Annotated in this window: 59 protein-coding genes and 1 pseudogene (2 of these 60 only partly in view); 33 read left to right on the plus strand and 27 right to left on the minus strand. The window is 69.9% G+C overall.

Annotated elements, in window-relative coordinates:
• Positions 1–544, plus strand: the 3' portion of a protein-coding gene (locus tag HFP15_RS01100) for an enoyl-CoA hydratase/isomerase family protein (RefSeq protein ID WP_168510405.1). The gene continues 407 nt to the left of window position 1, outside the view; 544 of the gene's 951 nt are visible here — the last part of the coding sequence; its start codon lies beyond the left edge, outside the window; it ends in the stop codon at positions 542–544.
• A gap of 3 nt (positions 545–547) precedes the next feature.
• Here HFP15_RS01100 and HFP15_RS01105 read toward each other — a convergent pair whose 3' ends face one another.
• A complete protein-coding gene (locus HFP15_RS01105; protein ID WP_210716588.1) occupies positions 548–1216 on the minus strand; it encodes a TetR/AcrR family transcriptional regulator in 669 nt (222 codons plus the stop codon).
• A gap of 89 nt (positions 1217–1305) precedes the next feature.
• Here HFP15_RS01105 and HFP15_RS01110 point away from each other — a divergent pair, with 89 nt between their 5' ends.
• The 5 genes from HFP15_RS01110 (at position 1306) to HFP15_RS01135 (ending at position 6346) form a co-directional block, all read left to right on the plus strand.
• Positions 1306–2298 (plus strand): acyl-CoA dehydrogenase family protein, encoded by a 993-nt coding sequence (locus HFP15_RS01110; protein ID WP_168510407.1) that lies wholly within the window; start codon positions 1306–1308, stop codon positions 2296–2298.
• On the plus strand, positions 2282–3457 hold the full coding sequence (locus tag HFP15_RS01115; RefSeq protein ID WP_168510408.1) for an acyl-CoA dehydrogenase family protein: 1176 nt from the start codon (positions 2282–2284) through the stop codon (positions 3455–3457). Before HFP15_RS01110 ends, HFP15_RS01115 begins: the two co-directional genes overlap by 17 nt.
• Before the next feature lie 14 nt (positions 3458–3471).
• Positions 3472–4254 carry an enoyl-CoA hydratase gene (locus HFP15_RS01120; RefSeq protein ID WP_168510410.1) on the plus strand — a complete coding sequence of 261 codons (783 nt, stop codon included), beginning with the start codon at positions 3472–3474 and terminating at the stop codon, positions 4252–4254.
• 195 nt (positions 4255–4449) lie between these two features.
• Positions 4450–5304 (plus strand): NAD(P)-dependent oxidoreductase, encoded by an 855-nt coding sequence (locus tag HFP15_RS01130; protein WP_168510412.1) that lies wholly within the window; start codon positions 4450–4452, stop codon positions 5302–5304.
• Positions 5297–6346, plus strand: a complete 1050-nt coding sequence (locus tag HFP15_RS01135) for a ferredoxin--NADP reductase (protein WP_168510414.1) — start codon at positions 5297–5299, stop codon at positions 6344–6346. The genes HFP15_RS01130 and HFP15_RS01135 overlap by 8 nt, the downstream gene beginning before the upstream one ends.
• Before the next feature lie 59 nt (positions 6347–6405).
• Here the strand turns inward: HFP15_RS01135 and HFP15_RS01140 are convergent, their stop codons facing one another.
• The 6 genes from HFP15_RS01140 to HFP15_RS01165 all read right to left on the minus strand — a co-directional run bounded on the left by HFP15_RS01140 (position 6406) and on the right by HFP15_RS01165 (position 11194).
• Complete coding sequence (locus HFP15_RS01140) at positions 6406–6591, minus strand: ferredoxin (RefSeq protein WP_168510416.1); 186 nt, start codon at positions 6589–6591, stop codon at positions 6406–6408.
• Positions 6588–7859 carry a cytochrome P450 gene (locus HFP15_RS43735; RefSeq protein WP_168510418.1) on the minus strand — a complete coding sequence of 424 codons (1272 nt, stop codon included), beginning with the start codon at positions 7857–7859 and terminating at the stop codon, positions 6588–6590. Before HFP15_RS43735 ends, HFP15_RS01140 begins: the two co-directional genes overlap by 4 nt.
• Positions 7860–7881: 22 nt before the next feature.
• Complete coding sequence (locus HFP15_RS01150; RefSeq protein ID WP_168510420.1) at positions 7882–8637, minus strand: SDR family NAD(P)-dependent oxidoreductase; 756 nt, start codon at positions 8635–8637, stop codon at positions 7882–7884.
• Positions 8638–8650: 13 nt separating this feature from the next.
• A complete protein-coding gene (locus HFP15_RS01155) occupies positions 8651–8980 on the minus strand; it encodes a hypothetical protein (protein WP_168510422.1) in 330 nt (109 codons plus the stop codon).
• The gene (locus HFP15_RS01160; RefSeq protein WP_168510424.1) at positions 8977–10263 is read right to left on the minus strand and encodes an aromatic ring-hydroxylating oxygenase subunit alpha; all 1287 of its coding nucleotides are present in this window, start codon (positions 10261–10263) and stop codon (positions 8977–8979) included. The genes HFP15_RS01155 and HFP15_RS01160 overlap by 4 nt, the downstream gene beginning before the upstream one ends.
• 73 nt (positions 10264–10336) lie before the next feature.
• Positions 10337–11194, minus strand: coding sequence for an enoyl-CoA hydratase/isomerase family protein (locus tag HFP15_RS01165; protein ID WP_168510426.1), 858 nt, complete (start codon positions 11192–11194; stop codon positions 10337–10339).
• Positions 11195–11255: 61 nt separating this feature from the next.
• Here HFP15_RS01165 and HFP15_RS01170 point away from each other — a divergent pair, with 61 nt between their 5' ends.
• Positions 11256–12197 carry a TIGR03621 family F420-dependent LLM class oxidoreductase gene (locus HFP15_RS01170; protein WP_168510428.1) on the plus strand — a complete coding sequence of 314 codons (942 nt, stop codon included), beginning with the start codon at positions 11256–11258 and terminating at the stop codon, positions 12195–12197.
• Here the strand turns inward: HFP15_RS01170 and HFP15_RS01175 are convergent.
• The 3 genes from HFP15_RS01175 to HFP15_RS01185 are packed head-to-tail and all read right to left on the minus strand — an operon-like array spanning position 12184 to position 14669.
• The gene (locus tag HFP15_RS01175; protein ID WP_168510430.1) at positions 12184–13014 is read right to left on the minus strand and encodes an SDR family NAD(P)-dependent oxidoreductase; all 831 of its coding nucleotides are present in this window, start codon (positions 13012–13014) and stop codon (positions 12184–12186) included. The two genes, HFP15_RS01170 and HFP15_RS01175, sit on opposite strands and share 14 nt — an antisense overlap.
• A gap of 5 nt (positions 13015–13019) precedes the next feature.
• Entirely contained in the window at positions 13020–13922 is a 903-nt protein-coding gene (locus HFP15_RS01180; protein ID WP_168510432.1) for an LLM class F420-dependent oxidoreductase, read from the minus strand.
• Between the two features lie 12 nt (positions 13923–13934).
• Positions 13935–14669 carry an SDR family NAD(P)-dependent oxidoreductase gene (locus HFP15_RS01185; RefSeq protein WP_168510434.1) on the minus strand — a complete coding sequence of 245 codons (735 nt, stop codon included), beginning with the start codon at positions 14667–14669 and terminating at the stop codon, positions 13935–13937.
• 97 nt (positions 14670–14766) lie between these two features.
• Between HFP15_RS01185 and HFP15_RS01190 the strand changes: the two genes are divergently transcribed.
• The gene (locus tag HFP15_RS01190) at positions 14767–16212 is read left to right on the plus strand and encodes an aldehyde dehydrogenase family protein (protein WP_312871366.1); all 1446 of its coding nucleotides are present in this window, start codon (positions 14767–14769) and stop codon (positions 16210–16212) included.
• A 29-nt stretch (positions 16213–16241) separates the two neighbouring features.
• Here the strand turns inward: HFP15_RS01190 and HFP15_RS01195 are convergent, their stop codons facing one another.
• Together HFP15_RS01195 and HFP15_RS01200 are read right to left on the minus strand one after the other, a co-directional pair.
• Positions 16242–17468 carry an acyl-CoA dehydrogenase family protein gene (locus HFP15_RS01195; protein ID WP_168510438.1) on the minus strand — a complete coding sequence of 409 codons (1227 nt, stop codon included), beginning with the start codon at positions 17466–17468 and terminating at the stop codon, positions 16242–16244.
• Entirely contained in the window at positions 17465–18583 is a 1119-nt protein-coding gene (locus HFP15_RS01200) for an acyl-CoA dehydrogenase family protein (RefSeq protein WP_168510440.1), read from the minus strand. The genes HFP15_RS01195 and HFP15_RS01200 overlap by 4 nt, the downstream gene beginning before the upstream one ends.
• 32 nt (positions 18584–18615) lie before the next feature.
• Between HFP15_RS01200 and HFP15_RS01205 the strand changes: the two genes are divergently transcribed.
• A complete protein-coding gene (locus HFP15_RS01205) occupies positions 18616–19413 on the plus strand; it encodes an NAD(P)-dependent oxidoreductase (RefSeq protein WP_168510442.1) in 798 nt (265 codons plus the stop codon).
• A 26-nt stretch (positions 19414–19439) separates the two neighbouring features.
• Here HFP15_RS01205 and HFP15_RS01210 read toward each other — a convergent pair whose 3' ends face one another.
• Positions 19440–20606, minus strand: a complete 1167-nt coding sequence (locus HFP15_RS01210; RefSeq protein WP_168510444.1) for a thiolase family protein — start codon at positions 20604–20606, stop codon at positions 19440–19442.
• Between the two features lie 10 nt (positions 20607–20616).
• A complete protein-coding gene (locus tag HFP15_RS01215; protein ID WP_210716589.1) occupies positions 20617–20844 on the minus strand; it encodes a hypothetical protein in 228 nt (75 codons plus the stop codon).
• A gap of 99 nt (positions 20845–20943) precedes the next feature.
• Between HFP15_RS01215 and HFP15_RS01220 the strand changes: the two genes are divergently transcribed.
• Genes HFP15_RS01220 through HFP15_RS01240 form a run of 5 tightly spaced genes read left to right on the plus strand, consistent with a single transcriptional unit; the run spans position 20944 to position 26012 of the window.
• Positions 20944–21900 (plus strand): TIGR03564 family F420-dependent LLM class oxidoreductase, encoded by a 957-nt coding sequence (locus HFP15_RS01220; protein WP_168510446.1) that lies wholly within the window; start codon positions 20944–20946, stop codon positions 21898–21900.
• On the plus strand, positions 21897–23291 hold the full coding sequence (locus HFP15_RS01225; RefSeq protein WP_168510449.1) for a class I adenylate-forming enzyme family protein: 1395 nt from the start codon (positions 21897–21899) through the stop codon (positions 23289–23291). Before HFP15_RS01220 ends, HFP15_RS01225 begins: the two co-directional genes overlap by 4 nt.
• Positions 23269–24171: an acyl-CoA dehydrogenase family protein gene (locus HFP15_RS01230; RefSeq protein WP_168510451.1), complete on the plus strand. Its 903-nt coding sequence runs from the start codon at positions 23269–23271 to the stop codon at positions 24169–24171. Before HFP15_RS01225 ends, HFP15_RS01230 begins: the two co-directional genes overlap by 23 nt.
• Positions 24158–25246 carry an acyl-CoA dehydrogenase family protein gene (locus HFP15_RS43740; protein ID WP_168510453.1) on the plus strand — a complete coding sequence of 363 codons (1089 nt, stop codon included), beginning with the start codon at positions 24158–24160 and terminating at the stop codon, positions 25244–25246. Before HFP15_RS01230 ends, HFP15_RS43740 begins: the two co-directional genes overlap by 14 nt.
• 1 nt (position 25247) lies before the next feature.
• Positions 25248–26012, plus strand: coding sequence for an enoyl-CoA hydratase/isomerase family protein (locus HFP15_RS01240; RefSeq protein WP_168510455.1), 765 nt, complete (start codon positions 25248–25250; stop codon positions 26010–26012).
• A 15-nt stretch (positions 26013–26027) separates the two neighbouring features.
• On the opposite strand, the gene HFP15_RS01245 is transcribed toward HFP15_RS01240, so the two are convergent.
• From HFP15_RS01245 to HFP15_RS01265, 5 genes are all read right to left on the minus strand, one after another.
• A complete protein-coding gene (locus HFP15_RS01245; RefSeq protein ID WP_210716590.1) occupies positions 26028–26747 on the minus strand; it encodes an SDR family NAD(P)-dependent oxidoreductase in 720 nt (239 codons plus the stop codon).
• Between the two features lie 26 nt (positions 26748–26773).
• On the minus strand, positions 26774–27535 hold the full coding sequence (locus tag HFP15_RS01250; protein WP_168510460.1) for an SDR family NAD(P)-dependent oxidoreductase: 762 nt from the start codon (positions 27533–27535) through the stop codon (positions 26774–26776).
• 64 nt (positions 27536–27599) lie between these two features.
• On the minus strand, positions 27600–28631 hold the full coding sequence (locus HFP15_RS01255; protein ID WP_168510462.1) for an NAD(P)H-dependent amine dehydrogenase family protein: 1032 nt from the start codon (positions 28629–28631) through the stop codon (positions 27600–27602).
• Positions 28632–28633: 2 nt separating this feature from the next.
• Positions 28634–29458: an acyl-CoA thioesterase gene (locus HFP15_RS01260; protein WP_168510464.1), complete on the minus strand. Its 825-nt coding sequence runs from the start codon at positions 29456–29458 to the stop codon at positions 28634–28636.
• A 55-nt stretch (positions 29459–29513) separates the two neighbouring features.
• Complete coding sequence (locus HFP15_RS01265; RefSeq protein WP_168510466.1) at positions 29514–30167, minus strand: TetR/AcrR family transcriptional regulator; 654 nt, start codon at positions 30165–30167, stop codon at positions 29514–29516.
• Between the two features lie 219 nt (positions 30168–30386).
• Between HFP15_RS01265 and HFP15_RS01270 the strand changes: the two genes are divergently transcribed.
• The 4 genes from HFP15_RS01270 (at position 30387) to HFP15_RS01285 (ending at position 34963) form a co-directional block, all read left to right on the plus strand.
• The gene (locus tag HFP15_RS01270; protein ID WP_168510468.1) at positions 30387–31649 is read left to right on the plus strand and encodes an aromatic ring-hydroxylating oxygenase subunit alpha; all 1263 of its coding nucleotides are present in this window, start codon (positions 30387–30389) and stop codon (positions 31647–31649) included.
• A 13-nt stretch (positions 31650–31662) separates the two neighbouring features.
• Positions 31663–31992: a hypothetical protein gene (locus HFP15_RS01275; protein WP_168510470.1), complete on the plus strand. Its 330-nt coding sequence runs from the start codon at positions 31663–31665 to the stop codon at positions 31990–31992.
• A 4-nt stretch (positions 31993–31996) separates the two neighbouring features.
• Complete coding sequence (locus HFP15_RS01280) at positions 31997–33247, plus strand: metal-dependent hydrolase family protein (protein WP_168510472.1); 1251 nt, start codon at positions 31997–31999, stop codon at positions 33245–33247.
• Between the two features lie 201 nt (positions 33248–33448).
• The gene (locus tag HFP15_RS01285; RefSeq protein WP_168510474.1) at positions 33449–34963 is read left to right on the plus strand and encodes an MFS transporter; all 1515 of its coding nucleotides are present in this window, start codon (positions 33449–33451) and stop codon (positions 34961–34963) included.
• Between the two features lie 48 nt (positions 34964–35011).
• On the opposite strand, the gene HFP15_RS01290 is transcribed toward HFP15_RS01285, so the two are convergent.
• Genes HFP15_RS01290 through HFP15_RS01305 form a run of 4 tightly spaced genes read right to left on the minus strand, consistent with a single transcriptional unit; the run spans position 35012 to position 37826 of the window.
• A complete protein-coding gene (locus HFP15_RS01290; protein ID WP_168510476.1) occupies positions 35012–35788 on the minus strand; it encodes an acyl-CoA dehydrogenase family protein in 777 nt (258 codons plus the stop codon).
• 1 nt (position 35789) lies between these two features.
• The gene (locus tag HFP15_RS01295; protein WP_168510478.1) at positions 35790–36878 is read right to left on the minus strand and encodes an acyl-CoA dehydrogenase family protein; all 1089 of its coding nucleotides are present in this window, start codon (positions 36876–36878) and stop codon (positions 35790–35792) included.
• Complete coding sequence (locus HFP15_RS01300) at positions 36875–37291, minus strand: nuclear transport factor 2 family protein (protein ID WP_168510480.1); 417 nt, start codon at positions 37289–37291, stop codon at positions 36875–36877. The genes HFP15_RS01295 and HFP15_RS01300 overlap by 4 nt, the downstream gene beginning before the upstream one ends.
• Positions 37278–37826 (minus strand): carboxymuconolactone decarboxylase family protein, encoded by a 549-nt coding sequence (locus HFP15_RS01305; protein ID WP_168510482.1) that lies wholly within the window; start codon positions 37824–37826, stop codon positions 37278–37280. Before HFP15_RS01305 ends, HFP15_RS01300 begins: the two co-directional genes overlap by 14 nt.
• Before the next feature lie 235 nt (positions 37827–38061).
• Between HFP15_RS01305 and HFP15_RS01310 the strand changes: the two genes are divergently transcribed.
• The 10 genes from HFP15_RS01310 (at position 38062) to HFP15_RS01355 (ending at position 47106) form a co-directional block, all read left to right on the plus strand.
• Complete coding sequence (locus HFP15_RS01310; protein WP_168510484.1) at positions 38062–38379, plus strand: hypothetical protein; 318 nt, start codon at positions 38062–38064, stop codon at positions 38377–38379.
• A gap of 12 nt (positions 38380–38391) precedes the next feature.
• On the plus strand, positions 38392–39687 hold the full coding sequence (locus HFP15_RS01315) for an amidohydrolase family protein (protein WP_168510486.1): 1296 nt from the start codon (positions 38392–38394) through the stop codon (positions 39685–39687).
• Positions 39688–39724: 37 nt separating this feature from the next.
• Positions 39725–40891, plus strand: coding sequence for an acyl-CoA dehydrogenase family protein (locus HFP15_RS01320; protein WP_168510488.1), 1167 nt, complete (start codon positions 39725–39727; stop codon positions 40889–40891).
• Complete coding sequence (locus HFP15_RS01325; protein WP_168510489.1) at positions 40891–41646, plus strand: SDR family NAD(P)-dependent oxidoreductase; 756 nt, start codon at positions 40891–40893, stop codon at positions 41644–41646. The genes HFP15_RS01320 and HFP15_RS01325 overlap by 1 nt, the downstream gene beginning before the upstream one ends.
• Positions 41646–42836, plus strand: a complete 1191-nt coding sequence (locus HFP15_RS01330) for a CaiB/BaiF CoA transferase family protein (protein WP_168510491.1) — start codon at positions 41646–41648, stop codon at positions 42834–42836. The genes HFP15_RS01325 and HFP15_RS01330 overlap by 1 nt, the downstream gene beginning before the upstream one ends.
• Positions 42833–43612, plus strand: coding sequence for an enoyl-CoA hydratase/isomerase family protein (locus tag HFP15_RS01335; protein ID WP_168510493.1), 780 nt, complete (start codon positions 42833–42835; stop codon positions 43610–43612). The genes HFP15_RS01330 and HFP15_RS01335 overlap by 4 nt, the downstream gene beginning before the upstream one ends.
• Positions 43612–44742, plus strand: a complete 1131-nt coding sequence (locus tag HFP15_RS01340; RefSeq protein ID WP_168510495.1) for a thiolase family protein — start codon at positions 43612–43614, stop codon at positions 44740–44742. The genes HFP15_RS01335 and HFP15_RS01340 overlap by 1 nt, the downstream gene beginning before the upstream one ends.
• Before the next feature lie 9 nt (positions 44743–44751).
• The gene (locus HFP15_RS01345; protein ID WP_168510497.1) at positions 44752–45900 is read left to right on the plus strand and encodes an acyl-CoA dehydrogenase family protein; all 1149 of its coding nucleotides are present in this window, start codon (positions 44752–44754) and stop codon (positions 45898–45900) included.
• Between the two features lie 82 nt (positions 45901–45982).
• On the plus strand, positions 45983–46594 hold the full coding sequence (locus tag HFP15_RS01350) for a TetR/AcrR family transcriptional regulator (protein ID WP_210716591.1): 612 nt from the start codon (positions 45983–45985) through the stop codon (positions 46592–46594).
• A 41-nt stretch (positions 46595–46635) separates the two neighbouring features.
• On the plus strand, positions 46636–47106 hold the full coding sequence (locus HFP15_RS01355; protein ID WP_210716592.1) for a hypothetical protein: 471 nt from the start codon (positions 46636–46638) through the stop codon (positions 47104–47106).
• 42 nt (positions 47107–47148) lie between these two features.
• On the opposite strand, the gene HFP15_RS01360 is transcribed toward HFP15_RS01355, so the two are convergent.
• Genes HFP15_RS01360 through HFP15_RS01375 form a run of 4 tightly spaced genes read right to left on the minus strand, consistent with a single transcriptional unit; the run spans position 47149 to position 51198 of the window.
• Positions 47149–48129: an NADPH:quinone oxidoreductase family protein gene (locus tag HFP15_RS01360; protein WP_312871373.1), complete on the minus strand. Its 981-nt coding sequence runs from the start codon at positions 48127–48129 to the stop codon at positions 47149–47151.
• Positions 48114–48884, minus strand: coding sequence for an enoyl-CoA hydratase-related protein (locus HFP15_RS01365; RefSeq protein WP_168510501.1), 771 nt, complete (start codon positions 48882–48884; stop codon positions 48114–48116). Before HFP15_RS01365 ends, HFP15_RS01360 begins: the two co-directional genes overlap by 16 nt.
• Entirely contained in the window at positions 48881–49891 is a 1011-nt protein-coding gene (locus tag HFP15_RS01370) for a phosphotransferase family protein (RefSeq protein ID WP_246271301.1), read from the minus strand. The genes HFP15_RS01365 and HFP15_RS01370 overlap by 4 nt, the downstream gene beginning before the upstream one ends.
• 5 nt (positions 49892–49896) lie before the next feature.
• On the minus strand, positions 49897–51198 hold the full coding sequence (locus tag HFP15_RS01375; protein WP_168510505.1) for an acyl-CoA dehydrogenase family protein: 1302 nt from the start codon (positions 51196–51198) through the stop codon (positions 49897–49899).
• Between the two features lie 79 nt (positions 51199–51277).
• Here HFP15_RS01375 and HFP15_RS01380 point away from each other — a divergent pair, with 79 nt between their 5' ends.
• From HFP15_RS01380 to HFP15_RS01395, 5 genes and pseudogenes are all read left to right on the plus strand, one after another.
• Positions 51278–51724, plus strand: coding sequence for a VOC family protein (locus HFP15_RS01380; RefSeq protein ID WP_168510507.1), 447 nt, complete (start codon positions 51278–51280; stop codon positions 51722–51724).
• Between the two features lie 68 nt (positions 51725–51792).
• Positions 51793–51870: pseudogene (locus HFP15_RS44110) on the plus strand (hypothetical protein); the annotation flags it as partial.
• 13 nt (positions 51871–51883) lie between these two features.
• The gene (locus tag HFP15_RS01385; RefSeq protein WP_210716594.1) at positions 51884–52528 is read left to right on the plus strand and encodes an SDR family oxidoreductase; all 645 of its coding nucleotides are present in this window, start codon (positions 51884–51886) and stop codon (positions 52526–52528) included.
• Complete coding sequence (locus HFP15_RS01390; RefSeq protein ID WP_312871375.1) at positions 52525–54057, plus strand: acyl-CoA synthetase; 1533 nt, start codon at positions 52525–52527, stop codon at positions 54055–54057. Before HFP15_RS01385 ends, HFP15_RS01390 begins: the two co-directional genes overlap by 4 nt.
• Positions 54054–54413 carry the beginning of an SDR family NAD(P)-dependent oxidoreductase gene (locus tag HFP15_RS01395; protein ID WP_168510509.1) on the plus strand. Its footprint extends 402 nt past the window's final position, so only the first 360 of its 762 coding nucleotides appear in the window; it begins with the start codon at positions 54054–54056; the stop codon falls past the right edge of the window. Before HFP15_RS01390 ends, HFP15_RS01395 begins: the two co-directional genes overlap by 4 nt.

Here is a 54413-nt window from a genome sequence, read left to right on the forward strand (position 1 = left end):
GCGGGAACCGGTGCTCGTGGACCGCGAGGACGGCACGCTGCGAGTCACGCTCAACCGCCCCGAACGCCGTAACGCCTACGGGCGGGAGGTGCGCGACGCGCTGGTGGAGGCGCTCCGGCTGGCGCTGCTGGACGACAGCGTGCGGCGCGTGGTGCTCGACGGGGCCGGACCGTCGTTCTGCGCCGGTGGCGATCTGGACGAGTTCGGCACCACGCCGGACCTGGCGACCGCGCATTTCGTGCGCACCCGCGCCGGGGCCGGCGGGCTGCTGCACCGGCTCGCGGACCGCGCCGAGGTGCGCCTGCACGGAAGCTGCGTCGGAGCCGGAATCGAGTTACCCGCCTTCGCTAGCCGGATTCTCGCCCGGCCCGGTACGACGTTCCGGTTGCCCGAGGTGAGCATGGGCCTGATCCCCGGCGCCGGTGGCACGGTGTCGATCCCGCGGCGGATCGGCCGGTGGCGGACGCTCTATCTCGCGCTGTCCGGGCGCCCGCTGGACGCCGGGACCGCGCTGGACTGGGGACTCGTCGACGCCGTGGAGTGAGCCTCAGCGCACGAAACCGCGGGAGCAGAAATGCCACACCTCGTCGGCGGTCAGCGGCTGCACGGCCTCGTCGTTGCCGATCGACTGCGCGTTGAACATGACCGTCTGCATGATCAGCGCGGCCATCCGGCGCGGTTTGACCCCGGCGCGCAGCAGCCGCGCGCCGTCGGCCTCGATCAGCAGATCGGTGAGCACGCCGACCAACGGCGCGTGTGCGATCTTGACCTCGTGCGGATGTGACATCAACAGCTGCGGGGCGAAATCGGTGAACAATGGCCGCCGCGCCGAGGGGTTCAGCCGGGAGAGCTCGAACAGCAACTGCACGGCGACCTTGAGCGCCTCGACCGGATCGGCGTAGCCGGCCGCGGAAGCCCGGATCTGCTCGGCGGTGCGGGCGAGCGCGTCCTCGAACAGCGCCAGCAGCAGTTCGTGTTTGCCGTCGAAATGCAGGTAGAAGCTGCGCAGCGACTGGCGGGAACGGTCCACCACCTCCTGCACGGTGAAATCCGTACTGCTCTTCTCGGCGATGATCGCCTGCGCGGCGTCGAGGAAGCGTTCGACCCGCTGCTCGGCCCGTAGCTTCGCCGCCTGCGTCGACCGCTCGACCGCGCGCTGCTTCCAGGCCGGTTCTTCGCTCGGACCGCTCATCAGCGGACCCGTCCTCTGCGCCATGGCGGAACCTCACCGAGTCGTTGAGACTCTTACTTTCAATTTGTGAGAATGTTATTCTCCGAAGGTGTATGTCGCAACGGAGGACCGGGATGCTGTTTGAGTTCACCGCCGATCAGCGGTTGTGGCGGGACACCGTTCGCGACGTCGTGGCCAAGCAGTGCCCGCCCGCGCTCGTGCGTGGCGTGGTCGACCGGGGCGAGGACCCGGCCCCGCCGTGGCGGGTGTACTCCGGCCTCGGGTGGACGGAGCTGACCGAACCCGAATCGGCGGTCGAACTGGCCATCGTGCTCGAAGAACTCGGCCGCGCCACCGATCCCACGCCGTATCTGGCCACGATGACGCAGTTCGCGCCGCTCGCCCCCGGCGTCGCCGAGCCGGGACAGACCGGTGCGGCCGCCTACGACGGTGTCACCGCGCGCCGCGACGGCGACGGCTGGGTGCTGGAGGGCACCGCGAAGCACGTGCTCGACGGCGACCGTGCGGACTGGCTGGCCGTGGTCACCGCGGAAGGCGTGTTCCCGGTACCCGCCACGCGGGTCAATGCCAAACGGATCCCGGTGTTCGATCCGGTGCTGCACGTCGCGGAGGTGTCCTTCACCGGGGTGCGCGTGCGCGAGCGCAGCGAGGCCGATCCCGCACTCGCCCGGCAGATCGCGCTCACCGGGATGGCGCTGACGATGGTCGGTGCCTGTCGCCGCGTACTGGAACTGACGCTGGAACACGTCGGCACCCGCAAGCAGTTCGGCAAGATCATCGGCTCGTTCCAGGCCGTCAAGCACAAGGCCGCGGACATGCACGTCGCGATCGAACGCGCGGCCGCGCTGGCCTATTTCGCGGCACTGACGATCGCGGAGGCGGACCCCCGGCGGCGGGTGGCCGCGGCCATGGCCAAGGCGTCGGCGGGGGAGTGCCAGTCGGTGGTGTTCGCCAACGGCATGCAGTTGCACGGCGCGATGGGCTTCACCTGGGAGAACGACCTGCAGTTCGCGCTGAAACGGGCCAAGGCGGGCGAGTTGATGCTCGGCACCGCCGCGGAGCACCGCGCGCTGATCGCGGAGGAATGCCATGCGGTTGAGCTTTGACGCGTCCGTCGAGGAGTTCCGCGCGGCGTTCGCGGCGTTCCTCGACGAGCACATGCCCGGCGAGGCCGAGGCGAGCGAGCGCGCCCGGTCCAGTTCGGACGTTCCGGAGTGGGCGCGGCGGTGGCAGCGGCTGCAGTTCGACCACGGCTGGCTGCTGCCCGGCAATCCACCCGAGTACGGCGGGCGCGACGCGACACTGGTGCAGCAGTACGTGCACCTGGAGGAGCTGTCGCGGCGGCGGATCTACCACAGCTTCAACCCGCAGGGTGTGGGCATCGTGGCGGCCTCGTTACTGTCGTTCGGTACCGGGGAACAGAAACGGCGCTGGGCGATACCGATCCTGCGCGCGGAGTTGACGGCCTCGCTCGGCATGAGCGAACCCGGCGCCGGTTCGGACCTGGCCTCGCTGCGCACCCGCGCGGTGCGCGATGGAGACCACTTCGTGGTCAACGGCCAGAAGGTCTGGACCTCCGGGGCGCACGACGCGGACGTGCTGCTGACGTTCGTGCGCACCGACCCCGACGCGCCCAAGCACCAGGGCATCAGCGTGCTGCTCATCCCGACCGACACGCCCGGCGTCACGCGGCGGCCATTCCCATCGGTCATCGGAGCCGACGACCTCGACTTCAACGAAGTGTTCTTCTCCGACGCCCGCGTGCCGGCGGAGAACCTCGTGGGCCCGCTGAACGAGGGCTGGAAGGTCGCCAACGGGTCCCTCGGCCACGAGCGCACGCTGCTGTGGCTGAGCTTCGCGGAACGGCTCGACGAGCTGATCCGCGACTTCCGCCCGGCCGGGCCGCCGGCCGCAGACGCCTACGCCACCGCCGTCATGGACGCGCACGCGCTGCGGCTGCTCGGCTCGACGGCGCTGGCGCGGGCGTCGCGCGGGGAAGAGGACGTGGCGTCGATCTCGGTGCTGAAACTGCTCGGCTCGGAGGCGGTGCAGAAGGCGGCGGAGCGCGCGCTGTCCTCGGCGGGAGCCGAGGGCCTGGTGCATCCGGCGAGCACCGCGCCGTACACGCACATGCACCTGGAGTCCTTCTCCGGTAGCTGGTTCGAACGCTACACACGCAGCTTCGCCGGCACGATCGCCGGCGGGACGTCGGAAATCCAGCGCAACGTCATCGCCGAGCGCGTGCTCGGCCTGCCCCGACGGTGAAGAGGAAGGCGCACATGCACATCCGTTACGAGGTCGCCGACAAGATCGCCACCATCACGCTGAACCGGCCCGAGGTCGCCAACGCGCAGAACTCGGCTCTGCTCGACGAACTGGACGAGGCCTGGACCACGGCGGCCCAGGACGAGGACGTGGTGGTGATCCTGCTGCGCGCGGAGGGCAAGCACTTCTCGGCCGGGCACGACCTGTCCGACCGCTGGCCGGCGCCCAAGGAGATCACCCTGGAGTGGATCTACCAGGCCGAGGCGCGCCGCTATCTGGAGTACACCCTGCGGTGGCGCAACGTCCCCAAACCCTCGATCGCCGCGGTCCAGGGCCGGTGCATCGCGGGCGGGCTCATGCTGTGCTGGCCGTGCGATCTCATCGTGGCGGCCGACAACGCGAAGTTCTCCGACCCGGTGGCGATGATGGGCATCGGCGGCGTGGAGTACCACGGTCACACCTGGGAACTCGGCGCCCGCAAGGCCAAGGAGATCCTGTTCACCGGACGCCCGGTCACCGCCGAGGAAGCCGAGAAGACCGGCATGGTCAACCAGGTGGTACCGCTGGAGCGGCTCGACGCGGAGACCACGGAACTGGCACGCAAGATCGCCGCCATGCCGCCGTTCGGCCTGCGCCAGGCCAAGCGCGCGGTGAACCAAACCCTTGACGTGCAGGGGTTCTATGCCGCGATCCAGTCCGTTTTCGACATTCACGAGACCGGGCACGGCAACGCGCTCAGCGTCACCGGCTACCCGATCCTGGCCAAGCTCGACGAGATGAAGGCGAAGATGGAGTGACCGGGCACGACGACCTCGACGCCGCATACGCGATCCGGCGGGCGACGCTGGGCGACGCCTGCGTCGATGCCGCGACCGCAGCCTGCCGGTGCCGGCCATGACCGCCGCGCTCGGCCGGATGGACGAGTTCCGGCTGCACGCGAGCTGTGGCCCGCGCACGGGCGTCACGGCCGTGCGCATGGAGCGGGAGCGGTCATGATCACCGGTTTCGTCGGGCTGGGGAACATGGGGGCCGCGCTGGCCGCGAACCTGGTGGGAGCCGGCCACTCCGTGATCGCGCACGACGCGCTGGGCCCGGATCGCGCACCCGTGGGTAGTTCGTACGCGTCCACTGTGGAAGACCTCGCGCGCGCGGCGGATGCCGTGGTGTTCAGCCTCCCCGATGGCAAGGCATCGGAGCAGGTGGCCCGCGAGATCATCGCCACCGGCGACCGTCGGGTCCGCTACATTGTGGACACCTCGACCATCGGGGTGACCGCGGCGCGGACCGTCGCTGCGCTGCTCGACGGCATCGGTTACGTCGACGCGCCGGTGTCGGGAGGGGTCGCCGGGGCGCGGGCGCGCACACTGGCGGTGATGTACAGCGGCAGTGATGCCGACTGTGCCGCCGTGGCACCGGTACTGGCGGGGCTGAGCGACCGCACACACTGGGTCGGCGACCGGCCGGGGATGGCGCAGGCGCTGAAGCTGGCCAACAACTTCCTCTCCGCCACGGCGCTTGCCGCCACGAGCGAGGCGGTCGCGTTCGGGACGGCGGCCGGCCTGGACATGTCCACGATGCTGACCGTGCTCGATGGATCCAGCGGCCGAAACGGCGCGACCGGCGACAAGTTCCCGAACCACGTGCTGACCGGGCGCTACGCGTCGGGTTTCACGAACTCCCTGATGAGCAAGGATGTCCGGCTGTATCTGAACGCGGTCGCCGACCAGGGCGGGCGGGCTCCGGTCGCGCAGGCGATCACGTCGGTGTGGGAGGGGTTCGCGGCGGCGGAGCCCGGCGCTGACTTCACCCGTATCTATCCGTATGTGGAGGGTGGCGACAATGGCTGACCACAACGACGTCCGGTGGGAGCACGGTTACCATCCCCTGCGGGTCAGGAAGATCGTGCGGGAGACCGCCGACACCAGCTCGTACGTGCTCGACGTGACCGAGGAGCTGCGGGAGCTGTTCCGCTACCGGCCCGGCCAGTTCTGCACGTTCCGGGTCCGCATCGGTGACCGGGAGCTGCTGCGCTCGTACTCGATGTCCAGCGCCCCCGGCATCGACGCCGATCTCACGGTCACGGTCAAACGCGTACCGGAGGGCACTGTTTCGAACTGGTTCAACGACACCGTTTCCGAAGGTGACGTGCTGGAGGCGACCAAACCCGGTGGCGTGTTCTGCCCGCGCGAGGGCGACCATCCCGTGGTGGCCTTCTGCGGGGGAAGCGGGATCACGCCGGTGCTCTCGATCGCGAAGCACGTGCTGGCCCGCACCGAGCGGGCGGTGCGGTTGTTCTACGCCAACCGGGACGCCGGCTCGGTGATCTTCGACGAGGAACTGCGGCGCCTGGGGGAGCGCTATCCCGGGCGCCTGCGGGTGGTGCGCCACTACGACGCCGAGTCCGGTCATCCCGACAAAACAGCGGTGACCGGGTTCGTCGGCGCCGAGGTGAACGCGGAGTTCTACATCTGCGGGCCCGCGCCGTTCATGGAACTGGTGGAGCACTCGCTGCTGGGGCTGGGCATCGCACCGGCGCGGATCCTGATCGAACGCTTCGGCGACGGCGGGCCCGCCGAGGACAGCGCCGGCGACGGGCAGCGGGAAACACCCGAGTCGGTCACGATCATCCTCAACGGCAAGAAACAGACCGTGCCCTACCAGCCGGGGGACACGGTGCTGGAAACCGCGCGCCGCGGCGGCATGCAGCCGCCGTTCTCGTGCGAGGCGGGCAACTGCGCGACGTGCATGGGACTGCTGCGGGCGGGCTCGGCGACCATGCGCGCCAACAACGCACTGGAACCGGACGAAGTGGCGGAAGGCTGGATCCTGACCTGCCAAGCGCTGCCCGAAGGACCCGAACCACTCACCGTCGAGTACGAAGCGTTCTAGGAGGAACCATGCCCAGGCCTGGCGCTCCCCACCGGAGCGCCAGGCCTCATGCTGCCCGGCTACTGCGCGGTGATGGCGCGCTCGGGGCAGGACTCGGCGGCGGAGCGCACCCGCTCGGCCAGCTCGGCCGGTATCTCCGCCTTCGCCACCGCATAGCCGTCGTCGGTCAGGGTGAAGACCTCGGGACAGGCCGAGCAGCACACCCCGTGCCCGCGGCAGCGTTCGTCGTCGACGGTGACCCTCATACGGTGAACTCCAGGTTGAGATGCGTCAGGCCGCGCAGGATGAACGTCGGCAGGTACGAGTAGCGGCGGTCGTCGCCGGGGCCGTGCCGCTCCTCGGAGATACGGATGTCGCTGGTCCGGTCCAGCAGCCGCTCGATCGCCACCCGAGCCTCCGCGCGCGCCAGCGGAGCGCCGGGGCAGGTGTGGATGCCGCGCCCGAAGGCGACGTGCCGCCGTGCGTTCGGGCGCGTGATGTCGAAGGTGTCCGGATTGTCGAACTGGCGCGGATCCCGGTTCGCCGCACCGTTGAGCACCATGACCGTCGTCCCGGCGGGTACCGGCACGTCGCCGATCGTCGTGGCCACTTTGGACAGCCGGAAGTCCCCCTTGATGGGGCTTTCGAATCGCAGCACCTCTTCGACGAAGTTCGGGATCCGGTCCCGCTCCCGCCGCAGCCGTGCCTGCAGGTCCGGGTTCTCCGCGATGATCTTCAGCGCGTTGCTCAGCAGCCGGACGGTCGTCTCCTGGCCCGCGGAGAACAGGTTCGACGCGACCCGCGTGACGTCGATGACGTCGGGCAGCGAACCGTCCGGGAAGGTCGCGGTCGCGAGCCCGGTCAGCACGTCCGCGCGTGGTTCGCGCCGCCGGTCCTGGATGTAGGTGCCGAACTGGTTGTAGAGGAACTCCAGCGGGTTGTGCGACATGGCTTCGTCGGTGCTGCCGATGGTGCCGCCCGAACCCGGCCGTCCCTGCAGCCGCGCCGCGAACTCGTCCCGGTCCTCCTCGGGCACGCCGAGCAGGTCGGCGATCACCAGCAGCGTGAACGGTCCCGCGAACTGGCGGATGAACTCGCCGGAACCGCCCTCCAGCAGCGCGTCCAGCTGCCCGTCGCACAGCCGCCACATCGCGGCCTCGTTCTCCTTGAGCCGCTTGGGCGTGATCAGCCGCATCAGCAGCGCGCGGTGATCGGTGTGCGCGGGCGGGTCGAGTGTGGGCAGCTGGTCGTTGAACGGAAGCTCGTCGCGATGCTTCTCGATCAGTCCGGTGACGTCGTCGCCCTCCAGTGGCACCGGGAAACCGGGGAACGGGCCGGTCACCGAGATGCAGGAGGAGAACGTCTCGGCGTCGCCGAAGACTCCGACCGCCTCGTCGTAGCCCGTCACCATCATCACGTCGTGATGCGGTTCCCGGTGCACCGGGCACTTGCCGCGCAGCGCCTCGTAATACGGATAGGGATCGGCGACGAGTTCCTCGCCGCGGAAGAAGTCGAGCGCCTCGTAGTCGGTCACCGTCGTCCCTTCGGTTGTGCGGTCAGGTGTTGCGGCCACCGTTGACGCCGATCACCTGGCCGGTGATGTAGCCGGCGTCCTCGGAGACCAGGAACGCGCACGCCGCCGCGATGTCCTCGGGCTTGCCGGGGCGCCGCACGGGCGTGAGATCCGCGTGGTGATCGACGGTGCCGCCGAGCAGGCCGTGCTCCTCGGACTTGCGCAGCATCGGGGTGTCCACGAAGCCGGGCGGGATCGTGTTGACCGTGATGCCCTCGGGGCCCAGCTCCAGCGCGAGCGATTTGGTGAGCCCGATCAGTCCCGCTTTCGACGCGACGTAGTGCGTCATGTACTGCTGGCCGGACTGGGCGCTGGAGGAGGAGATGTTGACGATCCGCCCCCAGCCCGCCTCGATCATGTCGGGCACCAGCGCCTGACAGAAGTAGAAGGGGCCGGACAGGTTCACCGCCATGATCCGGTCCCAGATCTCGTCGGTGATGTGCAGGAACTTCTTGAAGCCGGTCAGGCCCGCGTTGTTCACCAGCACCTGTACCGCGCCCAGCGTGCGGTGCACCTGCTGGACCACGTCGTCGACCTGAGAACGCTCGGACACGTCGACGCCGCCGTAGGCGAAGGCCTGGTGGCCCTTGGCGTTGATGCCCTCGGCCACCCGTTCGGCCGAGTCCGTGTCGAGGTCGACGATGGCGATGGTGAGCCCGTCCTCGGCCAGGCGGTGCGCGATCGCCCGCCCGATGCCCGAACCGCCTCCGGTGACCAGCGCTGTGCGTTGTGCCGTCATGCTTTCCGTCTCCTCACACCGCCGGTTCGGCGACGGTGTCGAAGAAGGCCGCGCCGGAGTCGGGGATTCTGGGCTGTTTGAACACGTTCACCGGGTAGGCGACGAGAATGAGCGAGTACAGCAGGCGCAGCAACCTGGTGGCCTCCTCGGGCAGCTCCCGCAGGTCGAGTTCGTTGAGATAGGCGATCGCCTCCTCGGCCCTCGGCGCGATCGCGTCGTAGAAGACGCCCAGCTCGTCGATCGTCTTGGCCAGCCGCGTGTCGTAGCGCTCCTGGCGGGTGGGCTTGGCCCAGTCGTCCACGAACGGCTCCAGCTCGCGGAAGGGTTCGGGCAGGATGCTCATGGCTGCTCCTGGTACGCGGCGACGGCGTCGCGGATGACCTTGTGGAAGTTGCGGATCAGCAGTTCCTGGTCGGAGAGATGGAACGTGCGCTGCGCCCGGGTCGCGAGCGCGGAGTGTGTCGCCTCGACCGTGTTGGAGTCCTGCATCGCGAACTCGATCGTGCTGTCGGCGACGAGTTCCTGCGCGAGCCGCTCGGCGGCGTCGCGCGGTTCCGGGAAGTAGATGTCCAGCTCGTAGGTGTGCGAATCGACCGATTCCGGCCAGTACTGGTAGGTGATGTAGTAGTTGCGCGCCCACATCTGCACCGAGAAGTTCGGGAACATCCAGAACGAGTCGTTGCCCCACGAGCGGATCCGGCCCTTGTTCATCGCCTCCGGCAGCGCTCCGACGTCGGGGACGTCGTCCGGGCCGAACAGGCCGGCGCGGAACAGCTTGTAGATCCACTTCTGGTCGCGCCTGGCGGGCCCGAGCGTGCCCGGTTCCCTCGGCGGCAGCGGCGGCGGTCCCGGCACCGAGGTCAGCATGTGCGGTGCGAAGACGTCGTAATGGTAGGAGTCCACCGGCGGCACGAGCTTCTCCGCTTTGGACACGTCCGGGTCGATGAACCGCCCGTGCACGTACGGCGGGTGGTACCACTCGAGCACCGCGTCGATGGACAGCTTCCAGTTGCCCTTGATCCGGGTGCGGTAGCCGAATCGCTGCGTCATCCGGTCGAACGGGTAGCTCTCCAGTTCCAGGAACCGGTCGCCGAGGAAATTCGCGAGCGGTTCGGCGTCGGCGGCGAAGTTCACGAAGATGAAGCCCGCCCACAGTTCACAGTGGACCTTCGGCATGGCCAGCGTGCTCTTGTCGAGGTCGAAGAACTGGTCTTCGTTGGTGACGTGTGTGACGCGGCCGTCCAGCCCGTAGCGCCAGCCGTGGTATTTGCACGAGAACTCGCGGCAGATACCCCTGGTCTCCTCGGCGGGGTGCTCCTGCCACACGACCTTGTTGCCGCGGTGCGCGCAGACGTTGTGGAACGCGGCGACGCCGCCGCCGGGCCGGCGGACGATCACGATCGAACCGAGACCCGGCAGGTCACGGGTGAAGTAGCTACCCGTGCGCGGGATCTGCTCGATGCGGCCGACCTTGAGCCAGCTCCGCCGGAACACGGCCTCGCGCTCGGCCTCGAAGAACTCCTGGGAAATGGAGTCCTCGTAGCTCACGGGGGCGGTGCCCAGCTCCGGATAGCGCGGAGTGAACTTGCCTTTCCCCGTGGCGAGCCGGTCCTGGATGCCCGTCATGGTCCTGGCCCCTCTTCTTCCGGATCTCGATCCTAGCTACGTTCTCTCTTGTTGAGAATGCTGTTTCCGTCGATCAGCTCGACCACGGTTTGGCATCCCATGCCCGGTCCAGCGGTTCCATGCCGCCACCGAACGGGAAGAAGCCGCGCTGGGCGTAGGTCTCCAGCGCCGTTCCACGCTCCAGATCGTCGAGGAACGCGCGCTTGAGCGGATGGGTGAACAGCTGGCGCGTGTAGCGCAGCACCAGCGGCGGCCGTTTCGCGATCTCGTGCGCGAGCTCCCAGGCGCGCTCCAGCAGCGTGTCCTTCGGATGCACCTCGGCGACCGCGCCCCAGTCCAGTGCCTCCTGGGCGGTGAGCTTCTTGCCGGTGAGCAGCAGGTAGCGGCCGCGGTTGGCGCCGACCAGGTAGGGCCAGATGACGTGCTGGCCGTCGCCGGGCACCATGCCGCGCGGGAAGTGGGACACGTCCTGGAACCACGCGTCCTCGGAGGCGAGCACGATGTCGCCCATCAGCGGGACCTCGGAGTGGATGTTGCACGGCCCGTTGACGGCGCTGATCATCGGCACGTCGACGCTGAGCACGTTGAACTGCAGATTGCGGTTGTACCAGGCCTTCTCGTCGAGCTTGTGCAGCCCGCGCTCGCCCGGCATGGCCTGGTAGAGCGGTTCCTCCGGCGGTCTGCCGTCGGGCAGCAGGCCCCAGTCCGCGTTGTAGTTCTCGCCGGTGCCGGTGTGGATCAGGACTTTGATCTCCCGGTCGCCCGCGACGTCGGCGAAGGCGTCGGCCATCTCGTCGTGCGCCTTCCAGTCCCACACGAGGCTGCCGCCGTTCGTATGGCACCGCATGAGCAGCACGCCGTCCTCGCTCAACTCGAACTCGTAGTTGGCGTAGGCGTTCTTGTACTCGCTGTACCGCGTGCGCTTGACCATCCCCGACCTTCCGTCGCAACGAGAATACCATTCTCGTTCAAGAACATGATATTCTCAAGAGGTGACGAGCTTTCGTTTCGCGGTACAGGCGACCAAGGCCCGGTCCGCGGCCGAATGGCGCGACCTCGCCCGCAAGGTCGAGGCTGCCGGTTTCGCCACGTTGTTCCTCGCCGACCACTACCTGGGCAAGGGGCCGGTGAGCCGGGAGGCGAGCCAGCCGCCGCAGCATCTGGCACCGGTCGCCGCGATGGCGACCGCCGCCGCGGTCACCGGGACGCTGCGCGTGGGGTGCCGGGTGTTCTGCGCCGACTACCACGTGCCCGCCGTGCTGGTGAAGGAAGCCGTGACGATCGACCTGCTCTCGGACGGGCGGCTGGAGTTCGGCATCGGCGCCGGGTGGAGCGAACCGGAGTACCGCGCGATCGGCCTGCCGTTCGAGGCGGGCAACCGCCGCGTCGCGAAGCTGGCCGAGGTCGTCGCACTGTTCAAGGCGCACTGCACGGGCGAGGAACTGGCGCACAAGGGCGAGTTCGTGACCGCGTACGGCTACGCGGGCCTGCCGCTGCCCGCGCGGCGCCCGCGTCCGCCCATCATGATCGGCGGCGCGCGCGAGCGGGTGCTCTCGCTGGCGGCACGGGAGGCGGACGTGGTCAGCATCTCCAACGTGCCGTTCACACCGGACGCGCACGAAGAAGCGGTGCGGCGCCTGGGTTTCGTGCGCGAGGCCGCGGGCGAGCGGTTCGCGGAGCTGGAGATCGAGAGCTCACCGTTCTTCACCGAGGTGACCGGCGACCCGGAGGCCGCGCTCGAGCGGGTCGCCGGAATGGTGCGCGTGGCGCCCGGCGAGCTACGCGACCACCCCAACGTGCTGATCGGCCCGGCGGAGGAGATCGTGGACCGGCTCGAGGAGCGCAGGCAGACCCACGGCGTGAACTACGTGACCGTGCCACAGTCCCAAGTGGACGACTTCGCGCCCGTCGTGGAGCGCCTCACCGGACGGTGAAGTCCTTCGGCGGCCGGGTGGACCAGCCGGAGCCGGGCCAGTTGAACCAGCCCGAGGACGCGAACGTACCGCCGTCGGGGTGCACCGTGGTGCCGGTGATGTAGGACGACAAGGCGGAGGCGAGGAACACCACGCAGTTCGACACGTCGGAGGGCGTTCCGGCGCGGCCCATCGGGATGGTCACGCCCACGCCGTCCTCGCCGGAGGTTCCGTCGCCGGAGATCTTCAGCAGCCTCGGCGTCGGCGAGTAGTCCGGCGCCACGTTGTTGACCCGGATGCCGTCAGGTGCGACCTCGACGGCGAGTGTGCGCGCGAACTGTTCCACCGCCGCCTTCGCCGCGGAGTACACCGCGTAGCCCGGCGCGGCGCGGTGCGCCTCGATGGTGGTGAGGTTGACGATGCTGCCGCCCCGCCCGCCCGCGCGCATCCGCGGCACCGCGAGCGAGCACGCGTGCAGGACGTGCAGCAAGTTGGTGCGCAGCACCGCGTTCCAGCCCTTGGGTGTGGTCTCGGTGAACGCGGCCCGGAACGTGCCACCGACGACGTTGACGAGCGTGTCCAGCCTCCCCCAGCGCTCGTCGGCGGCATCGAACAGACGGGTGAGCGTGTCCGGATCACGAGCGTCTCCGTGGTGCACGATCGCGTCCGAGAGCCTGCCGCGCAGGGTCTCGACCGCCTCGGCGTCGATGTCCACCACTGCGACGTGCACCCCATTGGCGTCCAAATCGGACACCACGGCCTCACCGAGGCCGCCGGCGCCGCCGGTGACCACCGCGACGGTGCCTGCCAGGCCGCCGCGTTCTTCGAACCAGCCCATCCGCCTCACCTCAGATACGTCGAGCCGAACGCGTCGATGAACTCCAGCGTCTCGGTGCGGTCATAGCTGCCGTTGGACACGATCATCCACGTGACACCGGCTTTCTCGATCTCCGCGAGCGCCTCCCGGTGCCGGTCGGTGTCCACGGCGGGCGTGCCGATCCCCTCACCCTGATAGGAGTGCAGGACGTCGATCTCGTCGGTGCGCCCGGCCGCGGCCGCGCTCTCGCGCAGTTCGGTGATCGCGGCAGCCAGTTCGCCGAGCGTGCCGAGCGCCGGCGTGCGGGCGGTGGCGCTGAGCTGTGCGCCGCCGGTCATCGGCATCCAGCCCTGCGCGCGCTGCGCGACGCGGCGGCGGGAGAGTTTCGAGTTGCCGCCCACCCAGATCGGAATCGGGTCCTGCACCGGGCGCGGCCGCGCGATCACGTCACGGGCGCTGAAATGCAGCCCCTCGTAGCTGAACGGCTCGCCGCGCCAGTGCATCGGCAGCACGGCCAGTGCCTCGTCGAACAGTGCGTTGCGTTCCTCCAGCGACACGCCGAGCGCGTAGAACTCGCTTTTCTGATACCCGGTGCCGATGCCGAGGATCATCCGCCCGCCGGAGAGTTTGTCCAGTGTCGCGGCGGTTTTGGCGAGCAGGAACGGGTTGCGGTAAGGAGCGACGGCCAGGTGCGTCAGGAGTTTGATTCCTCGCGTGGCGGCGGCCACGAAACTGAGTGCCACGAAAGGATCGAGCGTCTGGTGGCCGCCCGCTTCCAGCCAGCGGGCGCCGGGGATCGGATGCTCGCTGAAGGACATGCCGTCGAATCCGGCCCGTTCGACGGCGGCCGCGATCTCGGGCAGCGGGCCGGGGTCGAGTACGTCGCCGTCCGAGCCGTGCCGCTCCGGGTAGTGGTAGATGAACCGCATCTTTTCCTCCAGTCAGCGGGCGACATACCCGCCGTCGACGGGGATGGCCGTCCCGGTCACGAACGAGGACTCGTCGCTCGCGAGGAACAGCGCGGCCGCCGCGAGTTCGCCGGGCATGCCCCACCGGGCCATGGGCTGCGGCGGGATGAGATCCGGCGGGGGAGCCGAGCCCACCTCGCCGTCGGCCAGCCCGGTCCAGGTCATGCCGGGGCAGATCGCGTTCACCCGTACGCCCTTTTTCGCGAAGTCGAGCGCGGCGGACTTGGTGAGCTGCACGACCCCGCCCTTCGCGGCCGCGTAGCCGGCGAGTCCCTTCCAGCCGACGAGTGCCGACGCGGAGGCGGTGTTGATCACCGAACCGCCGCCGCCCTCCAGCATCGCCGGGATTCCGTGCTTCATGCCGAGGAAGACGCCCTTGAGATTCACCGCGATCACGGTGTCGAAGGTGTCCTCGTCGAGTTCGGTGACCGGCCCGCGCGGGCCGCCGAAACCCGCGTTGTTGAACAGCACGTCGAGCCTGCCGAACTCTCCGACCGCGGTGGCGATCATGTGTGCCACGTCGGCGGAGTTGGCGACGTCGGTGTGCACGGCGACGCCGCCGGTCTCCTCGGCCGCCTCCTTTTCCCTTCCGCTGACATCCGCGCACACGACCTTCGCGCCCTCGCGCGCGAAGAGCACGGCGGCCGCCCTGCCGATTCCGGAGCCCGCCCCGGTGACCACCGCGACCTTGCCAGCGAGTCGACCCATGGACCGATCTTATAGTGCCACTCTCTCTTTTGGGAAAGGTAATTCTTATTTAGTATTCTCTCCTAGAGAGAATTACATTTCCACTGGAGGAGGGACCGTGGGCACGAACCAGCGCCTGCTCATCGATGGCCGGCTCGTCGAGACCGGGCGGACGTTCACTTCGCTCGACCCCGCGACCGGTGAGGTCCTCGGCAGTGCACCGGATGCCACGGTCGCCGACACCGAAACCGCGATCGCCGCCGCGCGCCGCGCCTTCGGCGGCACCGCCTGGCCCACCGACAAGGACCTGCGCGTGCGCTGTCTCGGCCAGTTGCACCGGGCGCTCACCGAGCACGCCGAGGACCTGCGGGAGCTCACGATCAGCGAGGTCGGCGCTCCGCGCACGCTCACCCACGGCGCCCAGCTCGACGAGCCCATCGATCTGGTTCGCTACTACGGGCAACTGCTGGACACCTACCCGCTGACCGAAGACCTCGGCGAGGTCGGCTACCAGGGGCAGCGTCACCACCGCTGGGTGGAGAAGGAGGCGGCGGGCGTGGCCGCCGCGATCATCCCGTACAACTTCCCGGTGCAGCTCGCGCTCGCCAAACTGGCACCCGCCCTCGCGGCCGGCTGCACGGTGGTGCTCAAGGCCCCGCCCGACACCCCGCTGGTGACACTGGCGCTGGGCCGGCTCATCGCCGAGCACACCGACATCCCGGCGGGTGTGGTCAACGTGCTCAGCTCGTCGGAGACGGCGGTGGGGGAGCTGCTCACCACGCATCCGGACGTCGACGTCGTCAGCTTCACCGGGTCGACCGCGACCGGCCGCCGGATCCTCGCCGCGGCGAGCGGCACCGTGAAGAAGGTCTTCCTCGAACTGGGCGGGAAATCGGCCCTGATCATGCTCGACGACGCCGACGTGCGTGCCGCGTCGATGCACGCCGCCTTCGGTATCTGCCTGCACGCCGGGCAGGGCTGCGCGCTCAACTCGCGGCTGCTGGTGCCCCGAGCGCGGCACGACGAGATCGCCGAGCAGGTCGCGCGCTATCTCGGCAAGGTGAGCTACGGCGATCCACACGACCCGAAAACGTATATGGGGCCGCTGATCAGCGAGCGTCAACGAGACAAAGTGGACGGTATGGTGCGGCGGGCCGTCGAGGCGGGCGCGAAGCTCATCACCGGCGGTGAGCGGGTCGATCCCGGCTTCTTCTACCGGCCGACCCTGCTGGCCGGGGTGGACCCGGCGAGCGAGATCGCGCAGGACGAGGTGTTCGGGCCGGTCCTGGCGATGATCCCGTACAGCGACGACGACGAAGCCGTCGCGATCGCCAACAACTCCATCTACGGCCTCTCAGGCGCCATTCACGGCGGCGACCAGCAGCGCGCGCTCGGCATGGCGCGCCGCATCCGCACCGGCACCTTCAGCATCAACGGCGGCAACTACTTCTTCTCCGACACGCCCTTCGGCGGGTACAAGCAGTCCGGCATCGGGCGCGAGAAGGGCGTGGCGGGGCTCGAGGAGTTCCTGGAGACCAAGACCTACGGAGTGGTCGCGGCCTGAGGTGACGGAGGGCGCCGTGGCGCCCTCCGTCACCGTCCCTGCTTGACGTCCCGGAACGGCACGTCGCGGTCGGCGGCGTACTCGCGTGGCATGCCGAGCACGCGTTCGCTGATCACGTTGCGCGCCATCTCCGCGCTGCCGCCCGCGATGCCGTTGGCCTGGCGGTAGATGTAGTCGGCTCCGACACGGCCGAGGCCCTGGCTACCGTCCCGGTCGCCCGTCACGCCGGCCGCGGCCGCGATCCGCAACGCGAGATCCGTCTGCAGCCACACGCTTTCGGCGCGGAACAGGCGGATGATCGAACTCGCCGACGGTTCCATCGCACCCGAGCCGATGGCCTGGCCCACCCGGTCCACGAGTTGCTGCTCCACCAGCCGCATCGACCGCGCCTCCCCGATGTCCTCCCGCACCCTCGGGTCGCCGAGCTGCCCGGTGCGCTGCGCGAGATCGACCAGATCGGCCACTTCGCCGGCGATCCGCGGCCGTGCCCCGCTGAAGTACGGCGATCCGCCGCCCATCGCGGTGCGCTCGTGGTACAGCTGGCGCGAGGCCACGGCCCAGCCGCCGTTGACCTCACCGAGCACGCATTCCGCGGGCAGCACGACGTCGTCGAAGAACTCCTGGCAGAACTCGTCCGATCCGTTGGTCTGCCGGATCCGCTTGATCGTGACGCCCGGCCCGTGCACGGGCATCAGGAACATCGTCAACCCCTGATGCTTGGGCACGTCCCAGTCGGTGCGCGCGAGGCACAGCGCGTAGTCCGCCGCGTAGGCGCCCGAGCTCCAGATCTTCGAACCGTTGAGAATCCAGGTGTCCCCGTCGCGCTCGGCCCGCGTGGTGAGCCCGGCGAGATCCGAGCCGCCCCGTGGCTCGGACAGGAACTGCACGAGGATTTCCTCACCCCGCAGCACCGCGGGCAGGTGTGTTCGTTTCTGTTCTTCGGATCCCATGTCGAGGATGGTGGGCGCGCAGATGCCGAACGTCGGCATGTTCAGCATCAACGGCATCTCGTACGGCAGCGACTCCTCGGTGAAGGCGCGCTGGTGCAGCCTCGTCAGGCCCTGGCCGCCGTACTCCGCCGGAAAGCAGATGCCCGCGAAACCCCCGTCGTACAGCCGTCGCTGCAGCACCCTCGCCCGCTCCCACATGGCCTCGTCACCGTCCAGAGTGAACGATTCCGGTGCGGGAGGGAGGTTCTCCTTGAGCCAGCGGCGGGCCCGCATCCGGAAGTCCCCGACGGGTTCGATCTCACTCATGCGGCACTCCTGGTCGGCAGATCGGCGATGCGGCGCCGGTGTTCCTCCGGCGTTCCGTACAGGGCTCGGTAGAGCGTGACGCGCCGCAGGAACAAATGAATGTCGTGCTCCCAGGTGACACCGATCCCGCCGTGCATCTGGACGCAGTCCTGGATGACGGCGGGCGCCTTCGCGCCGATGTAGGACTTCGCGGCGCTGACCGCTTCGACGGCGGCGGACGGGTCCTCGTCCAGCAGCCGGGCGGCCGCGTTCGCCGTCGCGTGGCAGGCCTCCAGCCAGGTCTTGTTGTCCGCCATCCGGTGTTTGAGCGCCTGGTAGGAAGCCAGCGGGCGGCCGAAGGTGTAGCGGTCGAACATCCACCGCACGGTGAACTCCATCGTGCGCTCCAGCGCACCGGCCATCTCCGCGCTCGCGAGCGCGGCCGCCACCAGCAACTGGGCCTCGAACGCATCGGCCGCGTCGGTACCGCGTTGCACGACGGACGCGGGCTCGACGGCGACATCGGCGAAATCGACGTGCGCGGTCCGCCGCACCAGATCGAGTGTCCACACGGGAGTGACGGTCACCCCGGGTGCGTCGGCGGGCACGAGCAACTGCACGAGCCCGTCCGGACCGCGAGCCGTCACCAGGAAGACGTCGGCCTGGTCGCCGGACTCGACGCGGTCGACGCCGCCGGACAACCGGAACCCGGCACCGTCCGGCGTCGCGGTGGCGCCGAACCGGTCCAGCCCGCGCCCGGGCTCGCAGAACGCCCACGCGGCAAGGCTTTCCCCTTCGACGATCGCCGAGACGGCGTCGGTGAACCCGGCGCGGACGAGGCCGGTGAGCACGGCGCTGGTGGTGGTCAGCGCACCCGGCGCGCACGCGCGGCCCAGTTCCCCGGCGACGATGGCGAGATCGGTCATCGGCGCGCCGGAAATGCTTCCGCCGCCGAGGTGTTCGGGCACCAGCATCGAGGTCCAGCCGAGCCCGGCGGCCTGCCGCCACCACTCGCGGTCGAACCCGGTGCCGGTCTCCGCGAGCTCGCGGATCCGGCTGATCGGCGTGGTATCGTGCAGAAATTCCCGGGTTGTCGACTGGAACAACCGCTGATCGGGACTCAGGTCGAGGTTCACTGTTCTGTCCTCGGGTAGATGGGGTAGATCCGATGCGACTGGGATTCGTGGGTGCCGGCAGGATGGGCCGCCCGATGGTGACGAGGCTGCTGGCGGCGGGACATCAGGCGCGGGTGCTGGGCCGATCGGCGGCGGTGCGCGAGGCGCTGGCCGCCGAAGGCGCGGACGTGGTGGGGGAGACCGGTTCCGTCGCCGACGGCGCGGACGCCGTCGTGGTGTGCGTGTTCAGCGACGAGCAGGTGCGTGAGGTCTGCCTCGGCGGAGCCCTGCTCGACCGCATGCTGCCGGGTTCGGTGCTCGTCGTGCACACCACCGGAAGTCCAAGCACCGCCGGGGAAATCGCCGCCCGGGCCGCGCACATCTCGGTGCTCGACGCTCCGGTCAGCGGCGGCCCGCACGACATCGCCGCCGGCAGGCTGACGTTGTTCGTCGGCGGCGCGGAGGACGCCGTGGCGCGGGTGCGTCCCGTGCTCGGCAGTTACGCGGATCCGGTGCTGCACGTCGGTGCCCTCGGTGCGGGCCAGCGCGTCAAGCTGATCAACAACGCCCTGTTCGCCGCCCACATCGGCCTGCTCACCGAGGCCGTGCGCGTGGCGGGACAGCTGGGCGTCGCCGAGGAGCCGCTGCTCGGCGCGCTGTCGCACGGCAGTGCCGCGAGCCGTGCGCTGGCCGGTGCGGCCGCACGCCGGTCCGTCGCGGCCTTCACCGAGAACGTGCGTGACTTCCTCGGCAAGGACGTGGCCGTGGCCAGGACGGTCGCCGCCGAACTGGGTGGCGACCTGCGCGCCATCGACACCGCGATCGACGCGATCGCGCCGCGGCGGCCCTGACCTGCCCGCACTCTCCACTGTGGACTTCAGACCTCGACCACGACGGCGCCGCCCTGCCCGCCGCCGGCGCACATCGCGGCCACGCCGATCCCGCCGCCGCGCCGCCGCAGTTCGTGCGTGAGCGTGGTCAGCATCCGGGCGCCGGTGGCGGCCACCGGATGGCCGAGACTGCATCCGCTGCCGTGGATGTTGACCGTCTCCTCGTCGATGCCCAGTTCCTGGCACGCCGCGACCGGCACCGACGCGAACGCCTCGTTGATCTCCCACAGGTGCACGTCGGGCACCGACAGTCCGGCCCGGCCGAGGACCTTGACGATCGAGTCGATCGCGCCGACGCCGGTGAACCGCGGATCGACACCGGCGGCGGCCCAGGCCCGCACACGGCCGAGGCCGGTCAGACCGGCCTCGCGCACGAGATCGCCGGACGCGAGCGTGAGCGCCGCGGCCCCGTCGTTGGCGCCGCAGGCGTTGCCGGCGGTGATGGAGAAACCCTCGATCTCGGGATGCAGCGGCTTGAGCGCGGCTACCTTCTCCAGCGACGTGTCGCGCCGAGGATGCTCGTCGACCGCGAACTCGGTGACGGTGCCGTCCTTGCGGGTCACCGTGACCGGCGCGATCTCGTCGGCGAAGGTCCCCGCGTCGATCGCGGCGATCGCACGCTGGTGGGAGCGCACCGCCCACGCGTCCATCCGCTCCCGGCTGATCCCGTACTTGTGCGCGACGTTCCAGCCGACGGTCAGCGTCACGTCGTCGTTGGCGGTCTCGGTCTGCGGGAACGTCGGCGGGTTGCGGGTCACGGTTTCGTCCGAGCCCGGCACGCGCCAGACGTTCTTCGGGCCCAGCGACGAGGACTGCACGCCACCGGCCACGACGGCGCGGTCCATGCCGGCGCGGATGCTCGCGGCGGCGTTGCCGACCGTGGTGAGGCTGCCCGCGCAGTGCCGGTTCACCGCCTGCCCCGCCAGGTGCGTCATGCCCGCGGCTACGGCGGCGTAGCGCGCGAGATCTCCGCCGCCGTACATCGATTCCGCGAACATCACGTCGTCGAGGGACTCCGGCGCCAGGCCCGACCGGCGAACCGACTCCACGAGCACGTGGGTGGCCAGGGCCTCGGCCGGGGTCTCGGTCAGCGTGCCCTTGCGCGCGGTGCCGACCGGGGTCCGCACCGCGCTGATGATCACCGCGTCGGTCATCGGGGAAACCTCATCCTTCATCCAGGAACAAATTCGGCCGCGGGTCGTCCCCGCCGCCGTAGCGGGACAGATCGTCCACACCGGCCTCTTCGAGCACGTGCGGGTTCGCCGAGTTCCGCGGTGCGGGCAGGCAGGACTGGGTGAGCAGGAACGTGCCTCGCACGTCCTCTTCGCGGCGGACATCGCCGACCACGGCGGCCGCCTTGCCGCCGGCCAGGTCGTTGCGCCTGTCAGGCATCGCTCTCCCGAAGTTCTCAAAGCTTCATTCTCAATGATGGTATTGGCATTCTCGCTTTTCGCAAGTAGCGTAATCACACATGGACGACGTGGAGGACCCGTGCGGATCGGCGTGATGATCGGCCCCGAACGCAGGGACACGGCGCGCAAGATGGACCGGATGCTCGACGACGCCGAGTGGGCCGAGAACGCGGGCATGCACACCGCGTGGGTGCCGCAGATCCCCTCCGATTTCGACGCGCTGATCGCGGTCGCGCTGATGGGCACGCGCACGAGCCGGATCGAGCTGGGCACGGCGGTCGTGCCGCTGCAGGCGCAGCATCCGATCGCGCTGGCCCGCCAGGCACTGTCCGCGCACGCCGCCACGCAAGGACGGCTCGCGCTGGGGGTCGGGCCGTCACATCACTGGGTCGTGCGCGACATGCTGGGCCTGCCGTACGACAAGCCCGCCGCCTACACCCGCGACTACCTTCAGGTGCTCGACGCCGCGCTGAGCGGGCCGGGCCGGGTCGACGCCGAGAACGACACGTTCACCGTGCACAATCCGCTCGATCTCGCCCCGGTGGCGCCGATGCCGGTGCTGGTGGCCGCGCTCGGCCCGGTGATGCTCGCGCTCGCGGGCAGGCACGCCGACGGCACGGTGCTGTGGATGGCCGACGAACGCGCGGTCGCCGAGCACGTCGTGCCGCGCATCAGCAAGGCCGCCGCCGAGGCGGGCAGGCAGGCGCCGCGGATCGTCGCCGGCATCCCGGTCTGCCTGTGCCGTCCGTCCGAAGTGGATGCCGCGAGGGAACGTGCGAACCGGATTCTCGGCGAGGCCGAGGTCTCGCCCAACTACCAGCGGCTGCTGTCCTACGGCGACGCCCGCGACGTCGGCGACCTGTGCGCCGCCGGTGACGAAGAAGCGATCGCCGCGCGGTTCCGGCGGTTCGCCGAGGCCGGGGTGACCGATCTTTCTGTGCGGCTGCTGCCGATCGGCGAAGGGCGGGAGGAACTGGTGGCCTCGAAACGGCGCACGCGGGAGATGATCGCCGGACTCGCCGCGGAGTTCCGGTGAACGTCCTCGCCTTCGGGCAGAGGCAGTACGGCCTGGCGGAGCTGGACGCGCTGGCCGCCGGGCTCGCCACGAAGCTCGCGGCCCGCGGGGCCCGCGCGGGCTCGCGCGTGGCGCTCATGGCGTCCAACCGGCCCGAGTTCGTCGTGGCCGTGCGCGCCATCTGGCGGCTCGGCGCCGCCGTGGTGCTGATCAGCCCGGCCTGGAAGGACGCCGAGGTGCGGCATGCGCTGGCCATCACCGAGGCGTCCTGCGCCGTCGGTGATCACCCCGTGCTGGCCGGGCTGATGCCGATGCTGTCGCTGGACGATCCCATCGAACCGGGCGAGGCACGGCCGCCCGCGCCCGATCCGGACGGCGACGCGGTGCTCGTGTTCAGCTCCGGCACCACCGGGATGCCCAAGGCCGTGCGGCACACGCACCGCTCGTTCGCCGCGGCCGTCGAGCACTGGCGGGACGCGCTCGGCCTGACCGCCGCCGACCGGATCCAGATCGTCACCCCGCCCTCGCACATCCTCGGGCTGCTCAACATCGTCACCGCACTCGACGCGGGCGCCTGGATGCGCCTGCACCGGCGGTTCGACCTGAACGCGATGCTGCGGGCCGTCGAGACCGACCGGATCACCGTGGAGATGGCCGTCGCGCCGATCGCGCTGGCCATCGCCTCGCATCCGGACCTGGAGTCGTTCGACCTGTCCTCGCTGCGCTACATCATGTGGGGCGCGACGCCGGTGACGCCGAGCGTCGCCGAGATCGTCACCCGGCGGACCGGCGTGCCGTGGGTGCCCGCGTACGGGGCGAGTGAACTGCCGGTGATCGCGTGCAATCCGCTCGACAGGGCGCGGCTGGACAGCGCGGGCATGGCCGTGCCCGGGGTGGAGCTACGGGTGGTGTCGCTGGAGACCGGGGAGCCGCTCGGGCCGGGGGAGACCGGCGAGATCCAGGCGCGAGCCGAATCGCTGATGGCGGGTTACCTGCCCGCACAGGACACCGCCGCGGCGTTCGCGGACGGCTGGTACCGCACCGGCGATGTCGGCACCATCGACGCCGAGGGCTGGGTGCGGCTGACCGACCGGTCCAAGGAGATGATCAAGGTGCGGGGTTTCCAGGTCGCGCCCGCGGAGGTCGAGGCCGTGCTGCACGGCCATCCCGCGGTGTCGGACTGCGCGGTGTTCGGCGTGCCCGACACGGCCGACGGGGAAGCCGTCATCGCGGCCGTCACCGCCGCCGAGGCGATCGAGGCCGAGAAGCTCGTGACGCTCGTCGGCGAGTCGCTGGCCTCCTACAAGCGGCCACGCGAAATCGTGTTCGTGCCCGAGATCCCGCGCCTGCCCTCGGGCAAGGTGCTGCGGCGAGTCCTCAAGGAGCGCTATGGACGTCCGGCTGACCAGTGAGCAGCGGCAGTTGCGGGACGCGGCCGCCAAGCTGGCGGCCGATCTCGGCCCGGATTCGGTGCCGGAGCTGTCCGTCACCGACCGGATCGAGCGGCTGGAGAAGGCGGTGGACGCCACCGGCTGGCGCGCCCTGCGCTCGGACGGCGCGTCCGGCGTCGAGGTCGCGATCGTGGCGGAGGAGTTCGGGCGGGGACTCGTGGACGTGCCGTTCCTCGGACCGGTGCTCGCCGACGAACTGTGCCGCCACGTGCGCGACGAGGAACCCGCCACGATCGCGGTGCACGACGAGGCGGTCGACGTGCGTGGTTTCCGGCGCGCGCTGACCCTGCACGGACAGGAGGTCCTCGCGGGCCGGGTCGCAGCCGCGGTGCCGGGTGCGGACCTCACGCGGCACCACGCCGAGCTGTCCGGCCCGCTCGAACCGCTCGGCTCGGTGCCGGCCGGGGCCGCCGTGCGCTGGCAGGCGCTGGCGCTGGTCGTGACGTGCGCCGATCTCGTCGGGGTCTCCCGCGGCGCGCACGCGCTCGCGTGTGAGTACGCGAAGGTCCGCGAGCAGTACGGCGCGGCGATCGGCTCGTACCAGGCCGTCGCGCATCTGCTGGCCGAGGGACTGGCGTTGATCGAGGGGTCGGTGAGCGTGCTGCGGCACGCCGCGTGGGCCGTCGACGAACTGTCGCCGGAGGAGGCCCTGCGGGCGGCCAGGATCGCGAAGATCTACACCGCCCGCGCCGCGCGCACGGTGTGCGAGACGGCGGTGCAGGTGCACGGCGGGATCGGCAACACCTGGGACTGTCTGGCCCACGTCTACCTGCGGCGGGCGCTCACCTCCACCGAGTTGTTCCCCGTGCGCATCGAGGAGATCAGCAGTGGACTTTCGTGATTCCCCCGCCGAAGCCGCCTTCCGTGCCCGCCTGCGTACCTGGCTGGACGAGAACGCGAAACGGTTCCCGACCTCGGGCGACGAGTACTGGCAACGCCAGCCCGGATGGCACCGCGAGCTCTACGCCGCCGGGTTCTTCGGGCTGTCCTGGCCCAAGGCCTACGGCGGGCACGAGTTGCCTCCCGTGTACGACGTGATCCTCGACGAGGAGCTGGCCCTGGCGGCCGCCCCGCCCCGGCCGAGTCTCGGCTATCTCGTGCAGGGACTGGGAAGGCACGGTGACGAGGCGCTGAGAAAGCGCTTCCTGCCCGGCATGATCAACGGCACGGAACGCTGGTGCCAGGGTTTCTCCGAGCCCGGCGCCGGTTCGGACCTGGCGTCACTGGCCACCACCGCCACCCGCGAGGGCGATACCTATGTCATGCACGGGCACAAGATCTGGACCAGCTACTCCGACGTCGCCGACTGGTGCCTGCTGCTGGCCCGCACCGATCCGGACGCGCCCCGGCATCGCGGGATCTCGGCGTTCATCATCTCGATGCACCAGCCCGGCGTCGAGCAGCGGCCGCTGAAGATGATGAGCGGGGTGACCCGCGAGTTCGGGCAGGTTCTCTTCGACGGGGCGACGGTTCCCGCGGACCAGATGGTCGGCGCCCCCGGTGCGGGCTGGCCGCTGGCGATGACGGTGGTCGGGCACGAACGCGAACCGTCCACTTTGGGCTTCTCGGCGCGGTACGGCAAGCTCGTGCGGGACCTGCTCGCGCGTGCGCGGGGCAGTGCCCCGCACGAGCTAGCCTGGGCGCAGGTGCAGACGGAGATGCTGCGCCTGCACGTGCGGCGGCGGCTGTCCGAACAGCTCGACGGCGTCGTGCACGGGCCCGAGGGCTCGCTGGACAAACTGCTCATGACGTGGGTCGAACAGGCCGTCGGGCACGCGGCGCTGGCCGTCGGCGGGACCGACGACGAGGGCCTGCTCGGCGCCTACCTCTACAGCCGCGCGCAGAGCGTCATGGGTGGCACGTCGCAGATCCAGAAGAACATCATCGCGTCGCGAATCCTCGGATTGGGGGCCTGACATGTACGACATGCCGGACGAGATCGAGGTGACCGCCGACGGTCCACTGAGGATCGTCACGCTGAACCGGCCCGGCGCGCTCAACGCCGTCAACGACGCGCTGCACCGGGGGCTCGCGCGGCTGTGGCCGCGGCTGAGCGAGGACCGCGAGGTACGCGCGGTCGTGCTGACCGGCGCCGGGAAGACGTTCTCGGCGGGCGGTGACTTCACCTATCTCGGCGAGCTGCGCCGCGATCCCGTCCTGCGTGAACAGTCCATCGCGGACGGACGGGACATCGTGCTCGGGATGGCTCGCTGCCGGGTTCCGGTCGTGGCGGCGGTCAACGGTCCCGCGGTCGGCCTCGGCTGCAGCCTCGTCGCGCTCAGCGACGTCGTCTATATCGCCGAAACCGCGCATCTGGCCGATCCGCACGTGCAGGTCGGCCTGGTCGCCGCCGACGGCGGCCCGCTGACGTGGCCGCTGCACACGAGCCTGCACCTGGCCAAGGAGTACGCGTTCACCGGTGCGCGCATCCCCGCCGAGCGTGCGCGGGAAATGGGGCTGGCCAATCACGTCGTGGCCGATCCGGTGGCGGAGGCGCTGGCCTGCGCGAAGCGGATCGCGGGCCTGCCGAGGCAGGCGGTGGAGAGCACAAAGCGGATCCTCAACCTGCGGCTGGAGCAGGCCGTGCTCTCGACGCTCGACTACGCCACCACCGCCGAGTACCAGTCCTTCGGCACCGAGGACTTCCGCGCCACTCTGGAGAAGCTGACCGGCGGGAAGTGAGCGCGCGAGTGTTGCTCAGGGCGCCGGGGCCGGCGACTCCGAACGCTGCACGGTTCCCGTGATGCCACCGGCGTCCTGGCCCGCGAGCAGCACCGCGGCCCGCGCCATCGCCTCGGGCGGCTCGATCATCTCGTCCGGGATCCGCTGCCCGCCGCCGTTCGCGCGCCAGCCCTCGGTGAGCACGACCCGCGACGGGCTCAGGCAGTTCACCGCGATGTTGTCGGCCCGCAGGTCCGCCGCCAGCCCGAGGTAGAGCCGCTCCACCGCCGCCTTCGACACCCAGTACGCGTTCGCGCCCTTGTCCGTCATGCCGGTACCCGTCGTGGTGACCGCGACCAGCGAACCGCCACCACGCGCCCGCATCAGCGGGATGACGGCCTTGGTCACGAGGAACACGCCGGTCAGGTTCACGTCGAGGCACAGCTGCCAGCGCTTCAGTGGCGTGCTCTCCACCGGCCCCAGCCACAGCACGCCGGCGTTGGCGATCAGGATGTCCACCCCGCCGAACTCGGCGACGGCCGCCGCCACCGCCGAGTCGACCGATTCCTCACTGGTGACGTCGCAGCGCACCGCGATCGCCTTGCCTCCCGCGGCGGTGATCTGCCCGGCGACGTCGTGGATCGTGCCCGGCAGCCGGTCCTCCCGCTCGGTGCGGGCGGCGACGGCGACCGCCGCGCCGGCCTCGGCCAGCGCCAGCGCGACGGTCCGGCCGATGCCGCGGCTCGCGCCGGCCACGATGGCCACCTTTCCCGTCAGGCCGCTCATTTCGGCGGGAACCGCAGCGCGCCGTCGAGCCGGATGATTTCGCCGTTGAGGTAGTCGTTCTCGCAGATGGACTGGACCATGTGCGCGTACTCGGGGGAGCGCCCCATCCGCTTCGGGAACGGCACCTGCGGGCCCCAGTACGCCTCCAGCTGGTCGCCCGCCTTGCCGTAGGCCGGCGTCAGGAACGTGCCCGGCGCGATCGTGACGACGCGGATGCCCAGCGGCGAGAGGTCGCGGGCGGCGACCAGCGTCATGCCCACCACGCCGCCCTTCGCCGCCGAGTAGGGCAGCTGGCCGATCTGGCCTTCGTAGGCCGCGATCGAGGCCGTGTTGACGATGACGCCGCGCCCGGTCTCCAGTGGCTCCTGCTTGGCGATCGCGGCGGCGGCGAGGCGCAGCACGTTGAACACGCCCGTCAGGTAGACCTCGATCGTCGTGCGGAACCCGTCCAGCTCCAGCGGTTTGCCTTCCTTGTTGATCAGCCGGCCGCCGCTGGCGGGCCCGCCGTGCGTGTCCACCGAGATGCGCAGCGGGCCCATGCCCTCCGCCTCGGCCACTGCGGCGTTGACGTCGTCCTCGCTGGTGGCGTCGGTCCGCACGTAGCGGACGCCGAGCTCGTCCTCGAGCGCCTTGCCCTTTTCGTCGGCCAGGTCGGCCACGACCACCTTGGCCCCGGCGGAGTGCAGGCGCCGGACCGTGGCCTCGCCGAGACCTCCCGCGCCGCCGACCACGATGGCGGAACTCCCACTGATCTCCATCGGCACTACCCTTCGTGCAAGCGATGCTCTTCCAGAAAGAGAATAGCATTCTCACGCCGGGTGATCAGCCCAATCGGGCCACGATCTGCGGCAGATCGGCCGTCGTGCGGATGCCCGGCGCGGCGTCGCACACGAAGGGCACCGCGTTGACCGCACGGTGCGCGGTGTAGCCGGGCGTCACGCTCGCCATCCGCTCCAGCGGCACCGGGAACCGGATGCCGATGTCCAGCGGCGCGTCTCCGTCGACCGCCACGTGCCAGCCGGTGTCCCGCAGCGTCCAGTCCGCGTCGATGTCCTTCGTGCAGTACCACGTCGCGCGGAAGTTCAGCAGTGCCCGCCCGTCGCGCATCCCCGACGCCGTGATCCGTTGCGCGGCCACGGTTCCCGCCGCGACCGGACCCGCCGCGATCGTCACGTTCCGCCGGGCGGGCGCGACCTCGCCGCTCGCCTCGACCGAGTCCAGCGGCAGCGCGAGCGCGTCGGCGACCAGCCGCAGCGACGGGCCGAAGCTGACCCGGGCGTGCGTGAGCCGCCGCTCGTCGAAGGCCGTGGGCGGCTTGCCGAAGCCCATCACGTCGAACAGCAGGCCCGGCGAGTCCCGTTGCGACAGATCGGCGTACTCGTCGATCGTCAGCTCGTCCAGGTGCCGCTGGATCGAGGTCAATACGAGCGGCAGCGCCTCGGTGATGAACCCCGGGCTGCTTCCGGTGCTGTGAATCGACGTGCCGCCCTCGGCGCAGGCGGCCTCCACCCGCTGCCGCAGCGCGGGTTTCATGCTCGCCGGATGATGGAACTCGCCCCGGGTGGTGACGATGTTGGTGCCCGCCGCGAGCAGGCGGCACACGTCGTCGAAGTCGCAGGCGATCGGCATGTACAGCACGCAGTCCGCGCCCAGCGCCACGATCTCGCCGACCTCACGCGTCGCGGTGATCCCCGTGGTGCCGAGACCGCACAGTTCGCCGGCGTCGCGGCCCGCCTTGTCCGCCGAGTGCACGTACAACCCGGCCAGTTCCAGCGCGGGGTGCTCGAGCACGGCTCGCAGCGCCCGTGTGCCGATGTTGCCGGTCGCCCACTGCGCGACCCGGTAGCCGCCCATTGTCAGTGCTGGAAGCGCAGCAGCGCTTCCTGGGCGTAGGAGGCGACGAGCGAGGCGCCCTCGGTGAGCACGTCGCCGCGGCCGTAGCAGCGGCCGTGCGCCACGACCGGGCTCTGCTGGCGCAACAGCAGCCACGAGTCGGTCCGGAATGGACGGTGGAACCACAGCGTGTGGGAGGTGACGGCGGAGACGAACGCGGTGCCCGCGTCCTGCTGGCTGATGCCCTCCAGCGGTCGCAGCGCGGTGCCGATCAGGGTCAGGTCGGTCGCGTAGGCGAGCAGCGCGGGGGCCAGCCCGGCCGCGACGGACGGGGTGCGCATCCACAGGTCCAGCTCGGGGCGCGTCGGCGCGCGGTCGTCCAGATCACCCGTTGTCCTGGTCTGCCAGGGGATCATGCCGAGATCGACCTCGTGCTCCGCGCCGGGGACGGCCGGGAGCGCCGGTGCGGTCTGCCGGTCGAGCCCGCCTTCCGGCGCGTGCATCGACAGCGACGCGGTGGCGATCACCCCGCGCGACTGCCGCGCGACGACGGACAGCGTCGCGAACGAGCGGCCCTCGTGCTGCTTGACCACCTCGTAGGAGACCAGCTCGTCGTTGCGGCCCTCCTTGGGGAACAACGCGTGCAGCGATTTGACCGCCTTGTCTGGGCAGACCTGGCACGCGGCCCGGACGAACTGCCCGAGCAGCTGCCCGCCGAAAAGCCGGTGGTAGCTCAGATCCTGGTTGCGGCCCTCGAGCACCGTGGTGTTCTCCGCGCGAGTGGCCGCGCCCGCGGGAACGCCGTTCAGCTCCAGGCACGAAAGGAGATCGCTCCACAAGTCCGCCATGAGGAGAGCATAAAGCAACTCTTCTCATTGGAGAATAGCGTTCTCTCGCAGGGTGCTAGTGCTTGGCGAAGCCGTTCGCGCAGAACTCCCAGATCTCGTCGGCACTGATGGGGTGTGCGCCCTCGTCGTCCGGCGCCCCGCTGGACTGCGCGTTGAACATCACCGTCTGCATGACCAGCGCCGCCATCCGGTGCGGGTTCGCGCCCTGGCGCAGCTCGCCGGCCTCCTCGGACTCGGCCAGCAGCTCGGTGAACAGTGTGAGCAGGGGCGCGTGCGCGACCTTGACCTCGGCCGGATGCGACACCAGCAGCTGCGGGGCGAAATCGGTGAACAGTGGCCGCTGGGCGTTGGGATCGGGCCGGGACAGCTCGAACAGCAGCTGGACCGCGGTCTTGAGCTTGGCGAGCGGCTTGCGGTGCCCGACCGCGGCGGCGCGGATCTGGTCGGCCGCGCGGGCGAGCGCGTCCTCGAACAGCGCCAGCAGCAGCTCGTGCTTGCCGTCGAAGTGCAGGTAGAAGCTGCGCAGCGACTGGCGCGAGCGGTCGACGACCTCCTGCACGGTGAAGTCCGTGCTGCCCTTCTCCGTGATGATCACCTGAGCGGCGTCGAGGAAGCGCTGCACGCGCTGCTCGGCGCGCACCTTCGCGGACTGGATGGAACGTTCGACCGCGCGCTGTTTCCAGGCCGGTTCTTCGCTCGGGGTGCTCACCAGCTGGTCCGTCCTCTATGCCACCGGAAGAACATAACCGAACTGTACAGGTAAGTCTTCCCTGATCAGTCGTATCCCCTCCGGCAAGTCGCCTTCTCGTCGCCCTCTTGGGTGGTGCCGAGGAGGCGGATAGTGGCCTTGGCTAGCGGAAATGGTCTTCTCTTTTTTGGAGATCGTTGCTATCGTCGGCTTGTCGACGTGACCGGAGGACCAGATCACATGGCACACTTCGCCAAGCCAGCCGAGGGCAGCTGGACGGAACATTTCAAGATCGGCACCGAGCCCCTGTCGTACGAGGACTCGATCTCGCCCGAGGTCTACGAGCAGGAGTGCGACGCGATCTTCCGTCGCAGCTGGCTCAATGTCGGCAGGGTCGAGCAGTTGCCGCGCAAGGGCAGCTACTTCACCAAGGAACTGGACGCGGCCCGCACGTCGGTCGTGGTCGTGCGCGGCAGCGACGGTGAGGTGCGGGCGTTTCACAACGTGTGCCGCCACCGCGGCAACAAGCTGGTGTGGAACGACTACCCGAGCGAGGAGGTCGGCGGCTTCTGCCGCCAGTTCACCTGCAAGTACCACGCGTGGCGGTACTCGCTGGAGGGCGAGCTGACCTTCGTCCAGCAGGAGGGCGAGTTCTTCGGCCTGGACAAGTCCGCCTACGGCCTCAAGCCCGTCCAGGCGGAGGTCTGGGAAGGCTTCGTCTTCGTCAACCTGGACACCGAGAACACCACGCCGCTGCGCGACTACCTCGGCAAGTTCGCCAAGGGCATCGAGGGCTACCCGTTCCACAAGCTGACCCAGGTGCACAAGTACCGCGCGGAGATCGGCAGCAACTGGAAGCTGTTCATCGACGCGTTCGCCGAGTTCTACCACGCGCCGATCCTGCACTCGGGCCAGTACGTGGCCGAGGAGGCCCGCAAGATCCAGAAGTACGGCTACGAGGCGCTGGCCTACGACATCGACGGCCCGCACAGCATGGTGTCCTCCTGGGGTGGCATCGCGCCGCCCAAGGAGAAGGCGATGGTCAAGCCGATCGAGCGTGCGCTGCGCAGCGGGCTGTTCGGCCCGTGGGACGCACCCGACATCGGGCTGACCACCGAACAGCTGCCGCCCGCGGTCAACCCCACCAGGAACAAGCTGTGGGGCATGGACTCGTTCGTGTTCTTCCCGAACTTCATGCTCCTGATCTGGCGGCCGAACTGGGTGCTGACCTACCACTACTGGCCGACCTCGTACAACACGCACATCTTCGAGGGCACCGCCTACTTCGTGCCGCCGGAGAACGCCTTCCAGCGGTTGCAGCAGGAGCTGGCGGTGGTGTCGTTCAAGGAGTACGGACTGCAGGACGGCAACACCCTCGAAGCCACCCAGACGATGCTCGAATCGCGCGCGGTCACCGAGTTCCCGCTCAACGACCAGGAAGTCCTGCTGCGTCATCTCCACCACTGCGCCGCCCGCTACGTCCGCGAGTACCAGAAAGCCTGAGCCGAGGAGAACCATGGCGAACACGTTCCCGCCCGCCTTCGCCGATCTCGAACCGTTCGCGGACTGGGCGGTCCCGACCGAGCGCGCCCGCTACGCCAAGCGCATGGCGTCCACAATGGAGCAGCTGCAGACGTTCTACGACACGGCCTTCCCGCGCCTGGAGGCCGGGTCGGCCTACCTGGAGCAGGTGCGGCTGGACGACATCGGCGAGCAGGACAAGAACCTGCTGTGGCTGTTCTGCGCGCTGGTGACGGTCGCCTTCCCCATCGAGGCGTGGCGCCAGGCGCGTGTTCCCGACAGCGGGGCCGCCAGCATCGACGCCGTGGTCGAACCCGCCGTCTGACGCCATGCCCCGCACACCACGGCCACCGGTTCACCTGCGTGCCGCACGGATGCTCGACGTGGACAAGGGCGAGCTGATCGAACCCGGCGAACTGCTCGTCACCGGCGACCGGATCGCCGAGGCCCGCCCCGCCACGGTGCCCGCCGGTGCCCAGGTGCTCGACCTCGGCGACGTGACGCTGCTGCCGGGCCTGATGGACATGGAGGTCAACCTCCTGCTCGGCGGCCCCGACCACCGCAGCCCGCTCAACCCGGTCCAGGACGATCCCGCGGTGCGCACGCTGCGCGCGGTCGCCAACGCGCGGCGGACGTTGCGGGCCGGGTTCACCACCGTGCGCAATCTCGGGCTGTTCGTGCAGACCGGCGGGCTGATGCTGGACGTGGCGCTGGGCAAGGCCACCGACCTCGGCTGGATCGACGGGCCGAGGGTGGTGCCCGCCGGGCACGCGATCACGCCCACCGGCGGGCATCTCGACCCGACGATGTTCCAGGCCCTGGCCCCGCACATCATGCCGCTCACCGTCGAGGAGGGCATCGCCGACGGGGTCGCCGAAGTGCGCAAGGCGGTGCGATACCAGATCAAGCACGGCGCCCGGGTGATCAAGGTGTGCGCCTCCAACGGGGTCATGTCGCATACCGGGCCCGCCGGTGCGCAGCAGTACTCCGACGAAGAGCTGCGGGCCATCGCCGACGAGGCGCACCGGGCGGGGCTCAAGGTCGCCGCGCACTGCATGGGCGACGAGGCGATCCGGCACGCGATCGAGGCCGGAATCGACTGCATCGAGCACGGCTCGCTGGCCACCGGACCGACGCTGGAGCTGATGCTCGAACACGGGACTTTCCTTGTCGCCACAACCTATCTGACCGAGGGCATGGACACCTCCAACGCCGCACCCGAGTTGAGGGCGAAGGCGGCCGAGGTGTTCCCGCGCTCGCGCGCGACCATCAGCAAGGCCATCGAGCTGGGCGTGCGGATCGCGTGCGGCACCGACGCGCCGGCGATCCCGCACGGCAAGAACGCCAAGGAGCTGCTCGCACTCGTCCAACGTGGAATGACGCCGCTGCAGGCGATCCGCTCGGCCACCACCGTCGCCGCGGAGCTGATCGACGTGGACGACCGCGGACGGCTCGAGGCGGGGCTGCTCGCCGACGTCATCGCCGTACCGGGGGATCCGCTGGCCGACGTCGGCGTCACCGAGCAGGTGCGCTTCGTCATGAAAGGTGGCCGGGTGTTCCGGAACGAGTGCGTTGGGTAAGAAAATTACCGATTTTGATATAGCAAATTATCTGTTATGAAAATGTTCTTACCAGCGGGTTTCGGAGCCGCCATTTCTCGTTGCGAGTAGGTGCTCACTCTGCTAGCTTGAAGTGCCTGGTAGTCCGGTATACGGACTGCGAAGATCGATATTTCTCCCGCTCAATAACCGCAATTCGGCCACGTCTGTCCGCTCACTTCAATGACGATGCGTTCGGAGGACCTCGTGAGCTCGACCGTCCCCGCCCCCGCCGGTTCCGGCGCTTTCGGCAACGCCGGCTGGACGCCACGGCTGGTGTTGTCCGTGATCTCGATACTGTGTCTCGTCGAGGCCGTGGCATTCGCCTACGTCGGCACCACCACCGCGCTGCCGAAGATCATCGAGCATTTCCACACCACACAGGCCGGATGGCTGCTGACGGCGTACGCGCTCGTCGGCGCGGCCTCGGCCCCGCTGTTCGGCAAGCTGGCCGATCTCCACGGTAAGCGGCGCATGATGCTGATCGCGATCGGGCTGGCCGCGGCCGGCGACATCCTCGCGGCCGTCGCGCCCGCGTTCTGGATGATGGTGCTCGGCCAGGTGCTGCACGGCTGCGTCTCCGCGTGCCTGTACCTGGGCTACTCGCTGATGCGCGACACCTATCCCCGCAGGATCGTCCCGTTCGGCGCCAGCGTGTCGATGACGGGCGCCGGGATCCTCTCGGTCGGCGCGCCGTTCCTGATCGGTGTCCTCATCGACAACTTCGGCTTCCGGTCGGTGTACGTGTTCGACCTCGCCTGGCTCGTGGTGATGGCGGTGATCGTCATGGCGACCACGCCGGAGACGAGCCTGCGCCGCCGGGCGCGGCTGGACATCGCCGGCTCGGTGCTGCTCGCCGGCGGCCTGACCCTGGTCCTGCTCGGAATCAGCATGGGCGACGAATGGGGCTGGTCCTCGGCCGGAGTGCTCGGCTCGCTCGTCGGCGGCCTCGTGGTGCTCGCGGTGTACGTGGTGCTGGCACTGCGGATCCGCGAACCGGTACTCGACCTGCGGGTGCTCGTCCGGCGCACGATCCTGTTCGGTGTGCTGGCCGGTGGCGTCGCCTACGGCCTGAACCCCATGAACCAGACGCTGCTGGCCTTGCTGTCGATGACTCCGCAGCAGCTCGGGCAGACCTACGGCCTGGGTTTCTCGGCGACGAAGTACGCGCTCATCACCGGCCCGATGTCGCTCGGCAGTGTGCTCGCGGGCCTGGCCGTCGGCCTGCTGGTCCGGCGGACCGGCGCACGGCTGATGATGTACGCCGGGCTGCTGCTCTTCGTCGCCGGGGCGCTGTTCTTGATGACGCAGCACGACACCTACGGCAAGGTCCTCACCGGCGCGGTCATTCTCGGTGTCGGCACCGGTTTCTCGCTGGCCGCGATGCCGAACCTCATCATCGCGGGCGCGCCCGCCGAGCAGCAGGGCTCGATGTCCTCGGCCGGTGAGCTCAGTGCCGGCCTGATCGGCGCGATCACGCCGATCGTGGCCTTCGCGATCATGACGCCGAGCGCGATCTCCCCGGTGCCCGGCGTGCTGATCTACTCCGATTCCGGGATCACGACCAGCCTGCTGGTCTCGGCGTGCATCGCCGCGGCCACGCTGGTCGCCGAGGTGCTGTTCCTGCGGCCCCGTGCGGAAACACCGCTCGAGGCGGGCGAACTGGCACCGGCGCCCGAGCGCGCGACTCCGGCGTAGCGCCGTGGAAGACGGCCGGCCGCCTCGCGAGGCGGCCGGCCGCCTTTCTCACAGGTGCACGAGCCGGGGCGCGGTGCCGCGCTGCCGCAGCAGCGCGCCGGCCTCGCGGGTCAGATCCCTTGTGCTGCCGAGTAAGCCGTCGAGCACCAGCGCGCGCCGGACGTGCCGGTGCAGCGAGTGTTCGGCGGTGAAACCGATACCGCCCATGACTTGCTGGCAGTGCCGCGCCGCGGCGATCGCGGCAGTGCCGGCGGCGGCCTTGGCCAGCAGTGCGGACAGCTCGTCGGTCGCCGCGGCCAGTGTCGCCTCCGCGCCCTCGATCGCCACCAGCGTCTCGGCGAGCCGGTGCCGCACGGCCTGGAAGGAGGCGATCGGCCGTCCGAATTGGATACGGTCGAGCGCGTGCGTCCTTGCCAGCTCGAGCATCGCGCGCGCGGTTCCGGCGAGCCACCAGCCGACGGCGAGCCGTCCGTGGGTCATCGGGATGGCGTCGCCGGAGGGTACGGGGCGCAGCGGCAGTTCCTCGTCCAGCGCGCCGCCGCCGGTCGCGGAGCGTTCCCACAGCACCCAGCGCCCGCCCGTGTAGGGCAACGGCACGGCCCCGCCGACGGGCCGTCCCGCGGCGTGCAGGATGACGTCGTTGACCAGGCCGGCGTGCGAGCCCGTCTCGCCGAGCAGCCGGAACACCGTCGGGATCGCGACGTCCGGCAGTTCGGTGAGCAGGTCGGCCCAGCCCAGCTCGCTCAGCGCGGATTCCAGATCCGGCGCCTCGACCATCGTCTTGTGGAACGTGTCGGACAGCAGCTCCAGTTCGGCGGTGTCCATCTCACTCCTTACCCAGTCCCAGCAGGCGGCGCGCGATGATGTTGCGCTGGATTTCCCCGGTGCCGCCGTAGATCGTCGCGGCGCGCGAGTACAGGTATTCGGTGCGCCAGGAGGTGTCGTCGAGTTCGATCACGCCGGGCAGCAGATCCCGCGCCGTGTCGTACAGCTTCTGCTCCGCCGTGGCCAGCAGGACCTTGTCCACCGAGGTCTCCGGGCCCAGCGGCGCGCCTTCGGCCAGCCTGCGCTGGGTCGCGTGCGAGCGGCAGCGGATGGTGTGCAGCGCGAGGTAGGCCGCGCCCAGCGCCCCGTCGTCGCCGGCGCTCGCCTCGGTGGCGAGCCGGTCCAGACGCGTGTAGAGGTGGGCGATCCGGTGCCAGAAACACGTCGAGCGTTCGTAGGGCAGCAGATCCATCGCGACCCGCCAGCCGTCGCCGGGGTTGCCGAGCATCCGGTCGCCGGGCACGACCACGTCGTCGAAGAACACCTCGCAGAACTCGTCCCGCCCGTGCATCGCGCGCAGCGGCCGGACCGTGATCCCGGGGGTGTCCATGTCGGCGAAGAACGCGGTGATTCCGTCGTGCCCCGGCCCGGTGCGGGTGAGCAGGACGCAGCGGGCGGCGAACTGCGCGAGGCTGGTCCAGACCTTCTGGCCGGTGATGACCCAGTCGTCGCCGCGCCGGACCGCGCGCGTGCTCAGCGACGCGAGATCGCTGCCCGAGCCCGGTTCGGAAAAGCCCTGGCACCATTGCTCGGTGCCGTCGAGCAGCCGGGGAACCATGTCCGCGGCGAGTTCCGGCCGCGCGTGGGCGATCATCGTCGGAGCCAGCACCTCGACCATCGAGTAGATGCCGGGATCGGCCAGCTCGCGGCTGGTGACCTCCTCGCCGAGCACGGCGCGCAGCACCGCGGGGCCGCCCAGTCCGCCGACCTCGGCAGGCCAGCCGTAGCGCATCCAGCCCGCGTCGAAGAGCGCCCGGCGCACGCGGGCGAGCTGCGCGACCTCCGCTTGGAAGGACCCGCCGGGACCGGGGGAGAGGTCGTGCTCGGCGAGCCAGTCCCGCAGGCCCGCGCGGAACTCCTCGACGTTCATGAGCCGGGGCGCTGATAGGCGTGTGGCCGCCCGGAGTCGTGCGCGCCACTGCGCCGGATGAACGTCATCGCGCGCGTCCGCAGCCGCCAGCCGTCCGAGGTGCGCAGGTAGGTGTCGTTGTAGTAGCCGATCCGCAGGTCGTGGGTGGCGTGGTCGACGAAACACAGCGGCTGCGTGCCGGTCGCGGTGTCACCGTCCAGTTCCACGACGGGCGTGCCGGTCATGAACAGGCCCTTGGGTGCGGCCTCGACCAGCGCGGGGAACTCCTCCAGCGGATAGGTGTCGCCGAACGCGCTGTAGGTGCCGTCGGGGGTGAACACCGCGATCAGCCCGTCGATGTCGCCGCGCGTGATGGTGACCGCGTAGCGGGCGAGCAGCTGGCCGATCTCGACCAGATCGTCAGTCTCGGCCATGGGAGGTGCCTTCCTGTGCCGGATCGATGCCGAAGGTGTTGAACGCCATGGCCATCGTGGTGTAGCCGCCGATGGTGAAGACGAGGTCCATGCGCTGCCGCTCGTCCAGGTGCCTGCCGAGCATCCTCCACGTGGCGTCCGAGACGGTCGAGTCGTCGTTCAGCTCGTCGACGGCGGCGAGCACGGCGGTGTCCAGTTCGCGCGAGGCCCGGCCGCGGCCGGCTTCCTCGATCTCGGCGCCGGACAGGCCCAACTCGGCGGCCGCCTTCACGTGGTGCGCCCATTCGTAGGCGCAGTCGCAGCGGCTCGCGACCCGCAGGATCGCCAGCTCGCGCACGCGGGGCGGCAGCGTGGAGTAGGCGAGCAGATAGGTGCTGAAGGTCAGAAACGCCTTCGCCAGCTTGGGATGGCGGACCATTGTCGACAACGCGACACCGGCGCCGTCGGGGTTCTGCCTGCTGCGTGGCACGAGACCGGCGAGTGCCGCGCGCGCCGGATCGTCCCACTCCTCGGCGGGCAGCGGTGGCAGCCGCATGGGTTCTCCTCCCGAGCGATGGAGAATGACGTTCTCCAGGCTTGCGTGCCAGGTTTTCACGTGGGGACGGTGCTCGTCAATTCCCGGACCACGCCATCCGTGCGCCGGGCGCCCTGTCGCTGGCCGCACTGCGCTGCTGGGTCGCGTTTCCCGACCATATGCGAGGTTGATTCTCTCTCTGAGAGAAGATAGTTTCCTGTTAGTGAGAGCACGGCGCGCGAGAGGACCATCGAGTATGAGCTCACCAGCAACCATCCTCAAACCCGGTGACCAGCTCGCCAGCACGGTCTGCGCCACCAAGGTGGTCGTCGTGCGCGCTCCGGCGGAGGGCCGGCCGGTGATCACCTGCGGAGGCAGTCCGATGGTGCCCGCGAGTACCGCGAAACCCGCGCCCGGTGGCGATTCCGGTACCCAGACCCTGATCGGGAAGCGCTACGTCGACGCGGACGGGACCGTGGAACTGCTGTGCACCTCGTCCGGTTCCGGGGAGCTGGCCTGCGACGGAGCGCCGATGACCGTCAAATCCGCGAAACCGCTGCCCGCGTCCGACTGAAGGGGAATCCTCATGCACCGCGACGACATGATCCTGATCAGCGTCGACGACCACATCATCGAACCGCCCGACATGTTCGTGAACCACCTGTCCGAGAAATACCGCAAGGACGCCCCGCAGCTGGTGCACCAGGACGACGGCACCGACGTCTGGAAGTTCCGCGAGACGGTGATCCCGAACGCGGCGCTGAACGCGGTGGCCGGCCGTCCCAAGGAGGAATACGGCATGGAGCCGCAGGGCCTGGACGAGATCCGGCCCGGCTGCTACGACGTGCACGAGCGGGTCAAGGACATGAACGCCGGCGGCATGCTCGCGTCGATGAACTTCTCCTCGTTCCCCGGCTTTTCGGCCCGGCTGTTCGCCACCGAGGACTCGGACTTCTCGCTCGCGCTCGTGCGCGCCTACAACGACTGGCACATCGACGAGTGGTGCGGCGCCTACCCCGGCCGGTTCATCCCGATGGCGCTGCCCGCGATCTGGGACGCCGAACTGTGCGCCGAGGAGGTGCGCCGGGTGGCGAAGAAGGGCTGCCACTCGCTGAGCTTCACCGAGAACCCCGCCGCTTTGGGCTACCCGAGCTTCCACGACGAGTACTGGAACCCGCTGTGGAAGGCCGTCTGCGACACCGACACCGTCGTGTCCATCCACATTGGATCCTCCGGCAGGCTGACCGTGCCCGCGGTGGACTCGCCGCCGGACGTGATGATCACCCTGCAGCCGATGAACATCGTCTCGGCCGCGGCGGACCTGCTGTGGTCGCGGGTGATCAAGGAGTACCCGGACATCAAGATCGCGCTGTCGGAGGGTGGCACCGGCTGGATTCCGTACTTCCTCGAACGCGTCGACCGGACCTTCGAGATGCACGCGACGTGGACCCTGCAGGACTTCGGCGGCAAACTGCCCAGCGAGGTCTTCCGCGAGCACTTCCTGACCTGCTTCATCTCCGACCCGCTCGGCGTGAAGCTGCGCCACGAGATCGGCATCGACAACATCTGCTGGGAGGCCGACTACCCGCACAGCGACTCGATGTGGCCGGGCGCGCCGGAGGAGCTCGGCGCGGTGCTGGAACGCGAGCAGGTGCCCGACGACGAGATCAACAAGATGACCCACGAGAACGCGATGCGCTGGTACTCCTTCGAACCGTTCAAGCACATCCCGAAGGACCAGGCGACCGTGGGCGCGCTGCGCAAGGCGGCGGCGGGGCACGACGTGTCCGTCCGGTCGCGCAGCCACCGCGTCATCGACCCGTCGGAGAAGCTCGAGGGCTACCGCCAGCGGGCGCGCCGCGCCGTCGCCGCGGCCAAGTGAGCTGTGCGGAGGGTGCCGTGCGTGGAGGTGACAGGCGGTGGACTTCGAGCTGACCGAGGACCAGCGGGCCGTCCGGGAAGGAGTGGCGGGTCTGGTCCGCAAGTTCGACGACCAGTACTGGCTGGAGAAGGACCAGGCGCACGAGTTCCCCGCCGAGTTCTACGACGCCATCGCCAAGGGCGGCTGGCTCGGCATCACGATTCCCGAGGCCTACGGCGGGCACGGGCTGGGCATCACCGAGGCCACGCTGCTGGCGGAGGAGGTCGCCCGCTCGGGCGGCGGGATGAACGCGGCCAGTTCGATCCACATGTCGATCTTCGGCATGCACCCCGTGGTGGTGCACGGTTCCGCTGAGCTCAAGGCACGGACCCTGCCCAGGATCGCGGCCGGCGACCTGCACGTCTGTTTCGGCGTCACCGAACCGGGCGCCGGCCTGGACACCGCGCGGATCACGACCTTCGCCCGGCGCGAGGGCGACCGGTACGTCGTCGACGGCCGCAAGGTGTGGATCTCCAAGGCGATGGAGTCGGAGAAGATCCTCCTGCTGACCCGCACCACGCGGTACGAGGACGTGACCCGCAAGACCGACGGCATGACGCTGTTCCTGACCGACCTCGACCGCGACAAGGTCGACATCCGGCCGATCCCGAAGATGGGCCGCAACGCCGTCACCTCCAACGAGCTGTTCATCGACGGGCTGGAGATCCCGGTCGAGGACCGGGTGGGGGAGGAGGGCGAAGGGTTCTCCTACCTGCTGGACGGGCTCAATCCCGAGCGGATGCTGATCGCGGCGGAGGCGCTGGGCATCGGCAGGGTCGCGCTGGAGCGGGCCGTGCGCTACGGCGGCGAGCGTGAGGTGTTCGGCCGCCCGATCGGGATGAACCAGGGCATCCAGTTCCCGCTCGCCGACGCGCTGGCCCGGCTCGACGCGGCGGAACTGGTGCTGCGCAAGGCGACCTGGCGCTACGACCGGGGTGAGCCGTGCGGGCGCGAGGCCAACACCGCGAAGTACCTGTGCGCCGACGCGGGTTTCGCCGCCGCCGACCGGGCGCTGCAGACCCATGGCGGGATGGGCTACTCCGAGGAATACCACGTGGCCCGTTACTTCCGTGAGGCGCGGCTGATGCGGATCGCGCCGGTCAGCCAGGAAATGGTGCTGAACTACCTGGGATCGCACGTACTGGGCATGCCGAGGAGCTACTGATGGGCCTGTTCGATCTCACCGGGCGCTCGGCGCTGGTGACCGGGGCCGCGGGCGGGATCGGTTCCGCCGTCGCCACGGCGCTGGCAGGCGCGGGCGCGGCCGTGCTGGTCACCGACGTGGACGGGGACGCGGCGGTGCGGGTCGCGGAGACGATCTCGGCGGGCGGCGGGAAGGCCGAGGGCGCCGCGCTGGACGTGGCGGACCCGGCATCGGCGGCCGAAGCGGCGGAACGGGCGGCCGCGCTGGCCGGCGGGCGGCTGCACATACTGGTGAACAACGCCGGGGTCACCGCGCCCGCGATGTTCGCCGACCTCGACGAGGAGAACTTCCGGCGGTTGCTGGACATCCACGTGCTGGGCACGTTCCGGTGCGCACAGGCGGCGCTGCCGTTGCTGCCGGCCGACGGCACCGGGCGGATCATCAACGTCACGTCCTCGGCGGGTATCACCGGCACGCTCGGCCAGGTCAACTACTCGGCCGCGAAGGCGGGCATCATCGGGGTCACCAAATCGCTCGCCCGCGAGCTGGCCCGCAAGAACATCCTGGTCAACGCGCTCGCCCCGCTCGCGGCCACCCCGATGACGGAAACGATCCGCACCAACGAGAAGTTCGCCGCGCAGATGCTCGCCCGCATCCCGCTGCGCCGCTGGGCCGAGCCCGAGGAGGTCGCGGGCGCGTTCGTGTTCCTCGCCTCCGACGCCGCGTCGTTCATCACCGGCCAGGTGCTCCCGGTGGACGGCGGAATGGTGATGTGATGTCCACTCCGGACGGTCCGCTCGCGGGCATCACCGTGGTGAGCCTGGAACAGGCGGTGTCGGCGCCCATGTGCAGCCGCACGCTCGCCGACCTCGGCGCCCGGGTGATCAAGGTGGAGAACCCCCGCGGCGGGGACTTCGCCCGCGACTACGACGACGTGGTGCGCGGGATGGCCGCGCATTTCGTGTGGTGCAACCGGGGCAAGGAGTCGGTGACGCTCGATCTCAAGACCGAGCAGGGGCTGGCCGTCCTGCACCGCCTGCTGGCGCGGGCCGACGTCCTGGTCTCGAACCTCGCACCGGGCAGCACCGCTCGTCTGGGCCTGGCGCCGGGCGATCTCGCCGAACGGTATCCGCGGCTGATCGCGGCCGAGATCGACGGGTACGGGCCCGGCGGCCCGTTGTCGCACAAGCGCGCCTACGACCTGCTGGTGCAGGCCGAATCCGGCGCGTGCGCGATCACCGGCAGTCCCGATGCGCCCGCCAAACCCGGCCCGCCCGTGGCGGACGTGTGCTCCGGGCTCTACGCGGCACTGTCCATTGTGTCCATGCTGTTCGCCGGGCGCCCCGGCACGGTCGCGGTGAGCCTGTTCGACACGATGACCGAGATGATGGGCTACGCGCTGAACTACACCCGCCATTGCGGGGTCGACCAGGAACCACGCGGCATGGGCTCGCCCGCGGTCGCGCCCTACGGCGCCTACCGGACCGCCGACGGGCACACGGTGGTTCTCGGCACGACCAACGACCGGGAGTGGCAGCGGCTGGCGCGGGAGATACTGGACCGGCCCGATCTCGCCGACGACGAACGGTTCCGCGTCAACGCGGGCCGCGTGCGGCACAGCGATCTGCTCGACGCCGAGATCGGGAAATGGTGCGTGCGGCACGAACTGGCCGAGGTTCAGCGCATCGCGGACGAGGCGGGGATCGGCAACTCACGTTTCAACCGGCCCAGCGACGTCCTCGCGCATCCGCACCTGAAGGCACGGGACCGCTGGCGTGAGATCGGCACCCCGAACGGCCCGGTGCCCGCGCTCCTGCCGCCCCCGGTGATCGCGGGCTACGAGCCGCCGATGGGCGCGATTCCCGGCCTCGGTGAGCACACCCTCGCGGCCCTCGCCGAACTCGGCCTCGGCGAAGAGGAAATCGCCCGGTTGCGCGAGCAAGGCGCCATCGGGGCCGCGTCGTGACCGAGCCCGCGCTGCTGGTCGGCGATCAGGACGGGGTGCGGACGCTGACGCTGAACCGGCCGCACCGCAAGAACGCGATCGACCGCGACCTGTGGGCCGCGCTGGCCGAAGCCCTCGCCGCGGCGGACAGGGACCGCGAGGTGCGCGCACTCGTGCTCACCGGAGCCGGTGGAGACTTCTCCTCGGGCGCCGACATCGCCGGCGCCGGCGGTGTGCACCCGGAAGAGAAGGTGCGCCCGCTCAACGACGTCGCCGTGCTGCTGCACGAACTCCGGGTGCCGACGGTCGCGAAGGTGACCGGCGTGGCCGTCGGCGCCGGATGGAATCTCGCGCTCGGCTGCGACCTCGTCGTGGCCGGTCCTGACGCACGGTTCTCGCAGATCTTCGCCAAGCGCGGGCTGTCGCTGGACTGCGGCGGATCCTGGCTGTTGCCCAAACTCGCCGGACTGCAACAGGCGAAGCGGCTGACCCTGCTCGCCGACATGATCACCGCCGAAGAGGCCCGGGACCTCAACCTCGTCACCTGGGTCGTGCCCGACGCCGAGATCGACGGGTTCGTCAAGGACCTCGGCCGCAGGCTGGCCGGCGGGCCACCGGTCGCGCTGGCGCAGAGCAAGGCGCTGCTCAACGAGGGCGCCTGCCGAGGCCTGCGCGAGGCGCTCGCGAGTGAGACCCGTGCACAGATCATCAACTTCGCCCACGCGGACGCGCCGGAGGCCTACGCGGCCTTCGCGGAGAAACGGACGCCGGAGTTCACCGGCCGATGGAGGTTGTGATGCGAGAAGCCGTGATCGTCGAGGCCGTGCGGACGCCCGTGGGCAGGCGCAAGGGCGGGCTGGCCGGATGGCATGCCGCGGACCTGTCCGCGGTAATGCTGGGCGAACTCGCCAGGCGCACCGGGATCGACCCGTCCGTTGTGGACGATGTGGTCTGGGGTTGTGTCTCGCAGGTGGGCGATCAGTCCAGCAACATCGGCCGGTACTCGGTGCTCGCCGCCGGCTGGCCGGAGTCCATTCCCGGCACGACAGTGAACCGCGCGTGCGGGTCGAGCCAGCAGGCGCTGGACTTCGCGGCGCACGCGGTCATGTCGGGCCAGCAGGACGTGGTCGTCGCGGGTGGCGTCGAGGTGATGAGCCGGGTGCCGCTCGGCGCGGCACGCGCCACGGGGATGCCGTTCGGCCCGAAGGTGCTGGAGCGTTACCAGGACTTTTCGTTCAACCAGGGCATTTCGGCGGAGAAGATCGCGCAGAAGTGGGGCTTTTCCCGTACCCGGCTGGACGAGTTCTCGGCATCCTCGCACGAGCGCGCGGCCGCGGCACAGGACAACGGGGCGTTCGCCACACAACTCGTCGCCGTGGGTCCGGTGACGGCCGACGAGGGTGTGCGCCGGGGGACCACTGTGGACACTCTCGCCGGGCTTTCGCCCGCCTTCGTCGAGGACGGAGTGATTCACGCGGGCAACTCGTCGCAGATCTCCGACGGCGCGGCGGCGTTGCTGGTCACCACGCCGGAGAAGGCGCGTGAACTCGGGCTGAAGCCCGTCGCGCGCTATGTCGCGGGCGCGGTGACCGGCGCCGATCCCGTGCTGATGCTCACCGGTCCGATCCCGGCGACCGAGAAGGTGCTGCGCAAGGCGGGAATCAGCCTCACCGACGTCGGCGCCTACGAGGTCAACGAGGCCTTCGCGCCGGTGCCGCTGGCGTGGCTCGCCGAAACCGGCGCCGATCCGGACCGGCTCAACCCGCTCGGCGGCGCCATCGCGCTGGGCCATCCGCTCGGTGCGACGGGCGCGATCCTCGCGACCCGGTTGATCAATCACATGCGGGACAATGGGATCCGCTACGGGTTGCAGACCATGTGCGAAGGCGGCGGCACCGCCAACGCCACGGTGCTGGAACTGGTCTGAGGGGGCAGCGTGCGCCGAGACGTCTTCACCTCCGACCACGAAGCGTTCCGGGAGGTGGTGTGCGATTTCATCGCGAAGGAGGTCGTGCCGCACTACACCGGCTGGGAACAGGCGGGGCAGCTGCCGCGCGAGATCTTCGCGCAGCTCGGCTCGCTCGGCGTGCTGGGGATCCCGATTCCCGAGCAGTACGGGGGAGCGGGCCTGCCCGATTTCCGTTACAGCGTGATCCTGCAGGAAGAGGCGGCGCGCGCACTCGTCACCCTCGGCACCGTGCGCACCCAGCTCGACGTGATCCTGCCGTACTTCCTGGCCTATGCCGGCGAAGAGCAGCGTGACCGGTGGCTGCCGGGGCTCGCGAGCGGGAAACTGCTGACCGCCATCGCGATGACCGAACCGGGCACCGGCTCCGATCTCGCCGGAATCCGCACCACGGCCTTGCGCGAGGGCGACCACTACGTCCTCAACGGCGCCAAGACGTTCATCACCGGCGGCCTGCTGGCGGATCTGGTGATCGTGGTGGCCCGCACGTCGGCCGATCCGGACAACCGGCGGGCCGGGCTCACGTTGCTGGTGGTCGAGGACGGGATGCCCGGCTTCAGCCGGGGCCGCACCCTGAACAAGATCGGCATCAGGGTCCAGGACACGGTCGAGCTGTCGTTCGAGGACGTGCGGGTCCCGGTAGCCAACCGGCTCGGCGAGGAGGGCGAGGCATTCGGCTATCTCGGCCACAACCTGGCGCAGGAACGGATGACGGTCGCGGTCGGCTCGGTCGCGCAGGCGCGCGCCGCGGTGGCCACGACGGTCGAGTATGTCCAGCAGCGCAAGGCTTTCGGCACGCCCGTGGCGTCCTTTCAGAACACGAAGTTCGAGCTGGCCGCGATGTCGGCCGAGGTCGAGGCGGCGCAGACGATGCTCGACCGGGCCGTGCTCGATCTGGTCGACGGTGAGCTCTCGGGGGCCGACGCGGCCCGGGTCAAGCTGTTCTGCACCGAGACGCAGGGGCGGGTGGTGGACCGGTGCCTGCAGCTGTTCGGCGGCTACGGCTACATGCTCGACTACCCGATCGCCCGGTTGTACACCGACGCCCGCGTCGCGCGCATCTACGCCGGGACGAGCGAGGTGATGAAGCTGATCATCGCCAAGTCGCTCGGCATGTAGCACCAGCCCCGATGAGACCCTTGTCACAGCGGCCAAACCAACCTAATGTATGTTCAGTAGGTCGGTTGAACAAAGGAGTTCGGTGTCCGATCAGCGTCCCTATGCCTCGCTGCTCGCCAAGGGAGAGGACCGGCGACAGCGGATTCTGGCGGTCGCGCAGCGGTTGCTGACGCGCAACGGGTGGCGCAACACCACACTCGGCCAGATCGCCCGTGAGGCGGGAGTGACCCCGGCGGGGTTGCTCCATCACTTCGAGTCCAAAGAGCAGCTGCTGCACGCGGTTCTCGAAGCCCGTGACGCGTACGACGACGCGCACCGCAACACCACCCGCGACGACATCATCGAGCAGGTCGGCAGCGTGGCCGAACGGTTCGAACGTGTCCCCGACCTGGTCGGGATGTTCGTGGTGCTCCTGATCGAGAACCTGGATCCGGATGCTCCGTTGCACGACCGCCTGCTGCACCGTTATCGCTCCGCACTGGAGATCATCGCCGAGGGCATTCGCCGGGGCCAGCGCGCCGGCCGCTACCGCACTGATCTGGATCCGGCCCTCAAGGCCGTGGAAATCGTGGCGTTCCTCAACGGGATGGAGACATCATGGCTGCTCGATCCTTCGATTCCGGTCACCGAGGTGTTCAAGGAGTACACACAGTCGTTGGCCCTTCAGCTCACCGGGCCCGGCGACGGCCACTGAGGCGGCGGCTCGTCATCGTCGCGCCGACCACGGCCGAGGCTGTGCGCGCGTCGGGCGGATGGCTGTTCGACCGCGTCATGGCGGGGTGGGACGTGCTGGCACTGGTCGGGGATTACCTGGTCAACGATGCGCGGCCGCTGCACATCCTCGGGGCGCGGGCCGTCGAACTGGACGCGGCGATGACCTCGCCGATCCGTGGCCCCCGTCCACATGCGATCGCGGTGGACGCCGCGCTGTTCGACGCGGACCGGCGCGTGCGCAAGCTCGTGACGCGCTCGATCGACGAGGGCCTGACCGAGGTGCTGCTGTGGGGTGAGCGCTGCCCGGAGGAACTCGACGGTGGGATGCCCTCGCTGGAGCACCGGCTCAGCGTGGCGGCGCGGGCGTTCAAAACCCAGGCGCTGGCCGCGGCCGCGGCGCCCGTCGACGAGCTGGACGGCACCGAGGTCTTCCACAGCGGCGAGGTGGTGCCGAACCCGCCGGGGACTCCCGATCTGATCCCGGCGGCCTAGGGCGACTGCCTGTTTCGCCGCCCGTGCGTCGAGGGGCCCGATTCACCGGCGGGGATCGAGCACGATCTTGCCGATGGCCTTTCCGTCGGCGACCTCGCGCAGGGCGGCGGCCACGTCGGTGAGCCCGTACGTCGCCCCGATGTGGGGGAGCGCCGGGTGCGTGAGCAGCAGCGCGGCGAGTTCGGACTCGTTGCGGGTGAACTCGCCGGGCGGGACGTCCTGGAACTGGAAACCCAGTATCCGCACCCCCTTGATCAGCACCAGGTTCAGCGGGATCCGCGGGATGACGCCGGAGGCGTAGCCGACCGTGACGAACCGCCCGCCGCGGCGCAGGGAGCGCAACGCCGGTTCGGACAGGTCGCCGCCGACCGGGTCCAGCACCACGTCGGCGCCCTCGGGCACAGCTTGCCGTAGCTGCTGCCGCAACTCGCCCACGCGACGGTCGATCACGCGAACCGCACCGTGGGAGGCCGCCGCCGCGAGTTTGGCCTCCGAGGAGGCCACCGCGGTCACCGAGGCGCCGAGCAGCACGCCCAGTTGCACGGCGGCCAGCCCCACGCCGCCGCCGGCGCCGAGCACGATCAGCTCGTCGCCGGCACGCAGCGCCGCGACCGAGCGGAGCGCGTGATAGGCCGTCCGGTAGGCGACGCCGAACGCGGCGGCCCGCTGGTCGTCCACTTCGGACGGTGTGCGCCTCAGGCTCGTCGCCGGGGCGACGACCTCCTCGGCGAACGCGCCGTACATCCCGGTGCCGCTCACCCGGTCGCCGGCCGCGAAGCCCGGCGCGTCGGAAGCGAGGACGACGCCCGCGAACTCGCTGCCGGGGACGAACGGCGGTGGCACCGTGACCTGGTACTGACCGGCCACCAGCAGCACGTCCGGGAAGTTCACCGCGGCGGCGCCGACCCGGACGCGAACCGCGCCCGGTGTCAGCGCGGGCCGCGGCAGTTCGGCCACGCGCACGACCTCCGGCGGGCCATGGGAGCCGCAGACCGCGGCGCGCATCGTCAGCGGCCCTTCCACACCGGTTCGCGTTTCTCCACGAACGCCGCCGCGCCCTCCTTGGCGTCCTCGCTGCCGAACACCGTGACCTGCAACCGCTGCTTGCGTTCGGCAGCCCGGGCCGGGTCGGTGACGGCGAGCCGCACCAGCTCCTTGATCGCCGCCACCGCCAGCGGCCCGTTCGCGGCGATCCGGTCGGCGAGCGCCACCGCGGCCTCGAGCACCTGGTCCGGGGGTACGACGGCGTTGACGAGCCCGAGGTGGTGGGCTCGCGCGGCGTCGATCGGGTCACCGGTGAGCATCATCTCCAGCGCGACCGCGAGTGGGATCCTGGTGCCGAGCCACGTGCCGCCACCGGCGGGAAACAACGCGCGTTTCACCTCGGGGAAGCCGAACCGGGCCGTCTCCGCGGCGACGACGACGTCGCAGCCCAGGAGCAGTTCGAACCCGCCGCCGACGGCCGTGCCGTTGGCGGCGCCGATCACGGGCACCGTGAGCGTGCCGTCGAGCAACCTGGCGAACCCGGCCGTGCCCTCGGCCGAACCCGCCTCGACCGACTCGCCGCCGCCGAACGCACGCAGATCCATCCCGGCACAGAACACGCGATCGCCGCTCGCGGTCAGCACGACGGCGCGGATGTCCGGATCGGACTCGGCCTCGGTCATCGCCCGGCCGATCCCGTCGATCAGCGTGCCGTTGAGCGCGTTGCGGGCCTCCGGCCGGTTGAGCCGCGCGATCAGCACCGCACCAAGCCGCTGTGTCACCAGTTCGCTCATGACGTGTACTCGCTCGACCCGGCGAGTTCGGCGGCCGAGGCCATCAGCTCCAGCACGACGGGCCCGAACGCCTGGAGCTTCGCGTCGTCGCCGGCACGCTGGAAGCCCTGCTCCAGAACCACCGCGAGCTTCCACTTGGCCAGTACGACGTAGTAGTCGATGTCCTCGACCTGCCTGCCCGACACCTCGGCGTAGTGCGCGAGCAGCTGGTCACGCGAGGGCATACCGCGTAAATCGACGTAGCTGGCCTCGGCCGCCTCGGGGGAGCCGGTGTCCTCGGGCCAGCTCTGCACCATCCAGGCCAGGTCGAGTTTCGGATCGCCGACCGTGCCCATCTCCCAGTCCACGATGGCGGCGAGCCGCGCGGGCGCGCCGTCGCGGTACATCACGTTGGCGAACTGGTAGTCGCCGTGCATGATCCCGGGGATGTAGTCCAGCGGCTTGTGCGCGCGCAGCCACGCCGCGGCCTCGTCGAAGCCGGGCAGCTCCCGGCCCTTGATGCGGTCGAGGAACGCGGTCCAGCGGTCGACCTGGCGTTCGTGGAATCCCTCCGGCCGTCCCAGATCGTGCAGCCCACGAGCCTGCCAGTCTACTTTGGACAACAGGGCGATGCCCTCGGCGAGCTGGTAGGCCAGTCCCGCGCGTGCGGTGAGATCGGTGTCGAACGGTGCGGGCCACTCCGTGCGCCCCATCGGCGACCAGCCGTCCACGAAACCCATGAGGTAGAAGGGACGGCCGAGCACCGAGGTGTCCTCGCACACGGCGACCGCGGGCGTGTGCGGCACGTCGGTGCCGTCCAGCGCCTCGACGATGTGCCATTCGCGCAGAATGCCCGCGTCCCGGCTCGCCGGCGCCTCCGGCGGCGGGATGCGGATGACGCAGCGCTCGTCCCCGCGCCGGATCTCGTAGATCTCGTTCTGTGTGCCACCGGAGAGGAACCGGTGCTCGATGGGCGCGCCCTTGCCGGGCAGGCCCGCGTCGTCCATCCAGCCCGCGAGCCGTTCCATGTCGATCACAGGTTCCCCACTTCGTGTTCGAGGTACTCGGCGAACTTCGCGCGCGCCGCTTCCCGTTTGCGCGGCAGCCATTGCGTGGGCCACACGTCGTCGGTGGGTGCGTGCTCGCGCAGCACCTGCTTGGCGACGGTGACCTTGTGCACCTCGGTCGGCCCGTCGGCCAGGCCCATGACGGCGGCGCCGTGCACCATCCGGAAGAACGGCATTTCGTCGGTCACGCCGAGCGCGCCGTGCACCTGCATCGCACGCCACGCGATGTCGTGCAGCACGGTGGGCATCACGATCTTCGCCGTCGCGATGTCCTTGCGCACCTTCTTGTAGTCGTTGTACTTGTCGATCTCCCACGCGGTGTAGAGCACGAAGAGCCGGAACTGGACGAGCTGCGCGTAGGAGTCGGCGATGTAGCCCTGCACGAACTGTTTGTCCGCCAGCCTGCTGCCCTGTGTCTCGCGGGACAGCGCGCGTTCGCACAACATGTCCAGCGCCTTGTTCGCGAGTCCGATCGTGCGCATCGCGTGGTGGATCCGCCCACCGCCCAGCCGTGTCTGCGCCACCGCGAAGGCCTGGCCTTCGCCGCCGAGCAGCGCGTCGTGTGGCACGCGCACGTCCTCGTAGTGGATCAGGGCGTGCGAGCCCTGGCCGGGGGCGTCGCCGTAGAGGCCGACGTCGCGGACGATGTTCACCCCCGGCGTGCCGGTGGGCACCAGGAACATCGACATGCCCTGGTACGGGCTCACCTCGGTGTTGGTCACGGCCATCACGATCAAGAACGATGCGGTTTTCGCGTTGCTGGAGAAGAACTTCCAGCCGTTGATGACCCAGCCGTCGCCGTCGCGGACCGCGCGCGTGGTGAACCGCGTCGGATCGGCACCCGCCTGCGGTTCGGTCATCGAATAGCTGGAGAACAACTCGCCCTCCAGCAGCGGCCGTAGGTAGCGCTCCCGCTGCTCGGGGGTGCCGTAGTGGGCGATGATCTCCGCGTTGCCGGTGTCCGGCGCCTGGCAGCCGAACACGATGGGCGCCCATGACGAGCGGCCGAGGATCTCGTTCAGCAGCGCCAGTTCGAGCTGGCCGTGGCCCTGGCCGCCGAGGTCGGGGCCGAGGTGGGTCGCCCACAGTCCCTTGCGCCGCACCTCGTTCTTCAGCGGTTCCACGATCTTGCGGCGCGTCTCGTCGAGCGGGGCGAACTGCTCGTGCGGCCACAGCAGGTCCAGCGGTTCGACCTCCTCGCGCACGAACTCGTCGGCCCAGTCCAGCTTCTCCTGGTACTCAGGCTCGGTCTCGAAGTCCCATGCCATTGCGCCTCCTCTCGTGAAGTGAGAATATCTTTCTCGTGTTCGAGAATGCAATTCTGACTTTGCCGAAGGGGGTTGCGGAGTGCGGGCGGTAGATCAGTTCCACCTCGGCATTGTGACGGCCGATTTCGAGGGCACGATGGCCGAGCTGTCCTCGGTGTTCGGCTACGAATGGGGTGCCGAGGTCGGCGGACCGACCACGGTGACACTGCCGGGCGGTGAGACGGTGCTCGAACTCCGGTGCGCGTACTCGACCTCGGTGCCCCGGCTGGAACTCGTGCGCGGCGTGCCTGGCACGTTGTGGGAGCCCGCGGCCGGAATCCACCACGTCGGCTACTGGTCCGGCGATGTCGCCGCCGACGTCGCCGAGCTGACCGGACAGGGCTACGCGATCGAGGCGTCGCGGACGGGGCCCGACGGGGTTCCGTTCTTCGCTTTTCTGCGCAGTGACAGGGGATTCCGGATCGAACTGGTCGCAGGCAGCGCGCGCGAGGGCCTCGCCCGCTGCTGGAGCGGAGGTGTGGCATGACGACGGTGGGCATCGCGACCGGCGCCGGGCGCGGAATGGGTCTCGCGTGCGCGGAGCGCCTCGCGGAGATGGTGGACACGGTGCTGCTGGTCGACCGCGACGAGGTGACCGTGACCGAGGCCGCCGGGAAGGTCGCCTCGGCGGAACCGTTCGTCGCCGATGTCACCGACCGCGACGACCTCGCGCGGCTCGCCGGCCGCGCGGCTCGTCGGCGCGTTGCGGGCGGTCGCGCACGCCGCGGGCATCTCGCCCACGATGGCCGACTGGCGCCGCATCTTCGAGGTCGACCTCATCGGCACGGCACTGCTCGTGGAGGCGTTGCGCCCGCTGGCCACCACCGGGACCGCGATGGTGTGTTTCGCCTCGATGGCGCCGAACCTCGGCCCCGGCGACTGGGATCCGGAGGCGCTGTCGGTACTCGACGATCCCCTCGGCGAACGGTTCCTCGACCGCATCGGCGAGGCCATCGGACCGTCCATAACGGACAGCGGCGTCGCGTACGGCTGGGCCAAACTCGGCGTGCAGCGCCTCGTCCGGCGCGAAGCGGTGCGGCTCGGGCCTGCGGGGGCACGGATCTGCTCGGTCTCGCCGGGCATCATCGACACCCCGCAGGGCCGGCAGGAAGCCGACGCGCACCGGTCGATGGCGGAGCTGGTGCGGCGTAGCCCGCTGGGCCGGGAAGGCAGGCCCGAGGAGGTCGCGGCCGTGGTCGCCTTCGCGCTGTCGGCCGAGGCGAGCTTCCTCACCGGCACCGATCTGCTCGTCGACGGTGGTGTCGTGGCGGCGCTGAAGGAGGGCCGATGACCGGCGAGATGTCGCCGGCGTTCCACGCGCGGCGGACCCCGGGCAAACCGGCGCTGATCATGGGAACCAGCGGCGAGACCGTGACCTTCGCGGAGCTGGAGGACCGGTCGGTGCGCTTCGCCCGCGCGCTGCGGGCACGCGGCCTCCGCGCCGGCGACCACATCGCGATTCTGATGGAGAACAATCGCGCCTACCTGGAGGTCGCGTGGGCGGCGCAACGATCGGGGCTGTACTACACCGCGATCAACAGCCACCTGCGGCCCGGCGAGGTGCAGTACGTCCTCGACGACTGCGGAGCGGTCGCGCTGATCGCCGGCGCGGCGATGGCCGATGTGGTCGAGAGCCTCGACCTGAGCCGGATCCCCGTACGCGTCGGCGATCTCGCCGGGTTCGAGCCGTACGAGGACGTGCTGGCGGCCGAGACCGGCGAACCGCTCGCGGACGAGTGCGAGGGGCGCGAGATGCTCTACTCCTCGGGTACCACCGGACGGCCGAAAGGCGTGCGGAAACCGTTGCCGCGCACGCCGCTGGGCGATCCGTCGGCGGCGCCGGTGCAGATCGTGGAAGGGATGCTCCGGCACGGCACCGACCCCGGCTGCGTGTACCTGTCGCCGGCCCCGCTCTACCACGGCGCGCCGCTGGTGTTCTCGATGTCGATGCACCGCATCGGTGGGACGGTCGTGGTGATGGAAGGCTTCGACGCGCGCCAGTGCCTGCGGCTCATCGAGAAGCACCGGGTCACGCACGCGCAGTTCGTGCCCACGATGTTCATCCGGATGCTGCGCCTGCCACGCGAAGAACGGGAAAGCTTCGACCTGTCGAGCCTGCGTCACGTCACACACGCCGCGGCACCGTGCCCGGTGCCGGTCAAGCGCGAGATGCTGGACTGGTGGGGGCCGATCATCGACGAGTACTACTCGGGCACCGAGGACGTCGGCAGCACCATGATCACCGCGCGGGAATGGCTCGCGCATCCCGGTTCGGTCGGGCGGCCGATGCAGGAGTGCCACATCGTCGGCGAGAACGGCGAGGAGTTGCCGGCCGGGCAGCCGGGGGTCGTGTACTTCGCGGGCGGGCGGCCGTTCGAGTACCACAACGATCCGGTCAAGACCGCCTCCGTCGCCACCGACAAGGGCTGGCGCACGCTCGGCGACATCGGATACCTCGACGGGAACGGCTATCTCTACCTGACCGACCGCGTCGCGCACATGATCATCTCCGGCGGGGTGAACATCTACCCGCAGGAGACCGAGAACGTGCTCATCGCGCATCCCGCGGTGGCCGACGTGGCGGTCATCGGGGTGCCGGACGAGGAAATGGGCGAAGCGGTGAAGGCGGTGGTGCAGCCCTCGCCGGACGCCGGGCCGGGCCCGGAGCTGGCGGCGGAGCTGGTCGCGTACTGCCGTGCCGAGCTGGCGAGCTACAAATGCCCGCGCACCGTGGATTTCACCGACGAGCTGCCCCGCGACCCGAACGGGAAGCTGTACAAGCGGCGGCTGCGGGAACGCTACCCCGGGACAGCCGGATGAGCGGGGCACGGGGACCCGCGCAGCTGTTCGACCTGTCCGGCAAGGTCGCGCTCGTCACCGGCGGCAGCCGGGGACTGGGTCGCGCCATCGTGCTCGGCCTCGCGGCCGCCGGTGCCGACGTGGTGATCGCCAGCCGCAAGCTGGACGCGTGCGAGGCGGTGGCGCGCGAGGTGGAAACGCTGGGGCGCAGGGCTTTTCCGGTGTCGTGCCATGTGGGGCACTGGGCCGGGCTGGACACGCTCGCCGAGCGTGCCTACGAGCGGTTCGGGCACGTCGACGTCTTGGTGAACAACGCGGGCATGTCGCCGCTGGCGCCGTCGTCGGCGCGGACGAGCGAAGAGCTGTTCGACAAGATC

It is taken from the genome of Amycolatopsis acididurans (genome assembly GCF_012328925.1).
Taxonomy (GTDB): Bacteria; Actinomycetota; Actinomycetes; order Mycobacteriales; family Pseudonocardiaceae; genus Amycolatopsis_E; species Amycolatopsis_E acididurans.

What these genes read in the sequence shown, in the direction of transcription:
- HFP15_RS01105 (WP_210716588.1), bottom strand. Translation starts at nt 1,216, where the DNA reads ATGGCGCAGAGGACGGGTCCGCTGATGAGCGGTCCGAGCGAAGAACCG.
- HFP15_RS01110 (WP_168510407.1), top strand. Translation starts at nt 1,306, where the DNA reads ATGCTGTTTGAGTTCACCGCCGATCAGCGGTTGTGGCGGGACACCGTT.
- HFP15_RS01115 (WP_168510408.1), top strand. Translation starts at nt 2,282, where the DNA reads ATGCGGTTGAGCTTTGACGCGTCCGTCGAGGAGTTCCGCGCGGCGTTC.
- HFP15_RS01120 (WP_168510410.1), top strand. Translation starts at nt 3,472, where the DNA reads ATGCACATCCGTTACGAGGTCGCCGACAAGATCGCCACCATCACGCTG.
- HFP15_RS01130 (WP_168510412.1), top strand. Translation starts at nt 4,450, where the DNA reads ATGATCACCGGTTTCGTCGGGCTGGGGAACATGGGGGCCGCGCTGGCC.
- HFP15_RS01135 (WP_168510414.1), top strand. Translation starts at nt 5,297, where the DNA reads ATGGCTGACCACAACGACGTCCGGTGGGAGCACGGTTACCATCCCCTG.
- HFP15_RS01140 (WP_168510416.1), bottom strand. Translation starts at nt 6,591, where the DNA reads ATGAGGGTCACCGTCGACGACGAACGCTGCCGCGGGCACGGGGTGTGC.
- HFP15_RS01150 (WP_168510420.1), bottom strand. Translation starts at nt 8,637, where the DNA reads ATGACGGCACAACGCACAGCGCTGGTCACCGGAGGCGGTTCGGGCATC.
- HFP15_RS01155 (WP_168510422.1), bottom strand. Translation starts at nt 8,980, where the DNA reads ATGAGCATCCTGCCCGAACCCTTCCGCGAGCTGGAGCCGTTCGTGGAC.
- HFP15_RS01160 (WP_168510424.1), bottom strand. Translation starts at nt 10,263, where the DNA reads ATGACGGGCATCCAGGACCGGCTCGCCACGGGGAAAGGCAAGTTCACT.
- HFP15_RS01165 (WP_168510426.1), bottom strand. Translation starts at nt 11,194, where the DNA reads ATGGTCAAGCGCACGCGGTACAGCGAGTACAAGAACGCCTACGCCAAC.
- HFP15_RS01175 (WP_168510430.1), bottom strand. Translation starts at nt 13,014, where the DNA reads ATGGGCTGGTTCGAAGAACGCGGCGGCCTGGCAGGCACCGTCGCGGTG.
- HFP15_RS01180 (WP_168510432.1), bottom strand. Translation starts at nt 13,922, where the DNA reads ATGCGGTTCATCTACCACTACCCGGAGCGGCACGGCTCGGACGGCGAC.
- HFP15_RS01185 (WP_168510434.1), bottom strand. Translation starts at nt 14,669, where the DNA reads ATGGGTCGACTCGCTGGCAAGGTCGCGGTGGTCACCGGGGCGGGCTCC.
- HFP15_RS01195 (WP_168510438.1), bottom strand. Translation starts at nt 17,468, where the DNA reads ATGAGTGAGATCGAACCCGTCGGGGACTTCCGGATGCGGGCCCGCCGC.
- HFP15_RS01205 (WP_168510442.1), top strand. Translation starts at nt 18,616, where the DNA reads ATGCGACTGGGATTCGTGGGTGCCGGCAGGATGGGCCGCCCGATGGTG.
- HFP15_RS01210 (WP_168510444.1), bottom strand. Translation starts at nt 20,606, where the DNA reads ATGACCGACGCGGTGATCATCAGCGCGGTGCGGACCCCGGTCGGCACC.
- HFP15_RS01215 (WP_210716589.1), bottom strand. Translation starts at nt 20,844, where the DNA reads ATGCCTGACAGGCGCAACGACCTGGCCGGCGGCAAGGCGGCCGCCGTG.
- HFP15_RS01230 (WP_168510451.1), top strand. Translation starts at nt 23,269, where the DNA reads ATGGACGTCCGGCTGACCAGTGAGCAGCGGCAGTTGCGGGACGCGGCC.
- HFP15_RS01240 (WP_168510455.1), top strand. Translation starts at nt 25,248, where the DNA reads ATGTACGACATGCCGGACGAGATCGAGGTGACCGCCGACGGTCCACTG.
- HFP15_RS01250 (WP_168510460.1), bottom strand. Translation starts at nt 27,535, where the DNA reads ATGGAGATCAGTGGGAGTTCCGCCATCGTGGTCGGCGGCGCGGGAGGT.
- HFP15_RS01255 (WP_168510462.1), bottom strand. Translation starts at nt 28,631, where the DNA reads ATGGGCGGCTACCGGGTCGCGCAGTGGGCGACCGGCAACATCGGCACA.
- HFP15_RS01260 (WP_168510464.1), bottom strand. Translation starts at nt 29,458, where the DNA reads ATGGCGGACTTGTGGAGCGATCTCCTTTCGTGCCTGGAGCTGAACGGC.
- HFP15_RS01270 (WP_168510468.1), top strand. Translation starts at nt 30,387, where the DNA reads ATGGCACACTTCGCCAAGCCAGCCGAGGGCAGCTGGACGGAACATTTC.
- HFP15_RS01275 (WP_168510470.1), top strand. Translation starts at nt 31,663, where the DNA reads ATGGCGAACACGTTCCCGCCCGCCTTCGCCGATCTCGAACCGTTCGCG.
- HFP15_RS01280 (WP_168510472.1), top strand. Translation starts at nt 31,997, where the DNA reads ATGCCCCGCACACCACGGCCACCGGTTCACCTGCGTGCCGCACGGATG.
- HFP15_RS01285 (WP_168510474.1), top strand. Translation starts at nt 33,449, where the DNA reads ATGACGATGCGTTCGGAGGACCTCGTGAGCTCGACCGTCCCCGCCCCC.
- HFP15_RS01290 (WP_168510476.1), bottom strand. Translation starts at nt 35,788, where the DNA reads ATGGACACCGCCGAACTGGAGCTGCTGTCCGACACGTTCCACAAGACG.
- HFP15_RS01295 (WP_168510478.1), bottom strand. Translation starts at nt 36,878, where the DNA reads ATGAACGTCGAGGAGTTCCGCGCGGGCCTGCGGGACTGGCTCGCCGAG.
- HFP15_RS01300 (WP_168510480.1), bottom strand. Translation starts at nt 37,291, where the DNA reads ATGGCCGAGACTGACGATCTGGTCGAGATCGGCCAGCTGCTCGCCCGC.
- HFP15_RS01305 (WP_168510482.1), bottom strand. Translation starts at nt 37,826, where the DNA reads ATGCGGCTGCCACCGCTGCCCGCCGAGGAGTGGGACGATCCGGCGCGC.
- HFP15_RS01310 (WP_168510484.1), top strand. Translation starts at nt 38,062, where the DNA reads ATGAGCTCACCAGCAACCATCCTCAAACCCGGTGACCAGCTCGCCAGC.
- HFP15_RS01315 (WP_168510486.1), top strand. Translation starts at nt 38,392, where the DNA reads ATGCACCGCGACGACATGATCCTGATCAGCGTCGACGACCACATCATC.
- HFP15_RS01325 (WP_168510489.1), top strand. Translation starts at nt 40,891, where the DNA reads ATGGGCCTGTTCGATCTCACCGGGCGCTCGGCGCTGGTGACCGGGGCC.
- HFP15_RS01330 (WP_168510491.1), top strand. Translation starts at nt 41,646, where the DNA reads ATGTCCACTCCGGACGGTCCGCTCGCGGGCATCACCGTGGTGAGCCTG.
- HFP15_RS01340 (WP_168510495.1), top strand. Translation starts at nt 43,612, where the DNA reads ATGCGAGAAGCCGTGATCGTCGAGGCCGTGCGGACGCCCGTGGGCAGG.
- HFP15_RS01365 (WP_168510501.1), bottom strand. Translation starts at nt 48,884, where the DNA reads ATGAGCGAACTGGTGACACAGCGGCTTGGTGCGGTGCTGATCGCGCGG.
- HFP15_RS01370 (WP_246271301.1), bottom strand. Translation starts at nt 49,891, where the DNA reads ATGGAACGGCTCGCGGGCTGGATGGACGACGCGGGCCTGCCCGGCAAG.
- HFP15_RS01375 (WP_168510505.1), bottom strand. Translation starts at nt 51,198, where the DNA reads ATGGCATGGGACTTCGAGACCGAGCCTGAGTACCAGGAGAAGCTGGAC.
- HFP15_RS01385 (WP_210716594.1), top strand. Translation starts at nt 51,884, where the DNA reads ATGTCACCGACCGCGACGACCTCGCGCGGCTCGCCGGCCGCGCGGCTC.
- HFP15_RS01390 (WP_312871375.1), top strand. Translation starts at nt 52,525, where the DNA reads ATGACCGGCGAGATGTCGCCGGCGTTCCACGCGCGGCGGACCCCGGGC.